This is a genomic window from Mesoterricola sp. MK458 (assembly GCF_055384935.1).
Genome location: NZ_AP045075.1, coordinates 1,780,826 through 1,835,874, shown reverse-complemented (window position 1 = coordinate 1,835,874; position 55,049 = coordinate 1,780,826). Strand labels below are relative to the sequence as shown.

54 protein-coding genes and 1 pseudogene (1 of these 55 cut by a window edge) are annotated in these 55,049 nt (G+C 69.6%); 34 read left to right on the top strand and 21 right to left on the bottom strand.

Annotated elements, in window-relative coordinates; all coding sequences use genetic code 11:
- From ACZ5LB_RS07985 to ACZ5LB_RS07965, 5 genes and pseudogenes are all read left to right on the top strand, one after another.
- Positions 1-584 carry the 3' portion of an ABC transporter permease gene (locus ACZ5LB_RS07985; RefSeq protein ID WP_464605656.1) on the top strand. 181 nt of this gene lie to the left of the window's left edge, so the window shows 584 of its 765 coding nt (coding positions 182-765); its start codon lies beyond the left edge, outside the window; it ends in the stop codon at positions 582-584.
- A 70-nt stretch (positions 585-654) separates the two neighbouring features.
- Positions 655-1,164: pseudogene (epsC, locus tag ACZ5LB_RS07980) on the top strand (serine O-acetyltransferase EpsC); the annotation flags it as partial.
- A 562-nt stretch (positions 1,165-1,726) separates the two neighbouring features.
- On the top strand, positions 1,727-5,239 hold the full coding sequence (locus ACZ5LB_RS07975; RefSeq protein WP_464605655.1) for a two-component regulator propeller domain-containing protein: 3,513 nt from the start codon (positions 1,727-1,729) through the stop codon (positions 5,237-5,239).
- Positions 5,240-5,331: 92 nt separating this feature from the next.
- The gene (locus ACZ5LB_RS07970) at positions 5,332-5,910 is read left to right on the top strand and encodes a TetR/AcrR family transcriptional regulator (protein WP_464605654.1); all 579 of its coding nucleotides are present in this window, start codon (positions 5,332-5,334) and stop codon (positions 5,908-5,910) included.
- A gap of 49 nt (positions 5,911-5,959) precedes the next feature.
- Complete coding sequence (locus tag ACZ5LB_RS07965) at positions 5,960-6,709, top strand: SDR family oxidoreductase (protein WP_464605653.1); 750 nt, start codon at positions 5,960-5,962, stop codon at positions 6,707-6,709.
- Between the two features lie 110 nt (positions 6,710-6,819).
- On the opposite strand, the gene ACZ5LB_RS07960 is transcribed toward ACZ5LB_RS07965, so the two are convergent.
- Positions 6,820-7,710, bottom strand: coding sequence for a LysR substrate-binding domain-containing protein (locus ACZ5LB_RS07960; RefSeq protein WP_464605652.1), 891 nt, complete (start codon positions 7,708-7,710; stop codon positions 6,820-6,822).
- Positions 7,711-7,817: 107 nt separating this feature from the next.
- On the opposite strand from ACZ5LB_RS07960, the gene ACZ5LB_RS07955 reads away from it, so the two are divergent.
- The 4 genes from ACZ5LB_RS07955 to ACZ5LB_RS07940 all read left to right on the top strand — a co-directional run bounded on the left by ACZ5LB_RS07955 (position 7,818) and on the right by ACZ5LB_RS07940 (position 15,233).
- Positions 7,818-8,735, top strand: coding sequence for a proline dehydrogenase family protein (locus ACZ5LB_RS07955; RefSeq protein ID WP_464605651.1), 918 nt, complete (start codon positions 7,818-7,820; stop codon positions 8,733-8,735).
- A gap of 120 nt (positions 8,736-8,855) precedes the next feature.
- Positions 8,856-11,477, top strand: coding sequence for a chemotaxis protein CheB (locus ACZ5LB_RS07950; RefSeq protein WP_464605650.1), 2,622 nt, complete (start codon positions 8,856-8,858; stop codon positions 11,475-11,477).
- A complete protein-coding gene (locus ACZ5LB_RS07945; RefSeq protein ID WP_464605649.1) occupies positions 11,437-13,089 on the top strand; it encodes a hybrid sensor histidine kinase/response regulator in 1,653 nt (550 codons plus the stop codon). The genes ACZ5LB_RS07950 and ACZ5LB_RS07945 overlap by 41 nt, the downstream gene beginning before the upstream one ends.
- A gap of 92 nt (positions 13,090-13,181) precedes the next feature.
- Positions 13,182-15,233, top strand: a complete 2,052-nt coding sequence (locus tag ACZ5LB_RS07940) for a M13 family metallopeptidase (RefSeq protein ID WP_464605648.1) — start codon at positions 13,182-13,184, stop codon at positions 15,231-15,233.
- Here ACZ5LB_RS07940 and ACZ5LB_RS07935 read toward each other — a convergent pair whose 3' ends face one another.
- Positions 15,234-16,673: a Kelch repeat-containing protein gene (locus ACZ5LB_RS07935; protein WP_464605647.1), complete on the bottom strand. Its 1,440-nt coding sequence runs from the start codon at positions 16,671-16,673 to the stop codon at positions 15,234-15,236.
- A gap of 137 nt (positions 16,674-16,810) precedes the next feature.
- Between ACZ5LB_RS07935 and ACZ5LB_RS07930 the strand changes: the two genes are divergently transcribed.
- Entirely contained in the window at positions 16,811-17,554 is a 744-nt protein-coding gene (locus ACZ5LB_RS07930; RefSeq protein WP_464605646.1) for an energy transducer TonB, read from the top strand.
- Here ACZ5LB_RS07930 and ACZ5LB_RS07925 read toward each other — a convergent pair.
- Complete coding sequence (locus tag ACZ5LB_RS07925) at positions 17,551-18,015, bottom strand: hypothetical protein (protein ID WP_464605645.1); 465 nt, start codon at positions 18,013-18,015, stop codon at positions 17,551-17,553. The two genes, ACZ5LB_RS07930 and ACZ5LB_RS07925, sit on opposite strands and share 4 nt — an antisense overlap.
- An 82-nt stretch (positions 18,016-18,097) precedes the next feature.
- Between ACZ5LB_RS07925 and ACZ5LB_RS07920 the strand changes: the two genes are divergently transcribed.
- The 11 genes from ACZ5LB_RS07920 (at position 18,098) to ACZ5LB_RS07870 (ending at position 25,466) form a co-directional block, all read left to right on the top strand.
- Positions 18,098-18,634, top strand: a complete 537-nt coding sequence (locus ACZ5LB_RS07920) for a DinB family protein (protein ID WP_464605644.1) — start codon at positions 18,098-18,100, stop codon at positions 18,632-18,634.
- A 25-nt stretch (positions 18,635-18,659) separates the two neighbouring features.
- On the top strand, positions 18,660-18,887 hold the full coding sequence (locus ACZ5LB_RS07915; RefSeq protein WP_464605642.1) for a hypothetical protein: 228 nt from the start codon (positions 18,660-18,662) through the stop codon (positions 18,885-18,887).
- A gap of 6 nt (positions 18,888-18,893) precedes the next feature.
- Positions 18,894-19,526: a YceH family protein gene (locus ACZ5LB_RS07910; RefSeq protein WP_464605641.1), complete on the top strand. Its 633-nt coding sequence runs from the start codon at positions 18,894-18,896 to the stop codon at positions 19,524-19,526.
- Positions 19,527-20,318: 792 nt separating this feature from the next.
- A complete protein-coding gene (locus ACZ5LB_RS07905) occupies positions 20,319-20,723 on the top strand; it encodes a hypothetical protein (RefSeq protein WP_464605640.1) in 405 nt (134 codons plus the stop codon).
- Between the two features lie 57 nt (positions 20,724-20,780).
- Entirely contained in the window at positions 20,781-21,323 is a 543-nt protein-coding gene (locus ACZ5LB_RS07900) for an SCO family protein (protein WP_464605639.1), read from the top strand.
- A complete protein-coding gene (locus ACZ5LB_RS07895) occupies positions 21,320-21,619 on the top strand; it encodes a hypothetical protein (protein ID WP_464605638.1) in 300 nt (99 codons plus the stop codon). Before ACZ5LB_RS07900 ends, ACZ5LB_RS07895 begins: the two co-directional genes overlap by 4 nt.
- A complete protein-coding gene (locus ACZ5LB_RS07890) occupies positions 21,603-22,736 on the top strand; it encodes an ABC transporter permease (RefSeq protein WP_464605637.1) in 1,134 nt (377 codons plus the stop codon). Before ACZ5LB_RS07895 ends, ACZ5LB_RS07890 begins: the two co-directional genes overlap by 17 nt.
- Complete coding sequence (locus ACZ5LB_RS07885) at positions 22,733-23,404, top strand: ABC transporter ATP-binding protein (RefSeq protein ID WP_464605636.1); 672 nt, start codon at positions 22,733-22,735, stop codon at positions 23,402-23,404. The genes ACZ5LB_RS07890 and ACZ5LB_RS07885 overlap by 4 nt, the downstream gene beginning before the upstream one ends.
- Positions 23,401-24,390, top strand: a complete 990-nt coding sequence (locus tag ACZ5LB_RS07880; RefSeq protein WP_464605635.1) for a hypothetical protein — start codon at positions 23,401-23,403, stop codon at positions 24,388-24,390. Before ACZ5LB_RS07885 ends, ACZ5LB_RS07880 begins: the two co-directional genes overlap by 4 nt.
- A gap of 12 nt (positions 24,391-24,402) precedes the next feature.
- Positions 24,403-24,990 carry a nitrous oxide reductase accessory protein NosL gene (locus tag ACZ5LB_RS07875; RefSeq protein WP_464605634.1) on the top strand — a complete coding sequence of 196 codons (588 nt, stop codon included), beginning with the start codon at positions 24,403-24,405 and terminating at the stop codon, positions 24,988-24,990.
- A gap of 32 nt (positions 24,991-25,022) precedes the next feature.
- On the top strand, positions 25,023-25,466 hold the full coding sequence (locus tag ACZ5LB_RS07870) for a nitrous oxide reductase accessory protein NosL (RefSeq protein ID WP_464605633.1): 444 nt from the start codon (positions 25,023-25,025) through the stop codon (positions 25,464-25,466).
- On the opposite strand, the gene ACZ5LB_RS07865 is transcribed toward ACZ5LB_RS07870, so the two are convergent.
- From ACZ5LB_RS07865 to ACZ5LB_RS07810, 12 genes are all read right to left on the bottom strand, one after another.
- Entirely contained in the window at positions 25,435-26,208 is a 774-nt protein-coding gene (locus ACZ5LB_RS07865) for a uroporphyrinogen-III synthase (RefSeq protein WP_464605632.1), read from the bottom strand. The genes ACZ5LB_RS07870 and ACZ5LB_RS07865 overlap by 32 nt on opposite strands.
- 49 nt (positions 26,209-26,257) lie before the next feature.
- Positions 26,258-26,701, bottom strand: a complete 444-nt coding sequence (locus tag ACZ5LB_RS07860) for a CGGC domain-containing protein (RefSeq protein WP_464605631.1) — start codon at positions 26,699-26,701, stop codon at positions 26,258-26,260.
- Positions 26,702-26,744: 43 nt separating this feature from the next.
- The gene (gene tsaA / locus ACZ5LB_RS07855; protein ID WP_464605630.1) at positions 26,745-27,281 is read right to left on the bottom strand and encodes a tRNA (N6-threonylcarbamoyladenosine(37)-N6)-methyltransferase TrmO; all 537 of its coding nucleotides are present in this window, start codon (positions 27,279-27,281) and stop codon (positions 26,745-26,747) included.
- An 11-nt stretch (positions 27,282-27,292) separates the two neighbouring features.
- Positions 27,293-28,543: a P-loop NTPase gene (locus ACZ5LB_RS07850; protein ID WP_464605629.1), complete on the bottom strand. Its 1,251-nt coding sequence runs from the start codon at positions 28,541-28,543 to the stop codon at positions 27,293-27,295.
- A 27-nt stretch (positions 28,544-28,570) separates the two neighbouring features.
- On the bottom strand, positions 28,571-29,755 hold the full coding sequence (locus tag ACZ5LB_RS07845; protein WP_464605628.1) for a trans-sulfuration enzyme family protein: 1,185 nt from the start codon (positions 29,753-29,755) through the stop codon (positions 28,571-28,573).
- A 14-nt stretch (positions 29,756-29,769) separates the two neighbouring features.
- Entirely contained in the window at positions 29,770-30,636 is an 867-nt protein-coding gene (locus ACZ5LB_RS07840; protein WP_464605627.1) for a PaaI family thioesterase, read from the bottom strand.
- A gap of 2 nt (positions 30,637-30,638) precedes the next feature.
- Complete coding sequence (locus ACZ5LB_RS07835; RefSeq protein WP_464605626.1) at positions 30,639-31,025, bottom strand: NifB/NifX family molybdenum-iron cluster-binding protein; 387 nt, start codon at positions 31,023-31,025, stop codon at positions 30,639-30,641.
- Positions 31,022-31,915, bottom strand: a complete 894-nt coding sequence (locus ACZ5LB_RS07830; RefSeq protein ID WP_464605625.1) for an ATP-binding protein — start codon at positions 31,913-31,915, stop codon at positions 31,022-31,024. Before ACZ5LB_RS07830 ends, ACZ5LB_RS07835 begins: the two co-directional genes overlap by 4 nt.
- Positions 31,908-32,765: a nucleotide-binding protein gene (locus ACZ5LB_RS07825; RefSeq protein WP_464605624.1), complete on the bottom strand. Its 858-nt coding sequence runs from the start codon at positions 32,763-32,765 to the stop codon at positions 31,908-31,910. Before ACZ5LB_RS07825 ends, ACZ5LB_RS07830 begins: the two co-directional genes overlap by 8 nt.
- A gap of 242 nt (positions 32,766-33,007) precedes the next feature.
- Positions 33,008-33,742: a ZIP family metal transporter gene (locus ACZ5LB_RS07820; RefSeq protein WP_464605623.1), complete on the bottom strand. Its 735-nt coding sequence runs from the start codon at positions 33,740-33,742 to the stop codon at positions 33,008-33,010.
- A gap of 9 nt (positions 33,743-33,751) precedes the next feature.
- Entirely contained in the window at positions 33,752-34,117 is a 366-nt protein-coding gene (locus ACZ5LB_RS07815) for a NifB/NifX family molybdenum-iron cluster-binding protein (RefSeq protein WP_464605622.1), read from the bottom strand.
- Between the two features lie 166 nt (positions 34,118-34,283).
- Entirely contained in the window at positions 34,284-34,925 is a 642-nt protein-coding gene (locus ACZ5LB_RS07810; protein WP_464605621.1) for a DUF5808 domain-containing protein, read from the bottom strand.
- A 114-nt stretch (positions 34,926-35,039) separates the two neighbouring features.
- Between ACZ5LB_RS07810 and ACZ5LB_RS07805 the strand changes: the two genes are divergently transcribed.
- Positions 35,040-35,510 (top strand): OsmC family protein, encoded by a 471-nt coding sequence (locus tag ACZ5LB_RS07805; protein WP_464605619.1) that lies wholly within the window; start codon positions 35,040-35,042, stop codon positions 35,508-35,510.
- On the opposite strand, the gene ACZ5LB_RS07800 is transcribed toward ACZ5LB_RS07805, so the two are convergent.
- Positions 35,497-36,000 carry a hypothetical protein gene (locus ACZ5LB_RS07800; protein WP_464605617.1) on the bottom strand — a complete coding sequence of 168 codons (504 nt, stop codon included), beginning with the start codon at positions 35,998-36,000 and terminating at the stop codon, positions 35,497-35,499. The two genes, ACZ5LB_RS07805 and ACZ5LB_RS07800, sit on opposite strands and share 14 nt — an antisense overlap.
- Before the next feature lie 148 nt (positions 36,001-36,148).
- Between ACZ5LB_RS07800 and ACZ5LB_RS07795 the strand changes: the two genes are divergently transcribed.
- From ACZ5LB_RS07795 to aqpZ, 8 genes are all read left to right on the top strand, one after another.
- Positions 36,149-37,066, top strand: a complete 918-nt coding sequence (locus tag ACZ5LB_RS07795) for a class I fructose-bisphosphate aldolase (protein WP_464605616.1) — start codon at positions 36,149-36,151, stop codon at positions 37,064-37,066.
- A 245-nt stretch (positions 37,067-37,311) separates the two neighbouring features.
- Complete coding sequence (hcp, locus tag ACZ5LB_RS07790; RefSeq protein WP_464605615.1) at positions 37,312-38,592, top strand: hydroxylamine reductase; 1,281 nt, start codon at positions 37,312-37,314, stop codon at positions 38,590-38,592.
- 34 nt (positions 38,593-38,626) lie between these two features.
- On the top strand, positions 38,627-39,118 hold the full coding sequence (nrfH, locus tag ACZ5LB_RS07785; protein WP_464605614.1) for a cytochrome c nitrite reductase small subunit: 492 nt from the start codon (positions 38,627-38,629) through the stop codon (positions 39,116-39,118).
- A gap of 45 nt (positions 39,119-39,163) precedes the next feature.
- Positions 39,164-40,657: an ammonia-forming cytochrome c nitrite reductase subunit c552 gene (locus tag ACZ5LB_RS07780; protein WP_464605613.1), complete on the top strand. Its 1,494-nt coding sequence runs from the start codon at positions 39,164-39,166 to the stop codon at positions 40,655-40,657.
- Positions 40,658-40,673: 16 nt separating this feature from the next.
- Positions 40,674-43,001: a molybdopterin-dependent oxidoreductase gene (locus ACZ5LB_RS07775; RefSeq protein WP_464605612.1), complete on the top strand. Its 2,328-nt coding sequence runs from the start codon at positions 40,674-40,676 to the stop codon at positions 42,999-43,001.
- Positions 42,998-43,441 carry a hypothetical protein gene (locus ACZ5LB_RS07770; RefSeq protein WP_464605611.1) on the top strand — a complete coding sequence of 148 codons (444 nt, stop codon included), beginning with the start codon at positions 42,998-43,000 and terminating at the stop codon, positions 43,439-43,441. Before ACZ5LB_RS07775 ends, ACZ5LB_RS07770 begins: the two co-directional genes overlap by 4 nt.
- An 8-nt stretch (positions 43,442-43,449) precedes the next feature.
- The gene (locus ACZ5LB_RS07765; RefSeq protein WP_464605610.1) at positions 43,450-43,914 is read left to right on the top strand and encodes an RrF2 family transcriptional regulator; all 465 of its coding nucleotides are present in this window, start codon (positions 43,450-43,452) and stop codon (positions 43,912-43,914) included.
- 82 nt (positions 43,915-43,996) lie between these two features.
- The gene (gene aqpZ / locus ACZ5LB_RS07760) at positions 43,997-44,692 is read left to right on the top strand and encodes an aquaporin Z (protein ID WP_464605609.1); all 696 of its coding nucleotides are present in this window, start codon (positions 43,997-43,999) and stop codon (positions 44,690-44,692) included.
- Positions 44,693-44,745: 53 nt separating this feature from the next.
- On the opposite strand, the gene fbaA is transcribed toward aqpZ, so the two are convergent.
- The gene (gene fbaA, locus ACZ5LB_RS07755; RefSeq protein ID WP_464605608.1) at positions 44,746-45,774 is read right to left on the bottom strand and encodes a class II fructose-bisphosphate aldolase; all 1,029 of its coding nucleotides are present in this window, start codon (positions 45,772-45,774) and stop codon (positions 44,746-44,748) included.
- Between the two features lie 101 nt (positions 45,775-45,875).
- On the opposite strand from fbaA, the gene ACZ5LB_RS07750 reads away from it, so the two are divergent.
- Positions 45,876-47,105: an MFS transporter gene (locus tag ACZ5LB_RS07750; protein WP_464605607.1), complete on the top strand. Its 1,230-nt coding sequence runs from the start codon at positions 45,876-45,878 to the stop codon at positions 47,103-47,105.
- Between the two features lie 34 nt (positions 47,106-47,139).
- Here ACZ5LB_RS07750 and ACZ5LB_RS07745 read toward each other — a convergent pair whose 3' ends face one another.
- The 4 genes from ACZ5LB_RS07745 to ACZ5LB_RS07730 all read right to left on the bottom strand — a co-directional run bounded on the left by ACZ5LB_RS07745 (position 47,140) and on the right by ACZ5LB_RS07730 (position 49,878).
- Positions 47,140-47,868 carry an SDR family NAD(P)-dependent oxidoreductase gene (locus ACZ5LB_RS07745; protein ID WP_464605606.1) on the bottom strand — a complete coding sequence of 243 codons (729 nt, stop codon included), beginning with the start codon at positions 47,866-47,868 and terminating at the stop codon, positions 47,140-47,142.
- Complete coding sequence (locus ACZ5LB_RS07740) at positions 47,865-48,482, bottom strand: DUF502 domain-containing protein (protein ID WP_464605604.1); 618 nt, start codon at positions 48,480-48,482, stop codon at positions 47,865-47,867. Before ACZ5LB_RS07740 ends, ACZ5LB_RS07745 begins: the two co-directional genes overlap by 4 nt.
- A gap of 7 nt (positions 48,483-48,489) precedes the next feature.
- Positions 48,490-49,107 carry a CDP-diacylglycerol--glycerol-3-phosphate 3-phosphatidyltransferase gene (gene pgsA, locus ACZ5LB_RS07735; protein WP_464605603.1) on the bottom strand — a complete coding sequence of 206 codons (618 nt, stop codon included), beginning with the start codon at positions 49,105-49,107 and terminating at the stop codon, positions 48,490-48,492.
- Positions 49,108-49,266: 159 nt separating this feature from the next.
- Positions 49,267-49,878: a hypothetical protein gene (locus ACZ5LB_RS07730; protein ID WP_464605602.1), complete on the bottom strand. Its 612-nt coding sequence runs from the start codon at positions 49,876-49,878 to the stop codon at positions 49,267-49,269.
- Between the two features lie 18 nt (positions 49,879-49,896).
- Between ACZ5LB_RS07730 and ACZ5LB_RS07725 the strand changes: the two genes are divergently transcribed.
- The 3 genes from ACZ5LB_RS07725 (at position 49,897) to ltrA (ending at position 54,809) form a co-directional block, all read left to right on the top strand.
- A complete protein-coding gene (locus tag ACZ5LB_RS07725) occupies positions 49,897-50,826 on the top strand; it encodes an epoxyqueuosine reductase (protein WP_464605601.1) in 930 nt (309 codons plus the stop codon).
- A gap of 76 nt (positions 50,827-50,902) precedes the next feature.
- Positions 50,903-52,801, top strand: a complete 1,899-nt coding sequence (speA, locus tag ACZ5LB_RS07720) for a biosynthetic arginine decarboxylase (protein ID WP_464605600.1) — start codon at positions 50,903-50,905, stop codon at positions 52,799-52,801.
- A gap of 757 nt (positions 52,802-53,558) precedes the next feature.
- Positions 53,559-54,809: a group II intron reverse transcriptase/maturase gene (ltrA, locus tag ACZ5LB_RS07715; protein WP_464602178.1), complete on the top strand. Its 1,251-nt coding sequence runs from the start codon at positions 53,559-53,561 to the stop codon at positions 54,807-54,809.
- Positions 54,810-55,049: the final 240 nt, after the last annotated feature.

Genomic DNA, 55,049 nt, shown 5'->3' with positions numbered 1-55,049 from the left:
TGGTGCCGGGACTGGTGGTCATGGGCACGTTCCTGTCGGCCTTCCAGAACCCGCTGTTCTCCCTGGTGGCCATGAAATACCAGAACACCCTCCAGGACCTGAGCCAGTACCCGCTGTCCACGGCGTCGAAATTCGCCGCCTTCGCCCTGGCCGGGGCCCTGCGGGGCTTCCTGGTGGGCCTCATGACCTACGCCGCCGCGGGCCTGTTCGTGGGCTACCACCTGCACCAGGCTGGCCTCTTCTGGGCCTTCCTGGCCGTCACGGCCTTCGTGGCCGCCTCGGGCGGCATCGTGGCCGGGCTGCTCCTGGATTCCTTCGAGAAGACCAACTTCCTGGTGGCCCTCGTCCTGACGCCGGCGATGTTCCTGGCGGGGGTCTTCCAGGCCGCCGGAACCTCGCACCGGCTGGACCTCATCGCCCGGTTCAACCCGCTGGCCGGACTCGTGGGCCAGGGCAGGGGGCTCTTCCTGGGGGCCGGGGGGCCCGAACCGTTAACCCTGTTCCTGGGCGCGGCCTTCGGCGCGGCGTCCGTCGCCCTGGCCCTCTGGGCCGTGGGCTCCCGCAAGGGCATGAAGATCGAATAAGGAGCGTGCCATGAACGCCGCCGCATGCTGTGCAATCACCTACCCGCCTCACTTTCCGGCCCTGCGCCGGCTGCCCTACTTCCTTTCCGACGCCGCGGCCATTTGGCGCCGGGACCCCGCCCTGCGGGGCGGCGCCCTTAAGGCCCTGGAGATCATCCTCTACGCCTCCTTCTGGGCCATGCTCCTCCACCGCATCGCCCACGCCCTGCACGCCCTGGGCCTTCCCTTCGTACCCAGGCTGATGAGCCAGGTCGCCCGGTTCCTCACGGGCATCGAGATCCATCCAGGCGCCGTGATCGGGCGCGGGCTGTTCATCGACCACGGCATGGGGGTGGTCATCGGCGAGACGGCCATCGTGGGGGAGGATGTCCTGCTGTACCACGGCGTGACCCTGGGCGGCGTGGATGACAGGCCGGGCCGCCGGCACCCCCGCCTGGGCAACGGGGTCCTGGTGGGAGCGGGAGCGAAGGTGCTGGGCCCCGTGACCGTGGGCGACGGGGCCCGCATCGGGGCCCAGTCCGTGGTGCTGGCCTCCGTGCCGCCCGGGCGGACGGCGGTGGGGGCCCCTGCCCGAATCGTGTGACGCGACTCGGGCGGCCCCGGGGAGCTTGCCAGGAAGGGTTCCGCTTCAGACATCTCGTGTTCTCGACATTCTCAAGATGTCTGAAGTCTTCTGCTGCCGACCCGTTACCCGGTGAATCCGGCAGACTCCATCGAAGGGCCTTATCGCCGAGGCGCCGAGGCGCCGGGGTTCGCCGAGAAAAGAACTTCTTTTAATCGGCGATCCTCGGCGTCTTCGGCGCCTCGGCGATAAGCTTTTCGTTTCGAACCGCCTCGATAAGGGGTACAGGACGGCCTTCGACCACCCGTCCCAAGCCCCTTTCCAAGCGCATGCCAGATTAAGTGTGGGTCGAGGCCTTCACCTAATTCCGTGAAGTACCGAATATCCCCCCCCCCCCCGGGTTCCCGGCGCCCCGCGCCCGGCATGGACCCCGGAGGGACGGGCTGCGGCGGCCTCCCCCCGTGCGCTGATTGTAAAATAATCGTAATTGACCAAAATTCCAGGGTGGGCGGTTACAATCAGGGGTCGCTCCATTCAGAATTCATGTTTCCCAACCCGGAGCCGGGCTCGGGGGCCTGCCTTGGCAATCATCAACGACCTATTACGGCTGACCCTGGTCCTGTTGCTGGGATCGGGGGCGCTGTGGGCCCGCGCGCCGGAGCCCGCGGGCCGGTTGAAATGGCAGGAATTCGGGTTCGAGGACGGTCTTCTGGACCTGAACATCTACACCTTGTGCCAGGACAGGGTCGGGTTCATCTGGGTGGGCACCGAGACGGGGCTGCACCGGTTCGATGGGCGGTCCTTCCAGGGGTTCAGGCGCCCGAATGGGCTTCCGAGCAGCGTGATCCAGGCCCTCCTGGTGCATCCCGACGGGATGCTCTGGGTGGGCACCTACCGGGGCCTGGCCCGCCGGGAAGGCGACCAGTTCGTGGCCGTGCGGGCTGGCCTGCCCGATCCGGCGGTGCCCATCACGGCCCTGGCGGTGGGACCCGGAGGGCGTCTCCATGTGGGGACCGCCAAGGGGCTCTTCCGGCAAATCGCGGGGGACCGGTTCGAGGCCGTGCCTTCGTGGCCTGGGGGTGCGGTTCTGGCCCTTGCCTCACCGCCGGGGGGAGGGGAGGTGGTCGCCTCCTCCTGGGATGGTCACCGGGCCCGGGTTTTCAGGATGGAAGGCGCCGCCTGGACGGGGCTGCCGGGCCCCGCCGCATTTGGAAAACGCCCCCTCCGCGCGCTGGCGGTGGACGGAACGGGAAGGCTCTGGGCCCGTTCGACGGAGGTCCTCTGGGTTTTCGCGCAGGGGGCGTTCGAGCCAGCACCGTTCCCGATGAACCGCACGAACGGGGGTGTGAGCCTCCACGTGGACGAACGGGGGCGGCTCTGGATACCCGGCACCAGCGAGTTGGTGTGGCTGGACAAGGGGGATGTCCTGAGGATGGGCGTGAAGGAGGGCTGGCCGGGGGGGCTCGGAACCACCGTCCTCATGGACCGGGGAGGCGCCCTCTGGGCTGGCGGACGGGGGCTTGAGCGGGTCAAGGGCCGCCGGTTCTGGCGCAGCCAGGGCGCGGAGAGCGGCCTGGCCGATACCTGCGTCTGGAGCTTCATGCGGGACAGGTCCGGAACGCTGGTCGCGGGGACCCAGCGGGGAATGGCCCGGCTTGGGCCCGAGGGCTGGCAGATGGTTCGCGGAACCGAGGACACCCAGGTCCGGTCCGCGGTCCAGGGGCCTGACGGGGCCTTCTACATGGCCGGCTCAGCGTGGGTGCGGCGGTGGGATCCGGCCACGGGGCAGACCGTCAAATTCGGGCCTGCCCAGGGCGTCCGGGCCGATGGCCGCATCTTCCGGCTCCTGTTCGACCGCTTCGGAACGCTCTGGGTGGCGACGGATTCGGGCGGCCTTTTGCGGGGAACCGGCGAGGGGAACACGTGGGTGTTCCGGCCCGAACCGCTGCCCGGCGGCACCCCCACGGAATCCATCGGGGACCTCCACGAGGATGGCGAAGGCCGGCTCTGGGCCCCGGGCACACAGGGGCTGGCCCTGCGCGAAGGGGGCCGGTGGCGCCGGTTCACGCGCCAGGACGGCCTTCGCGATAACGCCGTGGACTACACGCGCTCCCTGCGCAATGGCGACCTGCTGCTGGCCTATACCAACAACCTTGGGGTGGCGCGGGTCCGCTACGACAAGGGACGGCTCCGCATCCTGAAGCATTTCGACGCGGAAATCGACCCGGCCCTCACCATCTACTTCCTGGGCGAGGACGCCCGCGGCAACCTTTGGGCCGGCTCCGGGGCGGGCGTGCACCTCCTGCATGCCGGCGGGCCCGTGGAGGTCTTCACATACCGCGACGGGCTCATCAGCGATTCCACCAACAACATGGCCTTCCTCCCCGACCCCAACGGCGACGTGTGGATCGGGACCATCGGCGGCATCGCCCGTTTCGATGCGCGGGCTTACGAAGGGCAGCCGCCCCCGCCCGTGCTGCAGACCTATGCCTTCACCCTGGGCCGTGCGTCCTTCCATGGGATCCCGGCCCAGCCACTTGAGGTGCCCTTCCGGAGCAACACGTTCGAGGCCCGCTTCGCCGCCCTGGGCCTTTACCACCAGGACGACCTCCATCTGGAGGCCCGGCTGGAGGGCCTGGAACCGGATTGGCACGCGGCCAAAGGCCGCGAGGTGCGTTACACGGGGCTGGCCCCCGGCCCGTACGCCTTCCAGGTGCGCAGTCTGGCCGGCGGCGGGCCCTGGGTGTATTCAACGCCCATCCCCTTCCGGGTGCTCGCACCCTGGTGGGGGACCTGGACGTTCCGCGTGGCGGCGGCCCTGGGCGTCGTGGCGGGCGCCCTTGCCTACGCCCGCTGGAGGACGTGGGCGCTGGCCAGGAGGAACGCCCACCTCGAGGCGCGGGTGGCGGAGCGCACCCGGGAGCTGACGGAAGCAAAGGCCACGCTGGAACAGCGGGTGCGGGAACGCACGGCGGAGCTGCAGGCCTCCCACAGCCAGCTGATGCAGGCCCAGAAGATGGAAAGCCTCGGCTTCCTGGCCGGGGGCGTCGCCCACGACATGAACAACGTCCTGGGCGCCATCCTCACCCTGGCCTCGGTGAACCTGGAAGTCCAGGAACCGGGCAGCGCCACCCACCGGGCCTTCGATACCATCGTCAAGGCCGCCGAGCGGGGCACCAACGTGGTCAAGGGGCTGCTGAGCTTCGCCCGCGCGGAGGTGGCCGAGAGCCGCCTGCTCAACCTGAACGACGTGGTGCGCGAGGAGATCAAGCTGCTGGAGCGCACGACCCTGGTGAAGGTGCGGTTCGAGGTGGACCTGGACCCGGAGCTGTGGCCCATGAAGGGCGATGCCGGCGCCTTCGCGCAGGTGTTCATGAACCTGTGTATCAACGCCATGGACGCCATGCCGGACAATGGCACCCTGGCGCTCCGGACGCGGAACCTGCCCGGTCCGAGGGTGGAAGCCGTGGTGGAGGACAACGGGAGCGGCATGACCCGGGAGGTGCTGGACCGCGCCCTGGATCCCTTCTTCACCACGAAGGGCGTGGGCAAAGGCACGGGCCTGGGCCTGTCCATGGTCTACAGCACGGTCAAGGCCCACAACGGACAGCTGGAACTCCAAAGCGAACCGGGCAAGGGCACGCGGGTGACGATGACCTTCCCGGCCTGCGCCCCGGCGGCCGGCGCCCCGGCGGACGGCGCGGAACCCCGCGTGACGGCCGCGGGCCCGTCCCTGGACGTGCTCCTGGTGGAAGACGACGAATTCATGATGAGCACCCTCCAGAATGTGCTGGAGCACCTGGGCCACACGTTCACCGCGGCCGCATGCGGAGAGGAGGCCCTCGCCCGCCTCGAAGGGGGATACCGGCCCGACCTGGTGATCCTCGACATGAACATGCCTGGCCTGGGCGGGGCCGGAACCCTGCCCCTCCTGCGCGCCCTCTGTCCCGATCTTCCGGTGCTGCTCGCCACGGGGCGGACCGACCAGACCGCGCTGGATCTCATCGCCGCCCACGACAAGGTCACCCTCATGGCCAAGCCGTTCGGGATCGAGGAGCTGCGCCACAACCTGAGGTCGTGCGCGAAGGCATAAAAAAATCCTGCATGAACCCCACCCCGTCCGCCGGGTGCGAGGTTCAAAATGTTTTGCTGGACTGATCAGTCCAGAATACCCATGCTTGACCCATGACGCGCTGCAAGGCCTTCGACCCGGACGCCGCCCTCCTCGGGGCGATGGACGTGTTCCAGACGAAGGGCTTCGAGGCCACCTCCATCCAGGACCTGGTGGACCGCCTGGGCATCAGCCGCCAGAGCCTCTACGACACCTTCGGGGACAAGCAGGCGCTCTGGATGGCCTGCCTGGAGCGCTACCGGCAGGCGGGCCGCAAGCCCTTCGCCGAGCTGCTGGAAGGGCCCCTGCCGCTGCGCAAGGCGCTGGGGGACCTCTTCCGGCAGGTGGTGGAGCGGCTGCTGTCGCCGGAGGGGAGGGCGTGCCTCATGGCCCACGCCGCCCTGGAGCGGGCGGTGGGCGACCCCGCCACCCGCGCCTGCGTGGGAAACAACCTGAACCAGCTCTTCGCGCTCTTCGAAACGCGCCTGCGCCGGGCCCGGGCCGACGGGGAACTGGGTCCCGCCCAGGATCCGGCGGCCCTGGCCCGCTACTTCCAGAACGCCATCCATGGCCTCCAGGTCACGGCCCGCTCCGGCGCCAGCCGGGACGATCTGGAGAGCATCGTCCGGGTGACCCTCTCGGTCCTCGGATGACTTTTTTTTCCACATTTTGGAACGATCGTTCCATGGAAGGAGTCCCATCATGGGCAAGCTCGACGGCAAGATCGCGCTCATCACCGGCGGCACCACCGGCATCGGCCTGGCCTCGGCCCGGCTGTTCCACCGGGAGGGCGCCCGGGTCTACGTGACCGGGCGCAACCCCCAGACCCTTTCCCAGGCCCGCAAGGACCTTCCCGCTGAGGTCGCCGTCCTGGAGGCGGACAGCGCGAACCTGGCGGACCTGGACGCCCTCGTCGCCCGGATCAAGGCCCAGGACGGGCGCCTGGACGTGCTGTTCGTGAACGCCGGGGTGGGGGAGTTCCGCGACCTGGAGGCGGCGGACCCCGCCCACTGGGACCGGATCATGGACGTGAACCTCAAGGGCGCCTTCTTCCTGACCCAGAAGGCGCTGCCCCTGCTGGGCCCGGGCGCCTCGGTGGTCTTCACCACCAGCGTGGTGGACCGCAAGGGCATCCCGGGGGCTTCGGTGTATTCCGCCTCCAAGGCCGGCCTGGCCGGGCTGGCGCGGTCGCTGGCGGTGGAGCTGGCGCCCCGGGGCATCCGGGTCAACTGCCTCGCGCCCGGCCCCGTGGACACGCCCATCCACGCCAAGCTGGGCATGCCCCCGGAGGCCCTGGAGGCCTTCCGCACCGGGGTCACGCAGCAGATCCCACTGAAGCGCATGGGCACCGACGGGGAGATGGCCGGGGCCGCCCTGTTCCTGGCGTCCCCGGACAGCGCCTACGTGACGGGCACGGAGCTCCTGGCCGACGGCGGCGCCGCGATCTCCTGAAGGGCTCCCGGGCCGTTGACATTTCGTGTCAAGAACCGATACTTCCGTTGCAGTACAGAAGCGGGCCAACGTCCCGCAGAATCAGCCCCCATACTTGGGGGCTTTTTCGTTCAGGCGCCTCCGCCCGCCGCCTCCTCCAGGATCCACCCCGTGAAGGCCCGCAGCTTGGCGCCCATGGGGGCGTCCCGGCTGCGGTTCAGGTAGTAGGCGCAGCCCGGGTCGATGCACAGGTCGAAGGGCTGGGCCAGGCGGCCCGAGGCCAGGTCCTCCCGGATGAGCTCCTGGAAGAAGAGGCCGACGCCGTGGCCGTCCAGGACCACCCGGCGCAGGGCGTGGGAGTCGTCGATGCGCACGGCCTGCAGGCGCTCGGGGACCTGCGCGCCCGCTTCGCGGAACCACTGGCGCCAGTGGTCGGCGTCGAATTCAAAAAAGAGGGGCAGGGCGCCCAGGTCGGCGGGCGTGGGGTGGGGGCCCAGGCGGCGGAGGTACTCGGGCGTGCAGATGGGCGTCAGGCGGCTGGTCATGAGCAGGGTGGACTGGACGCCGGGCCACTTCCCGTGGCCCCAGGCGATGGCCGCGTCCACCCGGCCGTTGAGGAGGTCCACGGTCTGGTAGGTGTGGTGCAGCTGCAGGTCCAGGCCGGGATGCTGCTGCCACAGCCGGCCCAGGCGCGGGGTCAGCCAGCGCAGGGAGAAGTAGGGAGGGACGCTCACCCGCAGCGCCTCCTCCTTGGTTCGCTTGAGGTTCCGGAGGGCCGCCGCCAGGGCCTCCAGGGCCCGGCCGCCCTCGGCGAGCAGCTGGGCGCCTTCGGCCGTCAGTTCGATCCGGCGGTGCAGGCGGCGCAGGAGCTGGACGCCCAGGTGCTCCTCCAGGTGGCGCACGTGGTGGCTGAGGGCGGCCTGGGTGACGAAAAGCTCCTCGCCCGCTCGTTTGAAGCTCCCCAGGCGCCCCACGGCCTCGAAGGCCCGGATCTGGGTGATGGTGGTGGGCGTGAGCTCCATGGCCTCCAGTTTACGCTTTAGTTTTGGTAAACCCAAACGTGAAAAATTCAATTGAGAGGGTGAAACCGGGAGACTCAAAGTTAAGCCAGATGCCTGGGAGGGCCTTCATGGATCTCAAGAACACGCTCATCGACCTCATGCCCTCGCCCCTGGTGAGGACCTTCGCGTCCCCCTACATCGCCGGAAAGGGCGTCGAGGCCGGCGTGGCCAAGGCCGATGACCTCTTCGGGAATTACGGGGTGCACTCCACCCTGGACCTGCTCGGCGAGGAGGTGTTCCGCCGGGAGGACGTGGAAGCCACGGTCCAGGTGTACTTCCGCATGATCGAGGCGCTGGCCGGCAAGCGCCATTCCACCATCAGCCTCAAGCCCACCCAGCTGGGCATCAACGAGAGCGTGGCCTACTGCCAGGAGAACCTCAAGCGCATCGCCGCCGCGGCCGCGGCCCAGGGCCTGCGCATCACCCTGGACATGGAGGACCGCCTCTTCACCGACCGGACCCTGGAGATGTTCCGGGCCGTGCGGGACGAGTTCGACAATTTCGGCATCGTTTTGCAGAGCCGGCTCTTCCGCACCTCCGACGACATCCGCGCCCTGCACGCCAAGCCGTGCCGGGTCCGCATCTGCATCGGCATCTACCGGGAGCCCGCCACCGTGGCGCTCCAGGACAAGGCGGCCATGAAGGAAAAGCTCTTCGAGCACGTGCAGATGCTGCTCGACGAGGGGCACTACCCCGAGATCGCCACCCACGACGAGGCGCTGGTGCGCCGCTGCATGGCCTACCTGGACAAGCGGGGCGTGCCCAAGGACGCCTACGAATTCCAGATGCTCCTGGGCGTTCCCCGCACCGAGCTCCAGCGGGAGATCGTCCGCCGGGGCCAGGTGGTGCGCCTCTACGTGCCGTTCGCCGAGGAGTGGAAGTACGCCGTGCGCTACCTGAAGCGCCGCCTGGCCGCGAATCCCGCCATGGCCGTGATGGTCGCCAAGAACCTGTTCGGGCGCAAGCTCTCCAGCCCGGTGGCCTGAAAAAATCCCGCCGCCAACCTCTCCGTCCCGAGGGGTTGGCGCCGGGCCCGCGGATGACCCTTTACGGCGCGCTTCCGCAGCCAATCCTGGTACCCGAAGGGTGGGTGCCGGGAGGAGCAGGTGGGCGAGACGGAGAACAGCCGGGACGGGTCCGCCAATCCCGGCGCCTGGAGTCCCCCGGTGGCGTTCCCGGTGGTGGGCATCGGCGCCTCCGCCGGCGGCTTGGCGGCGTTCACGGACTTCTTCAACGGGATGCCGTCCGACCAGAACCCGGGCATGGCCTTCGTCCTGGTGCAGCACCTGGCCCCTGACCACACGAGCATCCTCGCCGAGCTGGTGCGGCGCACCACCCGCATGCCCGTCTGCGAAGCCACCGACGGCTTGAGGGTGCGCCCCAACCACGTCTACACCATCCCGCCCGATTGCGACCTGGTCCTCGGGCAGGGCGCGCTCCACCTGCTGCTCCCCGAAGCGCAGCGGGGCCTGCGGCTTCCCATCGACCGGTTCTTCCGCACCCTCGCCCGGGACCAGCAGGGCCGGGCCATCGGCATCATCCTTTCCGGAACGGGCAGCGACGGGGCGGAGGGGCTGCGGGCCATCAAGGCCGCCGGGGGCCTGGCCATGGTCCAGGAACCGGGAACCTCCCAGTACGACGGCATGATCCGCAGCGCCCTGGCCACGGGCGTGGTGGACCTCGTGGTTCCGCCCCGGGAGATGCTGTCGCGCCTCCGGGTCTACGCCGAGCGCACCCTCACCGAGACGGACCTGCCCGAGCCCGCCCAGCCGGCGGGGTCGGGGGACGGGCTCCGGCGGATCTGCGACCTGTTGCGCGCGCAGGTGGGCCATGACTTCTCCCACTACAAGGCGAGCACCCTCCTGCGCCGGGTGGAGCGGCGCATGGCCGTGAACGAGCTGGATACCCTGGACGCCTTCGCAGACCTGGTTCAGCGGGACGTCGGCGAGGCCCGGGCGCTGTTCCGCGACCTGCTCATCGGCGTCACGGGGTTCTTCCGGGACGCGGAGGCCTTCGCCGCGCTGGAAGCGGACGCGGTGCCCGGGTTCTTCGCCGCCAGGGCCACCCGGACCCCCAACGCCCCCGTGCGGGTCTGGGTCACCGCCTGCGCCACCGGGGAGGAGGCGTATTCCATCGCCATCCTCCTGCAGGAGCACCTGGAGACGCTGTCCCGGCCTGCCCGGGTGCAGGTCTTCGCCACGGACATCGACGAGCGGGCCATCGACAGGGCCCGCGAGGGCCTATTCCCCGCGTCCATCACGGAGGAGGTCACGCCCGAACGCCTTGCCCGTTTCTTCCTCCCGGAGCCCGACGGCCGGTACCGGATCCGCAAGGCCGTGCGCGAGATGCTCGTGTTCTCGGTGCACGACGTGATCCAGGATCCGCCCTTCTCGGGAATCGACCTGATCAGCTGCCGGAACCTGTTCATCTACCTCACCGGAGAGCTGCAGAAGAAGCTCCTGTCGAAGTTCCACTTCGCACTGGTTCCGGGCGGCGTGCTGTTCCTGGGGGGCGCGGAATCGGTGGGCGAGTGCTCGTACCTCTTCACCAAGGCTTGCCGGAAGCACAAGCTCTTCCGGCGGGTGGACGGGGAAGGGGAGGTGGAACGAACGGGCTTCGCCCCCCTCGCCCGGGACTGGGTGCAGGTCCGGGGCCGGGCCCTCCCGCCGGACCCGGGCAACGCCCGCGCAGGGACCGGCACCCTGGACGATCCGCCGGGCGCGAAGGGTGACTGCATCCGGAACCTCCAGGAGGCGATGCGCACCTCCGACGAGGAACTCCGGTCGGCCAACGAGGAGATGCAGTCCATGAACGAGGAGCTCCAGTCCACCAACGAGGAGCTGGAGACCTCCAAGGAGGAGCTGCAGTCCATCAACGAAGAGCTGGCCATCGTCAACGCCGAGTTGCAGGCCAAGGTCACCGGCCTCGCCCGCGCCAACAACGACATGAACAACTTTCTGGCCGGCACCGGGGTGGCCACCCTGTTCGTGGACCACCACCTGCGGATCGTGCGCTTCACCCCCGGGGCGACGGAGATGATCAACCTGCTGGCCGTGGACGTGGGCAGGCCCCTGGCGCATATCGCCAACAACCTGGTGGGCTACGGCCGGATGCTGGAGGATGCCCGGGACGTGCTGCGGGACCTGATCCCCCGGGCGGCCGAGGTGCGGACCACGGGCGGCGCCTGGTTCATGATGCGCCTGCGGCCCTACCGCACCCTGGACAACGTCATCGAGGGGGTGGCCATCACGTTCGCCTCCATCACCGAACAGAAGGAGGCCGAACGGAAATGGCAGGAGAGCCAGGAGGAACGGGATGCCATCCTGGACCGCCTGGGCAACCCCTTCCTCCTCCTGGAGGCCGCCAGGAAGGGCGACCCGCCCGAGGACCTGCGCATCCACCGGATCAACGGGGCCCTGGAGGCGCGCCTGGGCGTGCGGGGCGAGGATCTGCGGGGCCGGCGGCTGCGCGAGGCGTGGCCCTTGGCTCCGCTCCCCTGGCTCGAGGCGTGCCGCCGGGTGCTGGGGGGTGGTGCCGCGGAGGTCGTGGAGGACGGTGGGGAGACCGTGCAGGTCTTCCGCCCGGGGGCGGGCACGGCGCGCTGCTGCATCCTTTTCCGGCGGCCCCGGGACGGGGAACCCGCACCGGGCCCGGGGGCATCTTCCTGGGGTGGCGGAGGGAACGGGGATGGCGGCCAACGGGTCGAAGGGGGGCCAGCCGGGGGATGAATTCAGGCGCCGGGCGGAAGCGCGGCTCCTGGGCGAGCCGGCCGAGGGGGAGGCGTCCTGGCCCCACGACGCCAGGGCGCTGGTGCACGAACTGCGCGTGCACCAGATCCAACTGGAGATGCAGAACATCGAGTTGCAGCGCCTGGACCGGGAGCGGGCCTCCTTCGAGAGCCTCTACGAATTCGCCCCGGTGGGCTACCTGGTGCTGGATCCGGGCGGCCGGATCCTCGCCTGCAACTTCACCGTGGGCAGGATGCTCGGCCTGCACCGCAAGGAACTGATCGGAAGCCCGCTGGAGACGCTGGTGGATCCCCTGGACCGGGACGAGGCCTACCTGTGCCGGCAGAAGCTCGCCGGGGGCGAGGCCTGCCCGTGCGAATTCCGCATGCTGCGCAAGGGCGCGGGGCCCCTGTGGGTGCGCATGGACGGCGCCCGCGCCACGGGCCACGACGGCGGGTGCGAGCTGCGCGTCCTGCTCACGGACATCTCCGCCCAGCGCCAGGCGGAGCGGGAGTACCGCGAAATGGAGGCCCAGCTCCAGCACCTCCAGCGCATGGAGAGCATCGGGCGGCTGGCGGGCGGCGTGGCCCACGAGCTGAACAACGTCCTGGCCGCGATCCTGGCGGTGACGGAATCCATGGGGGAGGGGAGGGAGGACGCCGCGTCCCCCCAGCGGATCATCGCCGCCGCCTGCAGCCGGGGGCGGGACATCACCCAGGGCCTGCTGGTGTTCTCCCGCAAGGACGTGGGGACCAAGTCGGCGGTGGACCTCAACCTCCAGGTGGAGGAGGCCGCCGCCGTGGTGCGGGCCTCCTGCGATTCCCGCGTGGAGGTGGAACTGGACCTGGACCCGGCCCAGCCGCGGGTGCTGGGCAATTCAAGCACCCTGGGCACCATCCTCCTGAACCTCTGCCGGAACGCCCTGGATGCCATGCCCGAAGGCGGGCGCCTGCTCCTGGGCACCCGCAGGGGCCCCGGGGGCGAGGTGCAGCTCCGCATCCTGGACACCGGCGAAGGGATGTCCCAGGAGGTGCTGGCCAAGGCCACGGAACCCTTCTTCACCACCAAGCCCGTGGGCCGGGGCACGGGCCTGGGCCTTTCCATCGTCCACAGCCTCGTCCAGGCCCATCAGGGCACCCTGGGGCTGAAGAGCGAACCGGGACGGGGGACGGAGGTGGCCATCTCCCTTCCCGCCCATCCCGACCCGCCGCCGGACCCGGTGCCGGCGCCTTCGCACGGACCCTCGGGGCTCGTGATGATGCTGGTGGACGACGAGGACGTCATCCGCGAGACCATGGCCATGCTCCTGGCCCGCTCCGGAAACCGCGTCCACACCGCCGCGGGGGGGGAGGAGGCCCTGCGCCTCCTGGCGTCGGGCCTGGACCCCGACATCCTGATCCTCGACGTGCGCCTGCCGGACATCGACGGCGTGGAGATCCTCCGGCGCCTGCGCGCCTCGGGCAACCGGGTGCCGGTGCTCCTGTTCACGGGCAGCCTGGACTCGGACCTGAGGGCGCTGGCCGCCGGCACCCCCAGGACCGGTCTGGTGGCCAAGCCGGCGACCTTGGAGGACATGCGGGGCGCCATCTCCAGGCTGCTGGGCAAGGCCTGAACGAAGGGGTGTTTGCCGAAAAGGAGGGGCTCCCTCAACTTCCCTCGCCTAACGAGGGTCGATATCCTGTCCTTTCGACCCCCGGAGTCCCCATGCGAAGAAATGGCCTGATGGCCCACCTTGTTGCCGGATCCCTGCTCCTGGCCAGCCCGCTGGCCGCCGCCGGGCCCGCCCCCACGCGCCCGGTGTACGGCGCCTTCGGCTTCGACACCGCCGGCATGGACCGCTCCACCGCCCCCGGGGACGACTTCGGCCGGTACGCCAGCGGCGCCTACATCCGGAACCTGGCCATCCCCGCGGACCGGGCCGATTCGGGGATGTTCGCGCTGCTGCGGGACCGCAGCCAGACCCAGACCCGGGACATCATCGAGGCCCAGGCCCGGCGGAAGGACGCCAGGCCCGGATCCGAGGCCCGGAAGGTGGGCGATTTCTACGCAACCTTCATGGACGAGGCGGCCATCGAGACCAAGGGCCTGGCCCCCCTGAAACCCACCCTGGACGCCATCCAGGCCATCGGGGACCGCGCGCAGCTGGCGGCCTATTTCGGCAGGGCCACCCGCCAGGGCATGCGCATGCCCCTGGGGCTGCGCATCGCCCAGGACATGAAGCATCCCGACATCATGAGCGTGAGCGTGGGGCAGGGGGGGCTGGGCCTGCCGGACCGGGACTACTACCTGGACACGAAGAACCCCAAGTTCGAGGCCATCCGCGCCCAGTACGTGGCCCACATCGCCACGATGCTGCGCCTGGCGGGCTACGGCGACGCCGAGGCCCGGGCCCGGGGGATCTTCGCGCTGGAGGCGAAGATCGCCGAGGTCCACTGGACCCGCGTCCAGCAGCGGCAGCGGGACAAGGTGTACAACCCGTCCCCGGTCCAGGAGCTCGAATCGGCCTACCCGGGCGTGGGCTGGGCCTCCCTCCTGGGGGCCGCGGGCGTGGGGGGCCAGAAGACCATCATCATCTCCCATCCCAGCGCCGTGGCCGGCGAGGGCCGGCTCATGGCGGGCGAACCCCTGGACACCTGGAAGGACTACCTGGCCTTCCATGCCCTGGACGGCGCCGCCCAGTGCCTGCCGAAGGCCTTCGTGGAGGCGTCCTTCGCGTTCCACGGCAAGGTCCTGGCGGGCCAGCCCCAGGACCAGCCCCGGTGGAAGCGCGGCGTGGACATGACCAGCCGCGTGCTGGGCGAGGCCGTGGGCAAGCTTTACGTCGCCAAGCATTTCCCCCCCGAGGCCAAGCGGAGGATGGACGCCCTGGTCAAGAACGTCATCCAGGCCATGGACCGGCGCCTGGCCGACCTCGCCTGGATGGACCCGAAGACCAAGGCCGAGGCCCGCGCCAAGCTCGCCAAGTTCACCCCCAAGATCGGCTACCCCGCGAAGTGGCGTGACTACTCGGCCCTGGAGGTCCGCAGGGGCGACGCCCTGGGCAACCTGCGCCGGGCCGCGGAATTCCAGTACCGGCGCCAGCTGGACAAGATCGGCAAGCCCATCGACCGCACCGAGTGGAGCATGACGCCCATGACGGTGAACGCCTACGCCAACCCCGCCTGGAACGAGATCGTGTTCCCCGCGGCCATCCTGCAGGCGCCCTTCTTCGATCCCAGGGCCGACGACGCGGTGAACTACGGCGGCATCGGCGTGGTCATCGGCCACGAGATCAGCCACCACTTCGACGACCAGGGCCGCAAGTACGACAAGGACGGCAAGCTCGCCGACTGGTGGACGCCCGAGGACGTGAAGCGCTTCACGGCGCTCACCGACAAGGTGGTCAAGCAGTACGCGGCCTACGAGCCGCTGCCGGGCACCCATGTGAACGGCGAGCTGACCCTGGGCGAGAACCTGGCCGACCTGGCCGGCATCAACGTGGCCTTCGACGCCTACCACGCGTCCCTGAAGGGCAAGGCCCCCAAGGTCATCGGCGGCTTCACCGGCGACCAGCGCTTCTTCCTGGGCTTCGCCCAGGTGTGGCGGAGCAAGTACCGGGACGAGGCCCTGCTCAACCGCGTGACCACCGACCCCCACACCCCCGGCTTCCTGCGGCCCAACGTGGCCCGGAACCTGGATGCCTGGTACCGGGCCTTCGGCGTGGAGGAAGGCCAGGCCCTCTACCTGGCGCCGGAGGACCGCATCAAGGTCTGGTGATCAGTCGAAGCGCTCCACGATGCGGATCGCGCCGCCCCCCTCGGATCCTCCCAGGAGCACCACATGGCCGGAGGCGAGGCGGGCGGCGGCGTGGCGGTACCGGGTGGTGACGTCGGAGGTCGCCAGGCGGCTGAGGCCCGTGGCGGGGTCGAAGGCCTCCACCGTGGCCGTGGCCATGGAGTTCTCGCCCGAGTTGTAGGTCAGGCCCCCCGCCAGGAGCACCGTGCCGTCCCCCAGGAGCGTGGCCGTGTGCTCGCTGCGGGGGCGGAGCAGGGCGCCCAGCGCCTGGAAGGTGTTGGTGGCGGGGTCGTACACCTCCACCAGCGAGGACACGTCGGTGCCCTCCAGGTCGGGCGTCGTGCCCCCGGCCAGGAGCACCCGGCCGTCGGGCAGCAGGGTGGCCGTGTGATGGAACCGGGCCTGGCCCGGGGCGCCGGCGGGGGTGAAGGTGCCCGTGGCCGGGTCGAAGAGTTCGGCGTTGCGCCAGGTGCGCTGGCCGCAGGTGTACACGCAGGTGCTGTCCCGTCCCCCCACGATGAGCACCCGGCCGTCCTGGAGCACCGTGGCGGTGTGCCCGGCGCGGGGGAAGGCCATGACGCCCGTGGCGGCGAAGGCCTTGCGGGCGGGGTCGAGGATCTCGGCCGTGGGCAGGGCGGAAACATCGGACCCGGGCAGCGGCAGGCCGCCGGTGACGAGGATGCGTCCGTCGGCCAGGGCCACGGCGCCGTGGTCGTACCGCGGGGAGCCCATGCGGCCCTCGAAGGGGGTGAAAGCCCCGGCCTGGTAGAGCACCGCCCCGTCCAGCACCTTCAGGCCCGCGGCGGGATCCACGCCCAGGCCGCCCAGGAAGACCCAGTCCCCGCCGGGAAGCGGCGAGGCGGAGTGGTTCCAGCGCCTCTGGCCCGAGTCGCCCGCGTCCGCGAAGGTGCCGGTTTCGGGCAGGAACCGTTCGGCCCGGCTGGATTCGACCCCGCCCACGATGAGGACGGACCCGTCGGCCAGGGTGGAGGCCGTGTGGCTCACCCGGGTGGCCAGAAGGTCCGCCTGGCGTTGCAGTCCGGCCCGGAACCCCTCCACGGTGAGGGTCGCCTGGGCCACGGCGCCGGAGGTGGCCCGGGCCTGCACGTGGTACACCCCCGGCGTGGCCGGGGCGGCGTAGCGCCCGGCCGCGTCCACGGTTCCGCCTCCGGCCTCCACCACCGACAAGGCGGCGGGGACCGCATGCCCCTGGCCGTCGGTGACCCTGAGCCAGGTTTCCCCCCGGACCTTGAGGGTGGACGTGGCCGCCCCCACCTGGATGGCCGGGGGTGGCGCCGGAGAGGGCCCGGAGGTTCCGCCGCAGCCCGTCAGGAGCGCAAGTCCCACGGCCAGGAGCGCGGCACCGGCGCCCCGGACCGGGCCGGCGGACGTGATGAATGCGGAACACACCTGTTTCTTCATGGTCACCCCTGGGGTCATAAGGCGTTGAGACCTAGGCTACGACAAGGGTCCGCCCATCGTTGAGTGGTTTTGTCACCTTTTCTTTCCCCGTGAAATTATTACTATGAGACTCAATCTCATTAAGGTAATCTTAACCCATGGGTCGCCAATCCTCCTCCCCCCTCCCCGCTCCGCCCGACCTGACCGGCCTGCCCAAGGGAAGGCCCCTGGGGGCGCTCTTCCTTTCGCTGCCCCTCTACGCCCTGGTGGCGGGCGTCCTGGCCCTCCTCTCCGTGCGAAGGGGGAACCCGGCCCCCATGCCGACCATGGCCATCCTCCTCGAGGAGGAGGTTCCCATGGCCGCGCCGCCCCCGCCTCCGCCGCCCCCGGGCGGCGGCGCCCCGGCGGTGCGGGAGAAGCCCGAACCGGCCCCGCCCGCCCCGGACGTGGCGCCGGAGGTGGTTCCCGCCGCGCTGCCCACCTCGCCCGCGCCGGCCGTGGCCGGGCCTGCAGCCCCCGGGGGGCCGGCCCACGGGATCGGCGGGGCCCCCGCCGGGGCCCCGGGCGGGGTGCCCGGCGGCCAGATGGGCGGGACTCCCGGCGGACAGCTCGACGGTGTCCTCCCCCCGGTCTTCGACGCGGCCTACCTGCAGAACCCCTCCCCGGACTACCCGGCCCTCTCCCGCCGCCTGCGGGAGGAAGGCCGCCTGGTGCTGCGGGTGCGGGTGGGCGTGGACGGCCGGGCCGAGGACATCGAGGTGCGCACCAGCACCGGCTACCCCCGCCTGGACCAGGCGGGTCTCCAGACCGTGCGCCGCTGGCGCTTCGCCCCCGCCCGCCGCGGCGCCGAGAAGGTGCCCGCCTGGGTCCTGGTCCCCATCTCTTTCAGCCTGGATGCCTAGGCAAAGGGCTTGCGGGGCGGCTCCTGGTCCGCCCCCACCCGGCCGGTGGCGATCCCGGCGGCGTAGTAGCTCTCCCCGGGGATCGGGCACCCCGCCATGCGGCGCAGCATGGCCAGTTGGCCCACGTGGGTGAGGGCGTCGGCCAGGGGGCCGTGCATCAGGCGCTCCCAGTCCGGGACCGCCGGTCCCGTGGCCAGGCGCTCGTCGAGCCGCTCCAGGGCCGCGTGGAAGCGGGCGGTCTCCATGTCCCAGGCTTCCGGCGCCCCCACCTGCCACCGTTTCTCGCCGATGAGGATGGAGTGGGTCCAGTCCAGCAGGTCGTTGATGTGGGAGAGGATGGCCAGGGGGGTCTTGCCGCCGCCCTCGAAACCGGAGAAGGAAGGGGGGGCGCCGCGAAGGCAGGCGCCGCCGCGGTAGGCGAGGGTGGCCAGGAGGTGTCGGAGGCATTCGCGCGGATCCATGGCAGGCTCCAGGAGGCCCCAAGGGTAGCACCCCGGTAGCCGGCGGACGGGATATGATGGCCCCTTCACGGAGGAGGCACCCATGCTCAACCTGCCCAGACCCGTTGCCGGGGACATCCCCGAGAGCTACGGCGTTTACGCATCCCGGGTCCCGGAGGGGGATCTGGACGGGCTGCTGGAACGCCAGGAGAAGGCCCTGGCCGGCCTCCTGGCCGCGATCCCCGAGGCGCGCGGCGGGTTCCGGTACGCGCCGGACAAATGGAGCATCAAGGACCTGGTGTGCCACCTGGCCGACACCGAGCGGATCATGAGCTACCGCCTGCTGTGCGTCGCCCGGGAGGAGCAGGCGCCCCTGCCCGGGTTCGAGGAGGACGACTACGCCCGCGCGGCCCGGGCTGACGCCCGTCCGCTGGCGGACCTGGCCGCGGAATTCGTCGCCGTGCGCCGGGCCACCCTCGCCCTGGTGCGGGGCCTGGCGCCCGAGGCCTGGAGCCACCGGGGCACCGTCAACGGCAAGACCGTCGCCGCCAGCCATCTGGCCTACGTCATCGCCGGCCACGCCGCCCATCACCTGGACGTGCTCCAGGAGCGCTACCTGGGAGGGGGCGGCCTTTCCTAGTGTAGATTGGACGGAAGGAGCCCGCATGGCCACCCGCAGCCCGAACACCCCCGAGCCGGCGAAATCGCCCTTCGCCCACCCCTGGGTCAACCTCGGGCTCTGCGCGGTGTGCGTCTATGCGGGCATCCTCGCCGCCATGGTGTGCATGACGGCCCGGGACAAGACCGCCTACTTCTTCGCGGCGGCCTTCTCCTTCATCGCGGCGTTCCGCCTTTTCCAGAATTTCCTTAAGATCCGCAAGCCGGGGAGGTAGGCGCCGATGGCCGAGCTTCACCTCACCGCAACGGAACAGCGCGTGCTGGGATGCCTGATGGAGAAGCACCTCTCCACACCCGACTACTACCCGCTGACCCTCAACGCCCTGGTGAACGCCTGCAACCAGAGCACCAACCGGGACCCCGTCACGGCCCTGGACGAGGCCGCGGTCATGGAGGCCCTCCAGGAGCTGCGGGACCACGAGGCCGTGTGGTTCGTGGGCACGGCCGGGAGCCGGGTGCAGAAGTACGGCCACCGCCTGGCCGAGGCCCGGGGTCTCTCGGTGCAGGAGTGCGCCATCCTCGCCGAACTCCTCCTGCGCGGCCCCCAGACCCCCGGGGAACTGCGCAACCGCAGCACGCGCATGTATCCCTTCCCGGACCTGGCCGAGGTGGAGGCCGTCCTGGAGCTGATGCTGGAGGCCGAGGACCCGCTGGTGGTCAGGCTTCCCCGGCAGCCCGGGACGAAGGAGACCCGCTACGCCCACCTCCTGGGCGACCCCCCCGCGGCCGGGGCGACCGCGGCCTTACCCGCGCCCCCTTCCCGATCAGCTGCGCTGGAGGCGGAGGTGGCGGCGCTCAAGGCGGACCTGGCGCAGCTGAGGGCTGAGTTCGAGGCGTTCCGGGGGCAATTCTAGGTGCGGTGGGGGTCCTTCTTTTTGAATTTGTTTCCATGTCGGGGCAGGGAAGGGGTATTCGGGCGGGTTTGAGAAAAGGACCCGTACACAGAGCACGCCGAGGCGCAGAGTTGCGCAGAGGTGGCTTCGCAACCCGAGGCGCCGACCCATGCCGCCCAGGCCCTGCCCGCTTTCGCGGGCCGCGCCGTAGCCGGCGCGCGGCAGGGCGCGCGGGTCCTTCCGCATGCGAGCCTGTGGAAGGACCCGCGCACCCTGCCTTTGTCGGGCCTGGGCTCATCGATCCGGGTGGATGCCAGACCCGCGAACGTTCCTGGGCGTCCCGGCGCACGCGCAAAACCTTCGAGGAACGTCCGGCCCCTGATTCCCAAGGGATCGACGCCCCCGTGGCCGGGTCATCGTGGAGAACGCTGGCCAACCTTCCACCCACCCATCAAGCCCAGGCCCGTCCAAGGCAGGGGGCGCTGGCCCGCCACAGGCTCGCATGCGGAAGGGCCAGCGCCCCCTGCCGCGCGCCGGTCACGGCGCGGCCCGCGATAGCGGGCAGGGCCTGGGCGGCATGGGTCGGCGCCTCAAGTCGCGAAGCCACCTCTGCGCAACTCTGCGCCTCAGCGTCCTCTGCGTACAGGTTTTTTACCCAAAGCTACCGAACCAAAAATAACAATCAGAGACGGATCCACAATTTCCTCGATCGCCCCCCATGCCCAGGACCCCCAGGAACCTGCCCCCCGCTCATCGCACTTGAACGGTACCCAGCCGCCCCCCTGCGACTCCGTTCCCGGATGCCCGACCACGATGACCCTGCGAATCTGCGTCCTCGGCCTTGCCTTCCTCACCGCCTGCGGAGGCGGCGCCCGCGTGGCGCCTGCCCGGGTGGGCGGGGGCTGCACCTACCAGAACTACCCGGGGAACGCCACGATCACCCGCATCGAGAGGCTGCCCGGAGGCGGAGCCAGCGCCCATTTCTCGTTCACGCCCAGTGATCCCGGCGCCATCGCGACCTACCGGTTCCCGGGGGACGGGGACGCCGACCGGGTTCTGCACATGGACGGGACGACCGCGCCTTCGCCGCAGGAGCTCGAGCGGCGCGGCATCCGGCCCGGGGCCATGCTGCCCTGCGTCCGGTGGGAGATCCGCACGGGGACGTGCACGCCCCGGGGCTTCTCGTTCCCTTCGCTGGCCGGATTCTCGGGCTCCTAGCCGTCGGCGATCGGGGCGGGCCCTGGTAAACTGCCGGGCATGCCTTGGCAAAAACAATTGGTCTACTGCACCGCGGCGGGGATCCTGGCGACAGGCTCCTGCGGGCGTCCTGCGGGAAAGCTTCCGCAGGGCGGGGACTTCGTCCTGCGGGCCCCGGACGGGCCGCTGGACTCCCGGACCCTGCGCGGCCAGGCCCTCCTGCTCTTCTTCAGCTACACCCACTGCCCGGACGGGTGTCCCGCCCACCTGCGCAACGGCGCCCTGGCCTTCGGCCGCCTGACGCCCGCGGAGCAGGCCCGGGTGCGGCTGCTCCTGGTGACCGTGGACCCGGGGCGGGACACCCCCGCCCGCATGAAGGACTACGCCGCCTTCGTGAGCCCGGCCCTCACCGGTCTCACCGGGTCCCCGGCGGAGATCGCCGCCGTGGCCAAGGCGTACGACGCCGCCTACCTCCGGCAGGAGCCCCGCGCCGATGGCAGCTACGACGTGGGCCACACGGAACGCATCTACGTGGTGGCCCCGGACGGCAAGCTGGCGGCGGTCCTGGGACGGGGCGCCACCGAGGCGGAGATCCTGGCCGCCGCGCGGAAGGTCCTGTGAGCCCCCGTCCGGCCTTCCGCGCCCTCCTGGCCCTGGGCGCACTGGTGGTCCTGGCGGGGCTGACCTTCCTGGACGCCGCCCGGATCCGGCGGGCCCGGCGCGCGGACCAGGCCGCGACGGCGCGGTTCGCGGCCCAGGCCGGCCTCACGGACCTGGCCCTCTTCAATGAGGCGCGCTACACGCGCCACCCAACCCAGGCGGACCGCCACTCGGCTTTCCAGGACCATCCCCTGGCCTTCGATCACTTCCCCAGCGGCAGCCTGCTGCCTCCGAGGTCCCATGCGCGCCGGGATTGAGCGCCAGCTCGCCCTTCTGGATTTCACGCTGGCCTCCCTGGCGCGGCGCAAGGCCCGCAACTTGGGCCTGCTGGCGGTCTTCGCGCTGCTGGTCTTCCTCATGGCCTCCGTGACGCTCTTCACCCGGGCGCTGCGGCAGGAGGCGGCGGCGGTGCTGGCGGGCACGCCCGAGGTGATCCTGCAGCGCATGGTGGCCGGCCGGCACGAGCTGGTCCCCCCGGGCTACCGCGAGCGCCTGGGCCGCATCCGGGGGGTCCAGAAGGTGGAAGGCCGGCTTTGGGGGTACTACTTCGATCCCGTCACCCAGGCGAACTATACGTTCATGGTGACGGAACCCGCCCCCCGGGACGGCACCGTCACCATCGGCCCGGCCCTGGCGCGCCTGCGCGGACTGACGGAGGGGGGCACGCTGGCCTTCCGGTCCTACGCGGGAGAGCTGCGCGCCTTCCGCATCGCCGCCGTGCTGCCGCAAAGCACCGAACTGGCCAGCGCCGACCTGGTGCTGGTGTCCGAGAAGGACTTCCGGGCGTTCTTCACCTATCCCGAGGGCTGCTTCACGGACCTGGCCTTTTCCGTGGCCAATCCCCAGGAGGCGCGCACCGTCGCCGCCAAGCTGGTGCGTGACCTGCCGGATGCCCGGGCCATCCTGCGGGAGGACAGCCTGCGCACCTACGCCTCGCTCTTCGACTGGCGGGAGGGCCTGGTCCTGGCCATGCTCGGCGGCGCCCTGCTGGCCTTCGGGATCCTGGCCTGGGACAAGGCCTCGGGGCTCTCGGCCGAGGAGCGCCGGGAGATCGGCATCCTCAAGGCCATCGGCTGGGAGACCGGCGACATCCTGCGCATGAAGGCCTGGGAGGGCGTCCTCCTGGGCCTCACGGCCTTCCTCCTGGGGTACGTGGCCGCCTACGCCCACGTGTTCCACGGCGGCGCGGGCCTGTTCGAGCCGGTGCTCAAGGGCTGGGCGGTGCTCTACCCCCGGTTCGCCCTGACGCCGGTTCTGGACGGCCTGGACCTCCTGACCCTCCTCCTGCTCACCTGCGTGCCCTACACGGCCGCGGTGCTGGTGCCCACCTGGCGCGCGGCCACCACGGACCCCGATTCGGTGATGCGGTCATGATCGCGCTGTCGGGTCTCCGCAAGGCCTTCAACCAGGGCCGGCCCAACGAGTTCTGGGCCCTGGACGGCATCGACCTGGTCATCGAGGCGGGGAAGATCACCGCCTTCCGGGGCCCCAGCGGGTCCGGGAAGACCACCCTGCTGACCCTGGTGGGCTGCCTGGCCCGGCCGACCGCGGGCCGCGTGACCTTCAAGGGCGAGGTGGTCTCAAGCCTGCCCGAGCGCTTCCTCACGGACCTCCGCCGGCGGAGCTTCGGGTTCGTCTTCCAGCAGTTCCACCTCATCCGGGGCCTGTCGGTCCTCCAGAACGTCATGCTGCCCGCCGTGCCCACGGGCCGTCCCCGGCGGGAGGTGCAGGACCAGGCGCTGGGGCTGCTGGAACAGCTCCGGCTGGGCCGGCGGGGCCAGGAGCGCGTGGAGTTTTTGTCGGCGGGGGAACAGCAGCGGGTGGCCATCGCCCGGGCCCTCATCAACGATCCTGAGGTGCTCATCGCGGACGAACCCACCGCCAACCTGGACTCGGCCCTCTCCCGGCAGTTCGTGGGCCTCCTGGAGGAACTGAACGCCGGCGGGCGCACGGTGATCTTCACCAGCCACGATCCCCTCGTGGTGGAAAGCGGCGCGGTCCACCGGGTGGTGGGCCTCCGGGACGGGCGGCTGGAGCCATGATCCTGCAGGCCGCGGTCCTCACCCTCCTGCTCATCTCCGCCCTGGGGGTAGCGGTACTGCTGGCGGCGGCGCCCTTCGCCCTGCAGGTCATCCGGCGATGGGACTTGGCCAGCGGCTCGGAGCTGCAGCTGCGGCTCGAGCGCAGGACCTACCTGTTCTCCACCCTGGTGGGGTTCGTCATGGTCCTGCAGCTCGCCGGGATCCTGCTCTTCGTCTTCAACGCCGACCGCATGGCGGTGCAGTTTCCCGGGGCCATGTGCGCGGTGGGCGCCCTCAATGCTGGCCGGTTCGGCTTCGGGGCGCTGCTGGGGCAGGTTGCCCTGTTCTTCCTGGCCGGCATGTGGCTGACCCTGAACCATGTGGATTCCCTGGGCCGGGACTATCCGCTGGTGAGGATCAAGTACGCCCTGATGATCGGGCTGCTGCTCCCGGCGTCCGCGGTCCTGGCGCTGCAGTGGATCTACTTCTCCGGCCTGCGCGCCCAGACCCTCACCTCCTGCTGCGGCAGCCTCTTCGCCGAAGGGGCCGCAGGGCTCCCGGGGGACCTGGCCGCGCTCCCCCCGGGCCCGGCCATGGGGGCCTTCTTCGGAAGCCTGGCGCTCGCCGTGGCCGCGGCCTGGTTCCTGCGCCGCCGGGGCGGGTACCTGACGGGCCTGGCCAGCGCCGCGGCCTTCGCCGCCACCCTGGCCGGCATCACCTCCTTCCTGTCGCTCTACGTCTACGAGCATCCCCACCACCACTGCCCGTTCTGCATGCTCAAGGCTGAGTTCCACTTCGTCGGCTACGCCCTGTACGTGCCGCTGTTCCTGGCCACGGCCGCGGGCCTGGGCACCGCGGTCCTCCAGCCCTTCCGCGGGGTGCCGTCCCTGTCGGCCGTCGTGCCCGCGGTCTCGGCCCGGCTTGCCCGGGTGGCGGCCGCGGGGTTCGCCCTGGTTCTCCTGGTCGCCCTTGTCATCCTCGGGCGGTCCCATCTCATCCTTTTCTGAAGGAGGTGCCCCATGACGGCACGCGAGGTTCTCACGCGAAGTCTCTGCCTTACCCTTGGTCTGGCGCTGGGGGCGACCCCGCCGCCCGCCCAGGGCGTTGCCGCGCAGGCCGCCGTGGCGGTGCCGGCGAACGAACTGGTGAAGTGTCCCAAGTGCCCCTACTGCGGGATGGACCGCAAGCAGTTCCACAAGGCGCGGATGCTGGTGCAGTACAGCGACGGCCTGCTGGAAGGCACCTGCTCCCTGCACTGCGCGGCCATCGGTCTCTCCCTCCACGTGGACCGGGAGCCCGTTGGCATCTGGGTGGGGGACAACGGGGCCGCCGGCGAGGTCGTGCCCCTGGTGGAGGTGGACCGGGCCACCTTCCTGGTGGGCAGCAAGCTGCCCGGGGTCATGACCGTCACCAGCAAGGTGGCCTTCGGGACTTCGGCCGCCGCCAAGGCCGCCCAGGCCGCCCAGGGCGGCGAGCTCCTGAACTTCGACCAGGCCCTCATGGCCGCCTATGCCGACATGTCCAAGGACGTGGCCCGCATCCGCAAGATGCGAGCGGAGCGCCGCCGGCGGATGCAGGAAGCGGGCGCGCCCGGGGCCAGGCCCTGATGTGGAGGCCTGGATTCCTCCTGGTGGCGGGAATGGCCGTCCTCGCCCAGGCGCCCAAGGAGCCGCCCAGGCCTGGCCCGCGGGATCTCTGCCCGGTCTGCGGCATGAACGTGGCCAAGTACCCTGCCTGGCAGGCCGCGGTGGTCTGGAAGGACGGCGCCGTCCACCACTTCGACGGCGCCAAGGACCTGTTCAAGTTCCTCCAGGCCCCCGGGGCCTTCCTTCCCGGCCGCGAACGGAAGGCCATCGGCGGCCTGTTCGTCACTGAATTCTACGGCCTGAAGCGGATCCCGGCGGAAGCCGCCTGGTACGTGGTGGGGTCCGATGTTCTGGGACCCATGGGACACGAGCTGGTGCCCTTCGCGTCCGCGGAGGATGCGGCGGAATTCCTGAGGGACCACAAGGGCCGGCGCGTGCTCCGCTTCGGACAGGTGACGGGAGGTGTCACAAAGGGGCTGGACTCGGGGCAGTTCTAGCCTCCATGGCCACGATGAGGCCTTCCAGTGTGCTCTCGGTCGCGGTTACCTCGATGGCGAGGTCCCTGGCCCGGGCGGTCGCCGACGTGATGGGCCCGATGCTGGCGATCCTGACACCCTGGAGGAGCTGCGCCGCGCCAGGGTCCAGCAGATCCAGGAGGGCATCCACGCCGCTTGAGGAGGTGAGCATCACCCAGTCGAGGGTGCGGGCTTCCAGCCGGGCCAGAAGTTCGCCGCGCCGGTCCCGGGAAGCCGGACGGGTTTCGTAGACCGGGACGAGGTCGACGGCGCACCCCCCGCCGCGAAGCGTTTCGGGGAGGATGTCCCGGCCCTTCCAGGCGCGGAGCAGGAGCACCCTGGGCCGGGTGAGCGAATGGACCACCGGGTCCTCGAGGATGGCCCGGGCCAGGGCTTCCCCGAGGAATTCGGAAGGAACGATCTGTGCGTGGAGGCCCCTTTCCTGGAGGGCCTGCGCCGTGCCCCGTCCGATCGCGGCGATGCGGACGCCTGCGAACAGCTCGGGGCCCGATCCCCGGGCCGTGACCTCGGCCAGGAAGAACGCCACGGCGTTGGCGCTGGCGAAGACCACCACATCGAAGTCCGGGAGGTCGCGGACCGCCTCGGCCACCCGGCCGGGGTCCGGCGGGGGACCCAGGGCGATCAGGGGGAGTTCGACGGGTTCGGCGCCTCGCCCCCGCAGCAGGCCGGCGGCGAGGGCGGACCCTTCCTTCGGCCGGGTCACGAGGACGCGCTGGCCGGCCAGGGGGCTCCCGCTCCCCTCCGTGGACCCGTCAGTTGTAGGCGAGCTTGATCTCATCGGCTTCGGCCATGAGGGGCGCGGCCAGGCGGAAGGTGTCCTGCTCCTTCCAGAACGGCAGCCGCGCGTGGCGTTCCATGTATTTCTGGGGGATCGGGTGCGAGCCGATCTCCACCGGCAGGCCGTAGGCGGTCTCGATGAAGGCCTTGAAGCGGGCGGTGTCGGGGCAGGGGGGATAGCCCACCAGGAAACAGGTGGCCAGGTGGATGACCTCGGCGCCGTTCTTCTTCATCTCCTCGGGGACGTACTCGATGTTGCCGCCCGGGCATCCGCCGCAGGTGGAGTAGCCGACCACCTCGACCTGCTCGTCCGGGGCGTAGCGGGCGAAGGAGCCCCGGCGCTCCCGCAGGGCCCGGAAGCACTTGCCGCCTCCACAGGTCTGGTAGCGTCCGCAGATGATGATGCCGATCTTGGTCATGGCCGACCCTCCGGGTTGTGCAGGGAATGGGATGGGGATGGGTTCAGTCTAGCGGCTGGCACGGCAGACGGTCAGCGTGGATGTAGGTCCCTTCGGGAACCAGACAGGCTCCCTTCTGCCGGGTTCCTATCCTCCACGCCTCGTCCATGCCAATCTGGTCCGTCCAGCCCCCGCAGGCCGCGTCGGGGCAGTCCGCCTTGGGGAAGTAGGGCTTGATGTCCAGCAGGGGGGTGCCGTCCAGCATGTCGGCCCCCTCGAAGCGCACCCGGTCCCCCTCGACGGCGAGGATCTTCACGAGGCTCATGCCCAGGGCATTGGGACGGTGGGGGTAGCGGCAGGCGAAGACCCCCATGAACTCGTCCAGCATGAAGGGCTTCACGCGAAGGGGCCCGGGCGTGGCCCTGTGCAGGTGGTAGATCAGGAACGCGTGGCTGAAGCCCGCCAGCCCCTCCAGGCCTTCGGCGTAGCCCAGGTCCAGCTGGACCTCCCCCCGCGCGGCACCCGCGAAGCAGGGCTGGATGGGGGTCCGGTCCGGGTCCTGGTGGGGGGTCCGGATCAGGCCCAGGGGTTGTAGGATCACGGCCGCTCCGGTCATCGGACGGGGGCTCCGTCGCCCTGGAGGAGCGCCTGGAGAATTGGCCGGAAGGCCCGCGAGGCGCCTTCGCCGGCCCCGGTGTAGAGGCGGGGCTGGCCGGCTTCTCCGCCCGCGCCCACCTCGGGGTCCAGGGGCAGGGCGCCCAGGAAGGGCAGCCCCAGGTCCTCCGCCAGGCGCCGCCCGCCGCCCTTCTGGAAGATGGGGGTGCAGGTGCCGCAGGCGGGGCAGGCGAACCCGCTCATGTTCTCCAGGATCCCCAGCACCGGGATGCCCGCGGTGCGGCAGAAGGTGATGGCCTTGTGGGCGTCCAGGGTGGCCACCTCCTGGGGCGTGGTGACGATGACCGCGCCTTCCATGGCGCCCAGGGCCTGGTGGACGGAGAGGTGCTCGTCTCCGGTGCCCGGGGGGCAGTCCACCACCAGGATGTCCAGGGGCCCCCACTGAACCTGGTTGACGAACTGGTCCACGACGCCGGCCTTCATCGGTCCCCTCCAGATGGCCGCCTGGCCCGGCTCCAGGGCGAAGCCCATGGACATCACCTTCAGGGAGCCGAGTTCCACGGGCAGGAGGGCTCCCCCTTCCATGTGCAGGGTCTCATGGTCAAGGCCGAGCAGCTTGGGGACGCTGGGGCCGTGCAGGTCGACGTCCAGGAGGCCGACGGACAGGCCCTCCGCGGCGAAGCCCATGGCGAGGTTCACGGCCACGGTGCTCTTGCCGACGCCGCCCTTGCCCGACATCACGAGGAGGCGGCGGCGCACCTGGCCCACGCCCGCATCCAGCGAGGGCCGGGGGGCAGAACACGCGGCGTCCTGGGCGCAGCCCTCGCAGGACGGTTCCGCGCAGGTCTCTCCGCAGCCGCCGGCGCGGGGCTCTTCCTTGGCTTTCAGGTTCCTCTCATAGAAGCCCAGGGCCTTGTCCAAGGTTCGCAGGGCCAGGTCCGCGCAGTGGTGGGCTTCTTCGTTCTCGCCCTGGCCGATCAGGTCCAGGACGTCGATGGGGCGGATCTTCCGGATCTCGCCCAGGCTCCTGCCCTGGCTCAGGTGGGCCGCGGCGCTGCCGCAGGCCACTGAGGTCTCGCAGCCGTCGGTGGTGAAGGTGGCCTTGAGGACCGTGACGTCCTCCAGGCGCAGCCAGAATTCCATGGTGTCCCCGCAGGACCCCTCGATGCGGGCATGGGTGGAACTCGCGCGCATGGGGCCGAAATTGGCGGGGTGGATGCGGGCACCGATGGGTTCGAGCCAGGTCATGGCGACTCCTAGGGAAAGGGAAAAGCTTCAGTGGACGCGGGCCAGGGCCTGCTCCAGGTCATGGATGATGTCCTCCAGGTCCTCGATGCCCACCGACAGGCGGACCAGGCCGTCCGTGATGCCCGCCTCGAGGCGGTCCTCCCGGGCCATGCCGGCATGGGTCATGGAGGCGGGGTGGCTGATGAGGGTCTCCACGCCGCCCAGGGAGACCGCGAGGCCCGCCAGGTGGACGTTGTCCATGAGGATGCGGCCGGCCTCGGTGCCGCCCTTGAGCTCGAAGGCGATCATGGAGCCGGGGCCCGACATCTGGCGCTTGGCCAGTTCGAACTGGGGGTGGGAGGGCAGGCCCACGTAGCGAACCCACGCGACGGCGGGGTGCCTGGCCAGCCAGCCCGCCACCACCTGGGCGTTCTCCTGGGCGCGCTCCACCCGCAGGGCCAGGGTCTTGAGCCCGCGGCTGACCATGTAGGCCTGGTGCGGATCCATGTTCGCGCCCAGGTTCACGAGCATGGCCCGGAGCTGCTTGTGCAGGGCCTCGGTCTTCGCCACGACGATGCCGCCGACGATGTCGGCGTGGCCGTTGATGAACTTGGTCACGGAGTGCAGCACCACGTCCGCACCCAGGTCCAGGGGCTTCTGCAGGTGGGGGCTGGCGAAGGTGTTGTCCACCACCAGCAGGGCCCCGCCGGCGTGGGCGATCTCCGCGGCGGCGCGGATGTCCGTTACGGACATGGCGGGATTGCTGGGGGTCTCCACGTACACGAGCTTCGTGGTGGGCCGCATGGCCCGGCGGAGGTTCTCCAGGTCGGAGGTGTCCACGTAGGAAGATTCGACGTTGAACCGGCTCATGTGCTTTTCCATGAGACCGCGGCTGGGGCCGTACACGGAGTCCGTGCTGACCACGTGGTCCCCCGCGTTCAGAAGGGCGAGGTACACGGTGCTCACCGCGCCCATGCCGCTGGCCATGGCCGTGGCCCCGAAGCCGTTCTCCAGCTGGGCGACGTTCTCCTCCAGTGCGGCGGTGGTGGGATTGCCGATGCGGGTGTAGATGTAGCCGTCCTCCCTGCCCGCGAAGCGGTCCGCGCCCTGCTGGGCGTTCCGGAAGGCGAAGGTGGAGGTCTGGTAGATGGGCGTCACGACGCTGCCGTGGGCATCCTCGCGGATGCCAGCGTGGACGAGCTTGGTGTTGAAACCTTTGGTTCGGGTGTCCATGGTTGCTCCTGGGTTCAGACGAGACGTTTCCGGGCCTGGCTCAGCAGATGCCGCATGCCGCCGCCCTTGGGCAGGGGCGCCGCATCGGCGTCCAGGCTGCCCTGATAGAATTTGGCCCGCGCCGTTGCCCGGACCTTCCCTTCCTGTTCAAGCGTTGCGGTGAGCAGGTGGAGGGGACCCTCCCCCCGGACCCAATCACCCTTCAGGACCGCCGGGCGCCCCGTGCGCACCGGGCCGCGGAAGCGCACCCGCAGTTCGGCCGTGTAGGCCTCCAGCCCCATGGCGAGCATGCAGCTGGCCATGGCCCCGTCCAGGAGGCTGGAGATCACGCCGCCGTGGACGAGGCCCTCATAGCCTTCATAGGATTTGCCGCAGCCGAAGGTTCCCTCCACCCGGTGGACGCCGGTGACCCGGTAGTCCACCTGCAGGCCGAAGGGATGGCGGTCCCAGCACACCACGCAGTGCGGGTGGTGCCGGAAGCGCCCTGCGTCCAGGTGTGCCTGGGCCTCCTCCACGGCGGGATCCAGCCCGCCGATGGCCCGCAATTTCGCCAGGAGTGGATCCACGTCCGCCGCCGCAGGCTTGGCCGGCAGAGCCGAGAGGATGCCCAGGCCCTCGCCGGCCTCGTGGAAGGCCTCCGCGGACAGGTCCGTGAGGACGGCGGTGTTCAGGCTGGCGTTGATTTCCAGCAGGCGTTCCAGGATCCCGTGGAAGGGCGTGTACAGGCCGTCCACGATCACCAGGTCCCAGGTGCGGCTGCGGGCCGTCTGCAGGAAGTCGAAGTCGTCCCGGTAGCACTCGATCCGGGCGTTGCGTCCCTCAAGGCCGGCCCGGAAGGCGGACAGGCCTTCCTCCCGCGGAGTGATCAAGGCGATTCTCATGGCTAGTTGTGCCCCTGGCCGCCGCCGCAAGTGAATTCGCGGGTGAAGCGTTCGAGGTCGCCCTTGATCATGGCTTTCACCGCGTCCTCCACGCTGGGGGAGGCGGTGCCGCGGTAGACCTCGATGCCCGCCTGGTTGAAGCCCATGAGGGGGCGCAGGCCCAGGCCGCCGGCGATGAGCACGGTGGCGCCGGCCTGGGCCAGGTGGTTCACGGCCGCCAGGCACCCGCCCTGCTCGTGGGGCACGGGGGGCAGGAGGTCCACCTGGGTGATGAGGCCGTCCTCCACGTCGATCATCGTGTAGACGTCGCAGTGGCCGAAGTGGGCCCCCACCTGGGCCTGGAGGCCGCCGGGGAGGGAGGAGGGGATGGCGATGCGGGACTTGGTCATGGATGGATCTCCGTGGAGGGGGCTTCGAGGAGGGGTTGGAGGGTCGACCAGATCCGGCGGACCTGGGCCCCGAACGGCGTGCCTGGGCCCTCGGTCACAGCCTGGGCCCGGACCATGGCCCCGGGCACGGCCAGGTCGAAGGGCAGATGGCCGGCCACGGGGATCGCCCGGGCCCGGCAGAAGGCTTCGATGGCCTCCCGGTAGTCTGGGCCCAGGTCGGCCTTGTTGATGACGACCGTGGTGCGGATGCGGAAATGGCGGCAGAGTTCGGCCACCCGTTCCAGGTCGTGGAGGCCCGAGGGGGTGGGTTCGGTGACCAGGAGGGCGAGGGTGGCCTGGGAGAGGGAACTGATGACTGGACAGCCGATACCGGGCGCTCCGTCGCTCAGGACCAGGTCGATCCCCAGTTCGACGGCGCGGTCCCGGGCCTTGGTCTTGAGAAGGGCCACCAGCTTGCCGGAGTTCTCCTGCCCGGGGTCGAGCTGGGCGTGGACCATGGGCCCGAACCGCGTGAGGCTCTCGAACCAGGTGCCGCACAGGCGCTCGGGAAACGCGATGGCCTTTTCCGGGCAGAACGGCACGCAGGCCCTGCAGCCCTCGCAATGGGCGGTGTCGACGATCCGGCGGCCGCCTTCCGCGCGGATCGCGCCGAATGCGCAGACGTCCGCGCAGGTGCCGCAGTCCGTGCACCGGCCGGGATCGATCTCCGCCACGTGGCCGGCCAGGAAGGGGCCGCGGCGCACCACGGCTGGAGCCGTGACCAGATGCAGGTCGGGGGCGTCCACATCCAGGTCGCACAGGATCCGGGCGTGGGCCAGGTGGGCGAAGGCCGCCGTGAGGGAGGTCTTCCCGGTTCCGCCCTTGCCGCTGAGGACCACCAGTTCACGCATGGGCCATTCCTTCCAGGCGCGTGGCCAGGTCCCTGAAAAGGTCGCCCAGCCCGGCATCCAACTGGGCGATGATCTGGCCCTGCGCATAGGCCAGGGCGATGTCCCGGCGGAAGGGAAGCTCGGCCAGGACCGGCAGGCCCGCCTCCCGGCAGTATTCGTGGACGCGGTCATCCCCGAGCCCGGCGCGGTTGATGACCACCCCCATGGGTTTGCCCAGGGCCAGGAAGGCCTGCCGGGCCAGCCGCAGGTCATAGAGGCCGAACGGGGTGGGTTCGGTGACCAGGAGGACAACGTCCGCGTCCTGGGCGGCCGTCATGGCCGGGCAACTCACGCCCGGGGGGCCGTCGATGATGACGTCCAGGGCCCCGGCCCGGGCGGCCTCGCGCATGCGGCGGCGGACCTGGTTCAGGAGGGGGACGCCCTGCGCTTCGCCGACCCGCAGCCGGCCGGTCAGGACGGGGATACCGCCGCGGGTCTGTCCTTCCTCCACCGCGCCCAGCAGCCGCTGCCCCCTTCCCAGGGCCCCCTGGGGGCAGATGCGGATGCACCCGCCGCACCCGTGGCAGAGGTCCGGGAAGAGCAGCAGGGACGTCCCCATCATGCTGATCCCCTTGAACTGGCAGAGCTCCGCGCAGGCGCCGCAACGGGTGCACAGGTCCGCGTCCAGGACGGGAACGTCGAGGTGGACCGCTTCGGAGCGGAACCCGGCCGGTTCCAGGAAGAGGTGCAGGTTGGGTTCCTCCACGTCCAGGTCCACGGCCAGCACCGGGCGCTGCCACACCGAGGCCAGGGACGCCGAGACCAGGGTCTTGCCCGTCCCCCCCTTGCCGCTGGCCACCGTGACGATCATGGCCGTCCCCTATTCGCCAGGGGCGTCGTGAAAGGCGAGCCGCCCGGTTTTGAACGGCTCGACGGCCTCGCCCGCCTTTCCGAACCGGGGATCCACGGGATCCGACACGGCCGGTCCCTCACGGGTGATCGCGATTCGGGTGGGGGTGGCGGGCATGGAGAACCTCTGAATTAATAGTGAGCATATGCTCTTTAATGGGCAATGGATCTTGGTCACACTTCGGCCGGATGGGCCCGGACGGATCACCCGTGGCCAGGGAGCAGGAAGATCAAGCCCGCTCCAGCCAGGACCATGCCCGCCTGCCACAAGGCCTCGGTTCGCGAAGTCGAACGGCGGTGTCTGGGCACCAGGTCGGCAAGGGCAAGGTAGAGGAAGAAGGCCGCGCCCGCCGCCAGGGCGTAGGCGGCCAGCGGCTTGACGAAGGCGAGGCCGAGGGAGGCCAGGAGAGCGCCCACGACCGTGAACACGCTCGGAACGAAGTTCCACATGAAGGCGGCTCCAGGCTCCCGGCCCCTCTTGAGCAGCACCAGGCTCACCAGGGCCTTGGGAACCTCATGCCCCATCAGGGCCAGGGCGAAGATCCACCCCGAGGCGTTGCCCACCTGGAAGGCCAGGGCCAGCGCGAGGCCGTCCACCAGGGCGTGCGAGGCGTTCCCCAGGCCGATGCGGATGGGCATCTCCGCGTGTTCCTGGCAATGGAACTCGTGGCAGTGGCGGAGGATATGAAACCGCTCCAGAAGGAAAAGGAACAGGATCGCTCCCAGCACGATGCGCAGGATGGGCAGGGGCGCGTGGTGTTCGAGGGCGTGGGGCAGCATGCGAAGCAGGGCCATGCCCAGGAGGGCGCCCACCGCAAAGCTGAGAACCCGTGGCGTCATCTGTTTCAGCGCATCCTCCGGCAGTCGGAAGACGAGGCTGGCCAGGATCACGCTGCCCGGGCCAACGAGGAAGGCGGCGAAAAGGATCATGGCGATCATGGCCGGCCCCTACTCGCCGGGGGCGTCGGAAAAGGCGAGACGCCCTGCTCTGAACTGCTCCACGGCCTCGCCCGCCGTGAGGGTCCCGAGGCCCTGGACGACCCGGATGCCGGCGGCCTTGAGCGCCGTGAAGGCCTTGGGGCCCACGTGGCCGGTGAGCAGTACCTGGGCGCCGGCCGCGGCCAGATTCTCCGCCGCCCGAATGCCGGCGCCCTGGGCGAGGACCTGGGCTGACCCATTGTCCACGTAGGTCGTGGCCAGGGTCTCCAGATTCACGACGACGAAGCCGCCCGCCCTTCCGAACCGGGGATCCACGGGATCCGACAAGGCCGGTCCCTCACAGGTGATTGCGATCCGGGTGGGGGTGGCGGGCATGGGGAACCTCTGGATCAAATATGAGCATATGCTCTTAACCTGTCAACGGACCTCGGTCACACTTCGGGTCCGTCCGTGAGCCAGGCGAGGGCTTGCGCATCCCTGGGGCCCTGGCCCATGACGTTCAGGGACCGCTGCTTATCAAAAACGGAACGTCCCAGTGGAACTAGCGCGCCTTCGCCAGGAGGAGAACCAGCCCCACCGGCATCAGCAGCAGGACGAGGACCGCCCAGGACGCCGGCTTGGCGAAGTTGAGGGTCCACCCCACGCCGATGACCTTGGGCACCCAGATGCGGTCGTCGTCCGGATTCACGTAGAAGAGCCCCCATTTGTAGAGGGCCCGGTTCGCCTCCGCGGGCTTGAGCCGGGCGAAATCCCGGACCATGAAGGCGATCCCCGCCCCCAGGAGGGCCACGAAGGCCAGGGTGCCCGCGAGGATGATGCCCGGGCCGTGGGCGGGCGCCAGGAGGACGAAGCCCATCAGCACCGCCAGGCCCAGGCCCAGCAGGCCCCGCATGGGCGCCATGGCCAGGGCCCGGGCCTTGGCCGGATCCTTCTGCGCGAGGGCCAGCACGATGCCCAGGGCCGTGGTGAAGACCCACACGAGGACGGGGATCCCGAAGACCACCCAGGGCAGGGCGGCCTTGGGAGTCCAGCCGTCGACGATCCCCCGGGCGTTGAAATGCGTGGGCACGGGGTCGGGCAGGGTGGGGAGGATCCATGCGTAGAAGAGAGCCAGGCCCGCGAATGCGGCCACGGCCAGGAGGTCCCAGGGGGACAGGAGCGAGGGGCGCTTCGTGGGGGGCATGCTGGAAGTATGCGCCGGGCCGGCGAAGGGTGGCCATGCCCCTTTCGCACGCTGGAAATAGGCTTATATTGCCAGAAACGTTCTTGTATAAAAGAACACAGGAAGGAGGGATCCATGGGCAAGCATCAGGTGCGGATCGCCTGGACCCGCGGCGAGGCCGCCTTCGTGGACGCGCGGTACAGCCGCGCCCACGAGTGGGTCTTCGACGGTGGAGCCCGGGTGCCGGCTTCCTCCTCGCCCTTCGTGGTGCCGCCGCCCCTGTCGGACCCCGCCCGGGTCGACCCGGAAGAGGCCCTGGTGGCGGCCGCGAGCAGCTGCCACATGCTCTGGTTCCTCTCCATCGCCGCCGGCAAGGGCTTCGTGGTGGACGCCTACGTGGACGACGCGGTGGGGATCATGGGGCGGAACCCCCTGGGGAAGGTGGCCATGACCCGCATCGTCCTGCGCCCCGAGATCACGTTCCAGGGCCAGGCCCCCACCGCCCGGCAACTGGGGGAGCTCCACGAGGCCTCCCACGACTGCTGCATGATCGCCAATTCCCTCACCACCGAGATCGTGGTGGAGGAGCCCGTCAGGCAACCTTGAACTTCCGTCCGATCCAGGTGCGGGCCAGGGGCGTTTCCAGCCGCCCCGTGCGCAGGTCGCCCAGGCTGTAGAGGGAGAGGTCCACCACGGGGGTGTCCGGGCCCAGGGTGCCGTCCTGGAGGCGGGCCTCCAGGTCCCCCTTGGGAACGGCCCGCAGGCCGCCGGCGTCCACCAGCACGGAAGCGGCGGGATCCACCTCCGCCAGGCCCAGGTCGCCCACCAGCCGGCGCACCTTGCGCAGCATGGCGTCGATGGCGCAACCCGAGGGCGCGGAGGCCAGTTCGGGTTCGGCCACGGCCAGGATGCGGTCCTTCACCAGCGCGAAGGCGCCCTGGTAGGCGTGGCCCTTGTGCCGCCACTGGGCCAGGATGGCTTCCATGCCCTCCTCCAGGCGGGCCCGCGTATCGGCGGAGGGCGCGGCGTCCAGGGCCACCAGCCAGAGGCGGGCGGAATCGGGAAGGGGCTGGAAGGGTCCGGGCAGGTGGGACATGGGTGGGCCTCGGCGCCCATTCTACATGAGAATGAGACTCCACGGCACGACAAAAATCCGCCCCCCGCCGCGCCGGCGGCCGGAAATCGCCGGGCCCAGGGTGGCGCATCCGGCGTACCATAAGGCATTCCACCGTCCGGAGGTCGAGATGACCGCTCGCGTCAAAGAAATCCTTTCGTGGTACGGCTCGGAGAATCCGGGCGTGAAGGCCAACCTGGCCCGGCTCATGAACACCGGGAAGCTGGCCGGCACCGGCAAGTTCGTGATCCTGCCCGTGGACCAGGGCTTCGAGCACGGACCCGCCCGCAGTTTCGCCCCCAACCCCGCGGGCTACGATCCCAGCTACCACGTGGAACTGGCCATCGAGGCCGGCTGCAACGCCTACGCGGCGCCCCTGGGGTTCCTGGAGGCGGTCGCGGGCGACTACGCCGGTGATGTCCCCCTGATCCTCAAGCTCAACAACAGCGACAGCCTGGCCAAGGTGGGCGAACCCTGTCCGGCGGTGACCGGATCCGTGGAGGACGCGCTGCGCCTGGGCTGCGCCGCCATCGGCTACACCATCTACCCCGGCAGCGGGGAGCGCAACGCCCAGTACGAGGCCTTGCGCGACCTGATCCTGGAGGCCAAGGCCGTGGGCCTGCCCACCGTCGTGTGGGCCTACCCCCGGGGCGCCGGCGTCTCCAAGGAGGGCGAGACGGCCCTGGACGTGGTGGCCTACGCCGCGCAGATGGCGGCGCAGATGGGCGCGCACATCATCAAGGTGAAGCCGCCGAAGGATTTCCTGGAACAGGCCGAGGCCAAGAAGGTCTACGAGAAGTACGGCATCCCCACCGCCACCCTGCGGGACCGCATCCGCCACGTGGTGCAGTCCGCCTTCAACGGCCGGCGCATCGTGATCTTCTCCGGGGGCGAGGCCAAGGGCACCCCGGAGGTGCTGGCCGAGGTGCGGGAGATCGCCGCCGGCGGCGCCTTCGGCAGCATCATGGGACGCAACGCCTTCCAGCGCCCCAAGGCGGAGGCCCTGGAACTGCTGGCCGCCGTCATGGCCATCCACGCCGGCGCCTAGCCTCCACAAAAACCCCAAAAGAGTTCACATTCCGATTTCGAGTGGACCTAGGCTAGGTCCAGCCCGACTCCGCACCGCGTTCCCGGCACCTGGGCCCCGCCGCGCCTCCCCCGTTCCGGGGCGGCGAGCCGTGGTGCGCCGTCAATCGTGAAAAATTTCTCAATTAGCCCGGAACCTTGACTCCCGTCAAGGCGCCCGGCCCATCCGCCTGGGACGCTGGCCCCAGGGACCCGTGAAGGAGCACCATGTTCTGCAACCAATGTGAGCAGGCCGCCCAAGGCACCGGCTGCGCCGAATTCGGCATCTGCGGCAAGGACGAGGACGTCCAGTCGCTGCAGGAGACGCTCCTCTACGGCCTCAAGGGCATGGCCGCCTACGCCCACCACGCCCGGCGCCTGGGCAGGACCGACGAGGCCGTCTCCGCCTTCATGGAGGAGGCCCTTTTCGCCACCATGACCAACGTCAACTTCGACGTGCCCAGCCTGCTGGAGATGGTCCTTGAATGCGGCAAGCACAACCTTCGCGTGATGCAGATGCTGGACGAGGCCCATGTGGAGCGCTACGGCCAGCCCGCCGTGGGCCAGGTGGCGGCCGGCACCCGCGCGCAGCCCGGCATCCTCGTCACCGGCCACGACCTGCTGGACCTGGAGAACCTCCTGGAGCAGGTGCGGGGCACGGACGTGCTGGTCTACACCCACGGCGAGATGCTCCCGGCCCACATGTATCCCGTCCTCAAGGGCCATCCCAACCTCGCCGGCCACTTCGGCGGGGCCTGGCAGCTGCAGAAGACCGAGTTCGAGGCCTTCGGCGGCGCCATCCTCGCCACCACCAACTGCATCCTGGAGCCCCGGGAATCATACCGGGACCGCGTCTTCACCACCCGCATCACGGCCGTCCCCGGCGCCACGCGGCTGCGGGGCGACGACTTCTCCGCCGTCATCGCCCGGGCCAAGGCCCTGGGCCCGCTCCCGGAGCGCACCGGACCTTCGCACACCGTGGGCTTCCACCAGAGCGTGATCCTGGGCGCGGCGCCCGCCATCCTCGAGGCCGTGGCCAAGGGCGAGGTGACGCGCTTCTTCGTCATCGGCGGCTGCGACGGCGCCGAACCGGGCCGCAACTACTTCAGTGACTACGCGAAGAACGCACCGGCCAGCTCGTTCATCCTGACCCTGGGCTGCGGCAAGTTCCGCATCCTCGACCACGACTACGGCACGCTCCTGGGCCTGCCCCGGCTGCTGGACATGGGGCAGTGCAACAACGCCTACGGCGCCATCCAGGTGGCAGTGGGGCTGGCCGGGGCGCTCAACTGCGGCGTCAACGACCTGCCGCTCACGATTGTCCTTTCATGGTTCGAGCAGAAGGCCGTGGCCGTGCTCCTCACCCTGCTCCACCTGGGCGTGAAGAACATTGCCGTCGGGCCGGCCGCGCCGGCCTTCCTCAGCCCGAACGTCTTCAAGGTGCTCCAGGGCGCCTATGGCCTTAAACTCACCGGAACCGACGCCAGGGCCGACCTCGCCCTGGTATGATGGCCCCGCGACCCCCCAAACCAAGGATTTCCCCGTGAAAGCCAAGAGTTCCGTCATCGTTCTGGGCCTGGCCATCCCGATCCTGCTCGGGGTGTTCTTCGGATCCGGCGTCTACACCTTCGTCTCCGCCAACGGGACGTCGTACCTCTCCGACAATCCGGCGGTGTGCATCAACTGCCACGTCATGCAGGAGAACTACGACGGGTGGCTGCACGGGTCCCACCACGCGGTGGCCACGTGCAACGACTGCCACCTGCCCCACAACAACGTCGTCAACAAGCTCTACGTGAAGGCCTCCAACGGCTGGCACCACTCCCAGGCCTTCACCATGGGCGGGTACCACGACCCCATCCAGATCAAGCCCGGCAACGCCAAGGTGCTGGAAGCCAACTGCGTGCGGTGCCACGAGGGCCTCACGGGCGAGATCACCGCCCACGGGACCCTGGGCGTGCCCACGGACCCCGCGCGCAGGGCCGACCTCTTCGGCTGCGTCCGCTGCCATCCCGGAGTCGGCCATGGCCGCTGATTCCCGAACCCTCCCCCCTTCTCACCTGAACCCGCGAGGCTGACCATGACCGAGACCAAGCCGCCCCTGTTCAATCGCCCCGCCCTCAGGCTGGGCCTCATCGCCGCCGCGGCCGCGACGGGCACCATCCTGGTGCTCCTGCTCAACGCCAGCATCTCCAAGCACAAGGCCGAGGCCTCCAAGACCTCCGTGCGCGTGGTGGAGACCGACGAGACGTCGGTGGACCCGGCGATCTGGGGCAAGAACTTCCCCCGGCAGTACGACGGCTACCTGCGCACCATCGAGCGCTCCGGCACCAAGTACGGCGGCGGCGGAAGCGAGACCCTGGCCATCAGCAAGCTCACGGAGGACCCGCGCCTGCCGATCATCTTCGACGGCTACGCCTTCGCCCTGGACTACCGCCAGCGCCGGGGCCACGCCTTCATGCTGGACGACCAGCGCGCCACCAAGCGCGTCACGGAACGCCCGCAGCCCGGCGCCTGCCTCCACTGCCACGCGTCCACCACCGTGGCCTACCGTGAGGCGGGCCTCAAGGCGGGGGCCCCCGGGACCCTCCAGGAGACCTTCGATTCCCCCAACGCCCAGGCCCAGCTGCAGGCCGGTTTCCAGGCCATCGGCAAGCTGCCCTACTCCGAGGCCACCAAGCTCGTGAAGCACCCCGTGGCCTGCATCGACTGCCACGACCCCAAGACCATGGCCCTGCGCGTGACCAAGCCGGGCTTCATCAACGGCATCGACGCCCTGGCCCGCAGCGGCGAACCGGTGCCCCACCTGCCGTCCATCGAGACCTGGCGCAAGGGGGACCGCTCCCGCAACTACGACCCCAACAAGGAGGCCTCCCGCCAGGAGATGCGCTCCCTGGTCTGCGGCCAGTGCCACGTGGAGTACTACTGCGGCCCCAAGACCACGCTCTTCTTCCCCTGGAACAAGGGCCTGAAGGTCGAGCAGATCGAAGCCACCTACTCGGACTACAAGTTCCCCGACGGGCACCGGTTCTTCGACTGGAAGCACAAGCGCACCGGCGCCGAGGTCCTCAAGGCCCAGCACCCCGAGTTCGAGATGTGGAGCCAGGGCGTCCACGCCCGCTCCGGCGTGAGCTGCGCGGACTGCCACATGCCCTACGTGCGTGAAGGCGCCCTGAAGATCAGCGACCACCAGGTGCGCAGCCCCCTGCTCAACATCTCCCGCGCCTGCCAGACCTGCCACCGGTTCCCCGAGGGCGAGCTCAAGGCCCGGGTGGAGGCCATCCAGGAGAAGACCCACACCCTCATGCTCCGCGCCGAGGACGCCGTGGTGGCCCTCATCAACGACCTGGAGAAGGCCAAGAACGACGGCATCCCCGAAACCGCCCTGGGCGACATCTTCGAGCTGCAGCGCAAGGCCCAGTGGCGCACGGACTTCATCAACGCCGAGAACTCCATGGGCTTCCATGCTCCCCAGGAGGTGGCCCGCATCCTCGGCGAAGCCATCGATTTCGCCCGCCAGGGCCAGCTGGCCCTGCGGGACCTGCGCGAAAAAACGAAGATCGCCAAGAAGTAAGGCTCCGGGAGACCCCATGTCACAGCCCCTGACCCGCCGCGATTTCCTTCGCGAGGGTGGCCTCTGCGCCACCGCCGCCACCCTGGCTTCCTCTCCCCTGGCCGCCGCCGCGGTGGCCAAGGGGGCCCCCAAGGGCCCCGGCATCGCCTGGGCCAAGGCCCCATGCCGCTTCTGCGGCGTGGGTTGCGGGGTGATGGTGGGCACGCGGCAGGGCAGGGTGGTCGCCGTCAAGGGCGACGACCAGCACCCCGCGACCCGGGGCATGCTGTGCGCCAAGGGCTACAGCCTCCCCGGCATCCTCACCGGCGGCGACCGCCTCACCTCGCCCCTGATCCGCAAGGGCGGCAGGCTCGTGAAGGCCACCTGGGACGAGGCCCTGGACCTGGTGGCCCGGCGGTTCAAGGAGACCCTGGCCGCCAAGGGCCCCGAGGCCGTGGCCATCTACGGCAGCGGGCAGTGGATGATCACCGACGGCTACGCGGCCTCCAAGTGGTTCCGGGCCGGCATGGGCAGCAACAACGTGGAGGCCAACGCCCGGCTCTGCATGGCCAGCGCCGTGACCGGCTTCATGAGCACCTTCGGCAGCGACGAGCCCATGGGCTGCTTCGAGGACCTGGCGCTCTGCGACGTGCTGATCATGTGGGGCAACAACATGGCCGAAGCCCATCCGGTGCTCTTCGGCCAGGTGCTCGAGAGCAAGGGCGCCAACCCCGCCAAGCGCATCGTCGACCTGGCCACGCGGCGCACCCCCACCTCCGACTTCGCGGACCTGCACCTGCTCATGGCGCCCCAGAGCGACCTGGCCATCGCCAACGGCATCGCGCACCTGCTCCTGAAGAAGGGCGCGGTGGACAAGGCCTTCGTGGAAAAGCACGTGGTGTTCAAGCGGGGCAAGGAGCAGATCGGCTACGGCCTGGCCGACAAGTCCCGGTTCGCCGACGAGCCGAAGAAGGCTACCTTCGAGGAGTACGCGGCCTTCCTGGAGACCTATACGCCCGAATACGTGGCGAAGGCCAGCGGGCTCTCCGTGGCGGCCCTGGAGCAGCTGGCCGGGTACTTCGCCGACCCCAAGCTCAAGGTGATGTCGGTGTGGTGCATGGGCGTCAACCAGCACAGCCGCGGCACCTGGATGAACAACCTCATCTACAACCTCCACCTCCTCACCGGCAAGATCTGCAAGCCCGGCTCCACGGCCTACTCCGTCACGGGCCAGCCCAGCGCCTGCGGCACCGTGCGGGAAGTGGGCGACCTCGCCCACCGCCTTCCCGCGGACATGGTGGTCACGAACCCCGACCACCGCGCCATCGCCGCCAGGATCTGGAAGGTGCCCGTGGACCGCATCAACCCCAAGCCCGGCCACCACACGGTGGAGATGTTCCGGGCCCTGGACCGGGGCGACATCTCCTGCATGTGGATCCAGGTCACCAACCCCTTCGTGAGCCTTCCCAACGTGGACCGCTACCGCAAGGGGGCCCGCAAGGAGGGGCGCTTCATCGTGGTGTCGGACGTGTATCCCACCGAGACCACGGCCCTGGCAGACGTGGTGCTGCCCAGCGCCATGTGGGTGGAGCGGGAGGGCTTTTTCGGCAACAGCGACCGCCGCACCCAGCACTGGGACCAGCTGGCCGAGCCCCCCAAGGGCTGCCTTCCGGACGACTGGCAGATCATCGAGGTGGCCCGGCGCATGGGCATGGGCGACCTCTTCCCCCGGGACCGCGCCACCTACGTGAAGGAGCTCTTCGAGGAGTACCGCCAGTTCACGGTGGGCACCGGCAAGGACCTGGCCACCTACGCGGAGCTCAAGGCCGCCCGCGGCATGCGCTGGCCCGTGGTCAAGGGGCGGGAGACCGCCCGGCGCTACGTGGAGGGCGAGGACCCCTTCGTCAAGCCCGGCGAGGGCGTGTCCTTCTACAAGAACAAGGCCGACGGGGGCCGCGCCGTGGTGTGGCTGCGGCCCTGGGAAGGCCCGGCGGAAGTGCCGGACGCCGAGTACCCCCTGTGGTTCACCACGGGCCGCATGCTGGAGCACTGGCACACCGGCACCATGACGCGGCGCGTGCCCCAGCTGAACCGCGCCCAGCCCAAGGGCTTCCTGGAAATCCATCCCGAGGACGCCAAGGCCGCCGGCATCTCCGACGGCGGGCTCGTGAAGGTCACTTCCCGCCGCGGCAGCGTCACCCTGCCGTGCCGGTTCGAGGCCCGGGGCCGCGTGCCCAGGGGCACCGTCTACACCTCGTTCTTCGACGAGTCCCAGCTCATCAACGCCGTGACCCAGGACAGCATCTGCCCCATCAGCGCCGAGCCCGACTACAAGAAGTGCGCCTGCAGGGTGGAGAAGGCATGAGAGCCCCGGTCCTGTCCCTGCTGCTCCTGGCCGGGCTGGCGCCGGCCCTTGTGGCCAAGCCCACGGAGCGCCTCCACGCCTACGCCCCGCCGGTCATCCCCCACGCCATCGACAAGGACGCGGCCTGCACCGACTGCCACGGCCGGGAGCGGGCCGGGGGCGTTCCGGCCGTGCCCCACCGGGTCGGCGGCTGGTGCCAGTCCTGCCACGTGCCTTCGGGCGGCGCAGCGCCCTTCCGGGCCAATCCCTTCAAGGGCGAACCGGTCTCCCACGCCCGGGGCGCCCGGGCCTACCCCGGAGCCCCGCCCGCGCTTCCCCACCCGGTGGCCATGCGGGAGAACTGCGCGGCCTGCCACGGACGGGAGACCCACCCGGGCATGCGGCGCAATCCCCATCCGGGGCGCCCCAATTGCCTCTCGTGCCATCTGGAAGTCCGGTAATCTTAAGCATGCTCTACTCAATGGCGACCGGATATGCCCTTCGCGCGCTGTCGGCGCTGCCCGAGGACGGGTCCTATCTCCTGGCCAAGGAGCTCGCGGGGCGGGTGGAGCTGCCCGGGCCCTACCTGGCCAAGGTCCTCCAGACCCTGGCCCACGGCGGCATCCTCGAATCCATGCGGGGCCCCCACGGCGGCTTCCGGCTGGCGCGGCCCGCGGACGCGATCACGGTGGGCGAGGTGGTGGCCATCCTGAACGCCATGGACACCACCACGGTGTGCGTCATGGGCTTCACGGACTGCCTGAGCAAGGGCCGGCCCTGTCCCCTCCACGCGGCGTGGTGCGACGCCAAGGCCACCCTGGACCACACCATGGCGGAGGTGACCATCCGCGATCTCTGCCGGCTGGACCTGTCGACGCTCAAGGTCGTGCCCCGGGTGAAGTGCCACGGTGAATCCGCCTTTTCCGGTGCCTGACGGGCGCATTGCTCGTAGAATTCCGACATCTGATCATCCACAGGTCCCGGACGCACCGGACCCTTCCCTGAAGGAGCCTTGCATGCCACTGACCCATCGTTTTTCGGCTGAAGTCTTCGGAACGTTCTGGCTGGTGCTGGGAGGCTGCGGCAGCGCGGTGCTCGCCGCGGCCTTCCCCGCCGTGGGCATCGGCCTTCACGGCGTGAGCCTGGCCTTCGGCCTCACCGTCCTTACCATGGCCTACGCGGTGGGCCCCATCTCCGGATGCCACCTGAACCCGGCCGTGACCCTGGGCCTGGCCGTGGGCGGGCGCTTCGCCTGGAAGGACGTCCTGCCCTACTGGGCCGCCCAGGTGGCGGGCGCGATCCTCGCGGGGTGCGTGCTCTACCTCATCGCCTCCGGCAAGCCGTTCTTCCAGCCCGGCGGGTTCGCCAGCAACGGGTACGGGCCCCACAGCCCCGGACAGTTCTCCATGGGCTCGGCCTTCCTCACCGAGGCCGTCATGACCTTCTTCTTCCTGTTCGTGATCCTGGGCGCCACCTCCCGCAAGGCGCCGGCCGGCTTCGCCCCCATCGCCATCGGGCTGTGCCTGACGCTCATCCACCTGGTGAGCATCCCCGTGACCAACACCAGCGTGAACCCCGCCCGGAGCACCGGCGTGGCCTTCTTCGCGGAAGGCGGCTGGGCCCTGGGCCAGCTCTGGCTGTTCTGGGTGGCCCCGCTCCTGGGCGCCGCAGCCGCGGGCTTCGTGTTCCCCAAGTTGGATAAGGACGCCTAAACGAAACAAGGCCCGGGTGACAGGATCACCCGGGCCGATGCCTTCGGGGTGGGCTACCGGATGGGGCCCAGCATCTTGCCGGCGCTGCGCAGGTCCTCGCAGGCGCGGACGACGCGGTCGGCCATGCTCTGCTCGGCCTTCTTCATGTAGGGGCGGGGATCGTAGGCCTTCTTGTCGCCCACTTCGCCGTCGACCTTCAGGACGCCGTCGTAGTTCTTGAACATGTGGCCGGCGACGGCGCGGGTGAAGGCGTACTGGGTGTCGGTGTCCACGTTCATCTTCACCACGCCGTAGTCCAGGGTGGCGTGGATCTCGGCCAGGCTCGAGCCCGAACCGCCGTGGAAGACGAGGCGGCTGCGCTGGCCGGGGAACGCCTTGTCGATGGCGGCCTGGCCGTCCCGGAGGATCTCGGGGCGCAGGACCACGTTGCCCGGCTTGTAGACGCCGTGCACGTTGCCGAAGGTGGCGGCCAGGAGGTACTGGCCCAGGGGGGCCAGGGCGCGGTGCACCTCGACCATGTCCTCGGGGGTGGTGTAGAGCTTGTCCTTGGGGACGCCGCTGGTGTCGTGGCCGTCCTCTTCGCCGCCCACGACGCCGGTTTCCACTTCGAGGATGATCTCGCTGGCCGCGCAGCGCTTCAGGAGCTCGGCGGAGCGGCGGATGTTCTCGTCCAGGGGCAGCTCGGAGCCGTCGAACATGTGGGCGTTGAAGAGGTTGCCCTGGCCCGCGGCGCGCCGGCGCTCGGTCTCGGCGATGAGGGGGAGCACGAAGCCCTCGAGGTACTTGGGGTGGCAGTGGTCCGTGTGCAGGGCCACGTTCACCTCGTAGTGCTGGGCCATGTAGTGGACGTACTGGGCCAGGGCGATGGCTCCGTAGGCCATGTTCTTGACGCCCAGGCCGCTCATGAACTCGGCGCCGCCCGTGGAGATCTGGACGATGCCGTCGGCCTTGGCGGTCTTGAGGCCGAGGAGGACCGCGTTGGCGGTCTCGGTGGAGGTGACGTTGAAGGCGGCATAGGCGTACTTGCCCTGCTGGGCCTTGTCGAGCATGGTGAGGTATTGGGAGGGCGTTACAACCGGCATCGGGATCCTCTTTCTGTCTGGTGGAATCAGTTTGACACCTGCGCGGGGCCTGGGGCAATGTGAGTCCTTCGACGCCCGGTATACAAGGAGGAGCATAGGCCATGTCGCACCGGAAGGGGTTCCTGGCGGTCCTCAACCTCACCGTCCTGGTGGCGGCCCTCGGGTATTTCGTCGACATCTTCGACCTGCTGCTGTTTCCCATCGTGAGGCAGCAGAGCCTCCTGGCCATCGGCGTTCCGCCCCCGGGGCTGCTGGACACCGGGGCCCTCCTCCTGAACGTGCAGATGACCGGGATGCTCCTGGGGGGCATCCTCTGGGGGGTCATGGGCGACAAGCGGGGGCGGCTCTCGGTGCTGTTCGGGTCCATCGCGCTCTACTCGGCCGCCAATTTCGCCAACGCCTTCGTGTCGACGGTGCCCCAGTACGCCGCGTGCCGGTTCGTGGCGGGCTTCGGCCTGGCCGGGGAGCTGGGGGCGGCCATCACCCTGGTGAGCGAGGTGCTGTCCCGGGAGACCCGGGCCTACGGCACGACCCTGGTGGCCGCGGTGGGCGTTTCCGGGGCCGTGGTGGCCGGGCTCGTGGGCAACTGGATGTCCTGGAAGGTGGCCTACCTGGTGGGCGGCGCCCTGGGCTTCGTCCTGCTCCTCCTGCGCATCGGGGTGGCCGAAAGCGGGATGTTCGCGCAGATGAAGACCGGGGGGGTGGCCCGGGGCAGCCTCTGGATGCTGGTGAACGACCGGGACCGGCTGTTCCGGTACCTGGCCTGCATCGCCATCGGCATGCCCACGTGGTTCGTGGTGGGCATCCTGGTGACCTTCTCGCCGGAGTTCGCCCGGACCCTGGGGGTGATCGGCACCGTGAAGGCCGGCACCGCCGTGGCGTTCTGCTACGCGGGCCTGGTGGCCGGGGACGTGTCCTCCGGGGTGCTGAGCCAGGCGCTGCGCAGCCGGCGCGGGGCCGTGGCCGCGTTCCTGGCGCTCAGCGCCCTGGTGGTGCTGGCCTACCTCTTCGGCCTGCGCGGCCGGAGCCCGGCCTTCCTGTACGGCCTCTGCGCGGCGCTGGGCTACACCATCGGCTATTGGGCCGTCTTCATGACCATCGCCGCCGAGCAGTTCGGCACCAACCTGCGGGCCACGGTCACCATCACCGTGCCCAACTTCGTGCGGGGCGGCCTGGTGCCCATGGCGCTGCTCTTCGCCGCCCTGAAGGCCCCGCTGGGCCTGGTGGGCGCGGCCCTGGCGGTGGGCGCCCTGGCCATCGGGATCGCCCTCCTCGCCCTCCGGGGCCTGTCCGAGACCCACGGCCGGGACCTGGACTTCCTGGAACGCTGACCTTAGAGGGGCCCTCCTTTTTGCAGACGCCCTCTTAGAAGACGGCGGTGGCGCCCCCGTCGATGGGGATCACCGTCCCCGTCGTCCACCGGCTCTCGTCCCCGAGCAGGTGGATGACCAGTGCCGCCACCTCCTCCTCGCGCCCCAGGCGGCGCATGGGATTGACCCGGGCCAGGGCGTGCAGGGCCGCGGCGGGGTCGGCCGCGGCCTTGAGGCGCGTATCCACCATGGCGGTGTGCACCGGGCCCGGGGCCACGGCGTTGCAGCGGATGGCGCGGGGGGCCCACTCCAGGGCCAGCACCTGGGCCAGCATGTGCACCCCGGCCTTGGCCACGCAGTAGGCGGCGGTGTCCGGGATGGCCCGGATGCCCACGTTGGAGCCCACCAGGACGACGCTGGAGCCGTCCTTGAGGAGGCTGCCCAGATGGTGGCAGAGCAGCCAGGGCCCTTTCAGGTTGGACGCGATCATGCGGTCGAAGGCGGGGGTCGAGGTGCCCTCCACCCCGCCGGTGAGCAGGGAGCCCGCGGCCAGCACCATGCCGTCCAGGGGCGGGCAGTCCCGGGCGAAGGCCAGCACGGCCTCGTCCCGGGTGTGGTCCAGGGCGGCGTGGACGGCGTGGGGCAGGGTCTCCCGCAGGGCCTCGGCGCGCCGGCCCGCCAGGATCAGCTCCGCGCCCAGCGCGTCCAGGCGCCTCGCGCAGGCCCGTCCGATGCCCGAGCCGGCCCCCGTCACCAGGATGCGCTTGCCCAGGAAGGGCTTCACGGGATGCGGACGCCGGTGGGCGTCACCACGCCGCCCGAGATGGCCCAGGTGAGGGCCTGTTCGGGGCTGATGGGCAAGGGGGTGACCTTGGAGGCCTCCACCATGATCACGTAGCCGGAGGTGGGATTGGGGGCGGTGGGGACGTAGACGGCCACCATCTCCTCGCCCTGCTCGAAGCCGGCCCAGGAGCAGTCCCGGTGGGCCACGAACCCCAGGGTGAAGGCGCCGGCCCGGGGCCATTCCACCCGCACCACCTCCTTGAACGAGCCGCCCTGGCCGTTCTGGATGGCGCTCATGAGCTGCTTGGTGGCGCCGTAGATGCCCTTGACGACCGGGATGTACATCACCAGTTCGTCCAGCCAGGTGAGGATCTGGCGCCCCACGAAGTTGCCCACCAGGGCTCCGGCCAGCAGCAGGAGGGAGATGGTGGCCGCGGCCGAGATGAGGGCCAGGCCCCAGGCCGGCGGCACCGGCAGGTGGAGCATGGCCGCGATCACCGAGGCCGGGCCCCGGAAGACGCCCACCAGGAAGTCGAAGATGGCCCGGAGGATCCAGAACGTCACCACCGAAGGCAGCAGCGTGAAGAATCCCGCCAGCAGATATTTCCTGAACATGTTTTCCTCACACCTTCCGGTCGGGCGATTCGTGGGCCGAAAGCCGCCCGTGGCCCGCGAGCAGGCTGGGGCCCAGCTTCGACCAGAACTTCCGGAAGTAGGTCACCGCGCTCCAGATGGAGAGGATCATGGCCACCCACAGCAGCAGCACCCCCATGCCCCAGAAGAAACTGTAGGGTTTGGGGAACTTGATGAAGAAACGGAAGATCGGCAGGCCGGTCCACGCCAGGAGCCAGGAATCGAGTTGGGGGCCCAGCAGCAGGCAGGAGATGGCGGCGATCTGGAAGCCCAGCTTCCATTTCCCCAGCCGCTCGGCGGCGATGGTGACGCCCTCCTCGCTGGCGATGCCCCGCAGGCCCGTGATGGCCATCTCGCGGCCCAGGATGATGAAGGTCATCCACGCCGGGGCCATGTCCAGCTCCACGAGGCTGATGAGGGCGCCCATGATCAGGAGCTTGTCCGCCAACGGGTCCAGGAGCTTGCCCAGGGTGGTCACCTGGCCCCACTTGCGCGCCAGGTACCCGTCCAGGAGGTCGGTGAGGCTCGCGGCCCAGAAGACCAGGACACCGATGATTTCATGGTTGGAGACCCGCGTCATGAGCACCACCACAAGGATGGGAACCATGAGAATCCGGGCGAGGGTCAGGTAGTTCGGCAAAGTCATGGGGCAGGCGGCGCTTTCAGGTCTCTCATCGTTGGAGGGGCGGATCGTCTTTCAGGTTGAAGCTCCAGTCTAGCGGCTCCGGGAGGGGTTCCGCCCACCGAAGGGCTTGTACTTAAACATCTATAATACCGTCAATTCCCCTTTTCCGGCGAGCCTCTGCCACTGGGAGTCCTCGATCACCCCGAAGGCGCCCTCGGGCCCGTCGGGGAAGAGCAGGCTCCCCCTGGAGATGCGCACCGGCGTCCCCCGTTCCTGCAGGGCCGTGAGGAGCGCCAGGGCCTCGGCATCCTCCAGGAGGCTGGTGGCTTCCAGGGCCAGGCCCAGCCAGGGCACCTGGGGGTCGAGCTCGCGCAGCACGCCAAGGAGCAGGCGCCGCCCCACGCCGCCGTTGCCGGCCCCCAGGGAGGCGCGGGTGAGGAGCAGGGGCCGGGGGGAGGCCTTGGACGGCGCGGGGACGACGCGGGTCACGGGTTCCACGGCGCGGGCCAGGGCGGGGGCGGGGGCCGGGGCGGCGGTGGAGGCGGTCTCCACCCGCCAGCCCGAGCCCTGCCGGAAGGACGTGGCGGTGCGCCCGGAGCGCTCCAGGAACCGCTGGACGTTGTGCAGGAGCATCTCGTCGCCGCCGATGACGATGCGCAGGGGCAGGCCGGGGTGGTCCTCCAGCACACGGTTCACCTCCCGGAGGGCCTCGGAGACGGTGACATCGAAGAGTTCCAGCGTCAGGATATCCATGACTGGAGTTTAGATCCTTTGCCTACCCCGGACCCCCAAGACTTCAAGGAATGGCTGCGGGCCGCCGCGGTGGCCGGGGGGTTCGCGCGGGTGGGTTTCGCGTCCTGCGAACCCTTCGACCGGGAACGGCTCTCCCGGTGGTTCGGGGAGGGCCGGGGGGCGCTGCTGCCCTACCTGCGGGAGGAGGCCCTCGCCGATCCCGCCTCGGTGATGGAAGGGGCGCGCACGGCCCTGGTGGGGTTCTTCCCCTACGCGCGGCCCACGGCGGTGCCCGGGGCCGCGGAGGGGTCCCTGAAGCTCAGCCGCTACCTCTGGGGCCCGGACTACCACCGGATCCTCAAGCCCCGGCTCAAGGCGCTCCTGGCCCAGGCCCAGGAGCGCTGGCCGGGCCTCCAGGGCCGGGTGTGCGTGGACACCGCCCCCATCCTGGAGCGCCAGCTGGCCGCCAGGGCTGGCCTGGGATGGCAGGGCAAGCACACCCTGCTCATCGCCGGCAAGGGCGGCTCCTGGGGCTTCCTGGGCGTGCTGCTGCTGGACGTGGAGCTGGTCCCGGACCCCCCTTTCCCGGGGGAGCGGTGCGGCTCGTGCACGCGGTGCCTGGAGGCCTGTCCCACGGGGGCCCTGGAGCCCTTCAGGCTCGACCCCGCCCGGTGCCTGACCACCTACACCGTGGAAACCGAGGCGGCGCCGCCGCCCGAGGTGGAGGCGGCCCTGGCCGGCACCCGGTGGGCCGCGGGCTGCGACCTCTGCCAGGAGGCCTGCCCCTGGAACCTCGCGCCGCTCTGGGGCGACGGCGGGCTCTGGGGAGGGCCCAGCCCGCTCCACACCCAGCCCGCGCAGGCGGGCCGGATGGGGGTCGGAAGGTGGCAGTCCCTGACCCGCGGGACGGCGCTGCGGAGGGTCCGGCACCGGCACTGGCTGGCCACCCTCGGCAGGATATTGGGCTAGGAAGGGTTTCCTTGTTTATTCCCAAGCCGTTTTTCTATAACGTGGCACGAGGGGAAACCCACCGGAGAGCACCCGAATGGCAATCAAGAACTTCACGGTCCAGGACGCGATGTCGATGTACGGCGTCAAGGAATGGGGCTATGGTTTCTTCGGTGTGAACAGCAAGGGGCACCTCGTCGTCCACCCGACCCGCGACGAGAACCTGTCCTGCGACGTGTACGACATCGTCCAGCACCTTCGCAAGAAGGGGGTGACCACCCCGCTCATCCTGCGCTTCCCCCAGATCCTCGCGGCCCGGGTCACCGAGCTGAACGAGGCCTTCCACAAGGCCATGCGCGAGTACGACTACGCCGGCAGCTACCAGGGCGTGTACCCCGTGAAGACCAACCAGATCAAGGAGGTCGTCGACCAGGTGGTGAAGGCGGGCTACAAATACCGCTACGGCCTGGAGGCGGGCTCCAAGCCCGAGCTCATGATCGCCCTGTCCATGAACCTGCACCCCGACGCCCTCGTCACGTGCAACGGCTACAAGGACGAGACCTTCATGCGCATGGCCCTCCTGGCCCGCAAGGCCGGGCGCAACGTGCTCATCACCGTCGAGAAGATGACCGAACTGCCCATGATCCTGAAGGTGGCCAAGGAGCTCAAGGTCGAGCCGCTCCTGGGCCTGCGCTTCAAGCTCAACGCCATGGGCAGCGGGAAGTGGGAGAGCTCCGCGGGCGACCACTCCAAGTTCGGGCTCAACACCCAGGAGCTGCTGGAGGCGGTGGAGACCCTGGAGAAGCGGGGCCTGCTGGACTCCGTGGTGGAGCTGCACTTCCACATCGGCAGCCAGATCACCGACATCCGCCGGGTGAAGACCGCCATGAAGGAGGCCACCCGCATGTACGCCAAGCTCTACAAGCGCGGCGTGCCCCTGAAGTACCTCAACGTCGGCGGCGGCCTGGGCGTGGACTACGACGGAAGCCGCACCACCTTCAGCTCGTCCATGAACTACACCATCGACGAGTACGCCTCCGACGTGGTCTACACCACCCAGGACGTGTGCGCCCAGGAGCAGGTGCCGGTGCCCAACCTGCTCAGCGAGTCGGGCCGGGCCATCGCAGCCTTCCACGAGGTGGTTGTGGTGGACATCATCGGGCTGATCGACACCACCCACACCAAGTACCGGGTGGAGCTCACCGGCAACGAGGCCCAGGTGCTCAAGGAGCTCGCCTACACCCGGGACAACCTCTCGGTGAAGAACTTCGCGGAAATGTACCACGACGCCATCACCCAGAAGGACGAACTCATCACCCTGTTCAACCTGGGCTACCTGTCCCTGGACGACCGCGCCAAGGGCGAGATCCTCTTCTGGGAGGTGTGCCGCAAGCTCTCCAAGATCTTCAGCTACAAGAGCCTGAAGTACATCCCCGAGGAGTTCCAGGACCTCTCCAAGAGCCTGGCCGACAAGCTCATCGCCAACTTCAGCCTCTTCCAGTCCATGCCCGACCACTGGGCCATCGACCAGCTGTTCCCGGTGATGCCCATCCACCGCCTGAAGGAGAAGCCCACCATCTCCGCCACCCTGTGCGACATCACCTGCGACAGCGACGGGAAGATGGAGAAGTTCATCGACCTCAAGGACGTGCGGGACGAGATCAGCCTCCACGAGCCCAAGGGCGGCGAGCCCTACTACCTGGCCTTCTTCCTCACCGGGGCCTACCAGGACATCCTGGGCATGCGCCACAACCTCTTCGGCGCCCCCACGGAGGCCCACGTGGTGGTGAACGAGGACGAGGACTTCAAGGTCCAGCAGATTATCCCGGGCGACACCATGGACCACGTCCTGCGCAGCGTGCACTACGACCCCGACGAGCTGGTGGAGGGCCCCAGCCGGCGCCGCCAGAGCAAGAGCGACGCCGCCGAGGCGCTGAAGAGCCTCCTGACGCAGCAGCGTAGCCTGCCTACGTACCTTGAAGCCAACGAGCATTAGTGTAGCCCGATCGAAATAGCGGAACCTTCTTGGCCCGATTCGAGGCTTCGGTATCTTCGGGTAAAGGACCCGTACGGTGCGCCAGGCAAAGCCTGGGCGAGGAGGACGGATGACCTAATCACCTGAAACCTCGCAATGGGACCCGATGGGTAGCCAACCCCATCTGGCAAAGCTGGCCAGCAGCCAGAAGCGAGTCTTGCGTGGTGGTGGGGTGACCCACCCTTCGAAGCGTAGACAGCGAGCGTATAGGCCGTGTGATCGAGCCTCGAAAGTCTTATTACCGTGGGAGCCGACGTTTTCGTACGAACGGAAGGCCGCACCTGAGAGCCGCAACGGCCTGGCTCAAAGGTCCCGCCGGGGTCGCAGAGCAGGGCATGTCCGCAGGGGGTCCCCCAGGAACCTGGGAGGCCCTGTCGTTTCCGCCTGGACCCGTGGTTGGGGACGCCACGATCCAAACAACCCTGGCCTGGACGGGGGGCACCGACCCGATCAGGAGCGAACAACCGGATGCGAAGGCGGTACCGCCAGCCGGAACCAAATGACGGCGGCGGGAAGGGCGGCAGGGAGTCGGAGCAGCTCGTAGTAGCGATGAAGGTGGGGAACCGTTCCGAGGGACCCGCTGGAGCCAAGGGGCTGCCAGATCACGGAATCGTTGGAGGGAAAGACCATGGGAATATCGACTCCCAGCTCGGTCTGCACGAAACAACAACGGATAGCGGAACTGTCCCGGCAAATGCCGGAGGCGGCAATTCGCAGCTTGTCCCACCACATGGACATCGAATGGCTTCAGGAAGCCTACCGGCAAACCCGTAAGGACGGGGCAGTAGGGGTGGATGGCCAAACAGCCCAGGAATACGCGGAGAATCTGGAGGCAAATCTCCAATCCCTGCTGAACCGAGCCAAAGCCGGCGACCCCTACAAGGCCCCTCCGGTGCGAAGGGTATACATCCCCAAAGCGGATGGAACCCAGCGTCCTCTGGGCATCCCCACCTTCGAGGACAAGGTCCTCCAGAGGGCGGTGGTCATGCTCCTGGAACCCCTCTATGAGCAGGACTTTCTGGACTGCTCGTATGGATTCCGGCCCGGGAGGTCGGCGCACCAGGCACTGCAGGCGATCTGGCAGCAGACGATGAACCTGAGCGGTGGGTGGCTGCTAGACGTGGATATCCGGCAGTATTTCGACACGCTGGACCACGGCTGCCTGCGGGAAATCCTGGACAAGCGGATGCGGGACGGAGTGGTAAAGCGTCTGATCGGCAAATGGCTGAAGGCGGGGGTTCTCGACCAAGGATGCATCACGCACCCGGAAACGGGCACTCCCCAGGGGGGTGTGATCTCCCCGACCCTGGCCAACATCTACCTCCACGAAGTGCTGGACGTATGGTTCGAGCGGGAAGTGAAGCCCCGTCTGCGGGGTCAAGCCTTTCTGGTCCGCTACGCGGACGACTTCGTGATGGGCTTTGCCCTTGAGGAAGATGCCCGGCGAGTCCTGGAGGTGCTGCCGAAGCGCTTCGAAAGGTTCGGACTGAGGATCCACCCGGACAAGACCCGGCTGGTGGAGTTCCGGAAACCGAAGGAACCGCGGGACCCCGGAGGGGGACCCGGCAACTTCGACTTCCTGGGATTCACCCATTACTGGGGCAAGTCCCTCAAGGGGGCTTGGGTGGTGAAGCGGAAGACCTCGAAGAAACGGTTCAGCCGCGCCATCAAGGCCACAGGGGACTGGCTGAAGAAGAACCGGCATAACCGGCTCTCGGACCAGCACAAGACCCTGCGCCAGAAGCTAATCGGACACTACAACTACTACGGGATTACGGGGAACTTCAGATCCATCAGGAACTTCGCTCGGGAGGTGAGTCACCTCTGGAAGAAGTGGCTGGGCCGAAGATCCCAAAGGGCAGTCCTGACCTGGGAGGCCATGGAGAAGGTGTTGAAGCGGTTCCCGCTCCCGCCCCCAAGGCTGAAGCGGACAGTGACGCTCATGCCCGCAGCTACTCACGTGATCTGAGGAGCCGGATGCCTTAATCGGGCACGTCCGGATCTGAGGGGGGCCTGGGGCGGCAACGCCCCGGGCCTACCCGACCCGAGCACGCCGAGGCGCAGAGTTGCGCAGAGGTGGCTTCGCATCCCCGGCGCCGACCCATGCCGCCCAGGCCCTGCCCCCTGCCTTGGACGGGCCTGGGCTTGATGCGCCGGATGCCGGAATCCGGGGAGGCAAGTGCATCCCGCCAGGAATGGCCAGAGCCTT

Excerpts from the sequence above, each read along its gene's own strand:
- ACZ5LB_RS07810 (WP_464605621.1), bottom strand. The coding sequence starts at position 34,925 with ATGCCCCCCACGAAGCGCCCCTCGCTCCTGTCCCCCTGGGACCTCCTG.
- ACZ5LB_RS07815 (WP_464605622.1), bottom strand. The coding sequence starts at position 34,117 with ATGCCCGCCACCCCCACCCGGATCGCAATCACCTGTGAGGGACCGGCC.
- ACZ5LB_RS07940 (WP_464605648.1), top strand. The coding sequence starts at position 13,182 with ATGCGAAGAAATGGCCTGATGGCCCACCTTGTTGCCGGATCCCTGCTC.
- ACZ5LB_RS07845 (WP_464605628.1), bottom strand. The coding sequence starts at position 29,755 with ATGGACACCCGAACCAAAGGTTTCAACACCAAGCTCGTCCACGCTGGC.
- ACZ5LB_RS07875 (WP_464605634.1), top strand. The coding sequence starts at position 24,403 with ATGACGGCACGCGAGGTTCTCACGCGAAGTCTCTGCCTTACCCTTGGT.
- ACZ5LB_RS07915 (WP_464605642.1), top strand. The coding sequence starts at position 18,660 with ATGGCCACCCGCAGCCCGAACACCCCCGAGCCGGCGAAATCGCCCTTC.
- pgsA (WP_464605603.1), bottom strand. The coding sequence starts at position 49,107 with ATGGTTCCCATCCTTGTGGTGGTGCTCATGACGCGGGTCTCCAACCAT.
- hcp (WP_464605615.1), top strand. The coding sequence starts at position 37,312 with ATGTTCTGCAACCAATGTGAGCAGGCCGCCCAAGGCACCGGCTGCGCC.
- ACZ5LB_RS07830 (WP_464605625.1), bottom strand. The coding sequence starts at position 31,915 with ATGCGTGAACTGGTGGTCCTCAGCGGCAAGGGCGGAACCGGGAAGACC.
- ACZ5LB_RS07780 (WP_464605613.1), top strand. The coding sequence starts at position 39,164 with ATGACCGAGACCAAGCCGCCCCTGTTCAATCGCCCCGCCCTCAGGCTG.
- ACZ5LB_RS07890 (WP_464605637.1), top strand. The coding sequence starts at position 21,603 with ATGCGCGCCGGGATTGAGCGCCAGCTCGCCCTTCTGGATTTCACGCTG.
- fbaA (WP_464605608.1), bottom strand. The coding sequence starts at position 45,774 with ATGCCGGTTGTAACGCCCTCCCAATACCTCACCATGCTCGACAAGGCC.
- ACZ5LB_RS07825 (WP_464605624.1), bottom strand. The coding sequence starts at position 32,765 with ATGATCGTCACGGTGGCCAGCGGCAAGGGGGGGACGGGCAAGACCCTG.
- ACZ5LB_RS07730 (WP_464605602.1), bottom strand. The coding sequence starts at position 49,878 with ATGGATATCCTGACGCTGGAACTCTTCGATGTCACCGTCTCCGAGGCC.
- ACZ5LB_RS07740 (WP_464605604.1), bottom strand. The coding sequence starts at position 48,482 with ATGTTCAGGAAATATCTGCTGGCGGGATTCTTCACGCTGCTGCCTTCG.
- ACZ5LB_RS07945 (WP_464605649.1), top strand. The coding sequence starts at position 11,437 with ATGGCGGCCAACGGGTCGAAGGGGGGCCAGCCGGGGGATGAATTCAGG.
- ACZ5LB_RS07820 (WP_464605623.1), bottom strand. The coding sequence starts at position 33,742 with ATGATCGCCATGATCCTTTTCGCCGCCTTCCTCGTTGGCCCGGGCAGC.
- ACZ5LB_RS07770 (WP_464605611.1), top strand. The coding sequence starts at position 42,998 with ATGAGAGCCCCGGTCCTGTCCCTGCTGCTCCTGGCCGGGCTGGCGCCG.
- ACZ5LB_RS07750 (WP_464605607.1), top strand. The coding sequence starts at position 45,876 with ATGTCGCACCGGAAGGGGTTCCTGGCGGTCCTCAACCTCACCGTCCTG.
- ACZ5LB_RS07850 (WP_464605629.1), bottom strand. The coding sequence starts at position 28,543 with ATGACCTGGCTCGAACCCATCGGTGCCCGCATCCACCCCGCCAATTTC.
- ACZ5LB_RS07930 (WP_464605646.1), top strand. The coding sequence starts at position 16,811 with ATGGGTCGCCAATCCTCCTCCCCCCTCCCCGCTCCGCCCGACCTGACC.
- ACZ5LB_RS07935 (WP_464605647.1), bottom strand. The coding sequence starts at position 16,673 with ATGAAGAAACAGGTGTGTTCCGCATTCATCACGTCCGCCGGCCCGGTC.
- ACZ5LB_RS07775 (WP_464605612.1), top strand. The coding sequence starts at position 40,674 with ATGTCACAGCCCCTGACCCGCCGCGATTTCCTTCGCGAGGGTGGCCTC.
- ACZ5LB_RS07910 (WP_464605641.1), top strand. The coding sequence starts at position 18,894 with ATGGCCGAGCTTCACCTCACCGCAACGGAACAGCGCGTGCTGGGATGC.
- ACZ5LB_RS07835 (WP_464605626.1), bottom strand. The coding sequence starts at position 31,025 with ATGACCAAGTCCCGCATCGCCATCCCCTCCTCCCTCCCCGGCGGCCTC.
- ACZ5LB_RS07765 (WP_464605610.1), top strand. The coding sequence starts at position 43,450 with ATGCTCTACTCAATGGCGACCGGATATGCCCTTCGCGCGCTGTCGGCG.
- ACZ5LB_RS07885 (WP_464605636.1), top strand. The coding sequence starts at position 22,733 with ATGATCGCGCTGTCGGGTCTCCGCAAGGCCTTCAACCAGGGCCGGCCC.
- ACZ5LB_RS07800 (WP_464605617.1), bottom strand. The coding sequence starts at position 36,000 with ATGTCCCACCTGCCCGGACCCTTCCAGCCCCTTCCCGATTCCGCCCGC.
- ACZ5LB_RS07970 (WP_464605654.1), top strand. The coding sequence starts at position 5,332 with ATGACGCGCTGCAAGGCCTTCGACCCGGACGCCGCCCTCCTCGGGGCG.
- aqpZ (WP_464605609.1), top strand. The coding sequence starts at position 43,997 with ATGCCACTGACCCATCGTTTTTCGGCTGAAGTCTTCGGAACGTTCTGG.
- speA (WP_464605600.1), top strand. The coding sequence starts at position 50,903 with ATGGCAATCAAGAACTTCACGGTCCAGGACGCGATGTCGATGTACGGC.
- ACZ5LB_RS07960 (WP_464605652.1), bottom strand. The coding sequence starts at position 7,710 with ATGGAGCTCACGCCCACCACCATCACCCAGATCCGGGCCTTCGAGGCC.
- ACZ5LB_RS07860 (WP_464605631.1), bottom strand. The coding sequence starts at position 26,701 with ATGACCAAGATCGGCATCATCATCTGCGGACGCTACCAGACCTGTGGA.
- ACZ5LB_RS07955 (WP_464605651.1), top strand. The coding sequence starts at position 7,818 with ATGGATCTCAAGAACACGCTCATCGACCTCATGCCCTCGCCCCTGGTG.
- ACZ5LB_RS07795 (WP_464605616.1), top strand. The coding sequence starts at position 36,149 with ATGACCGCTCGCGTCAAAGAAATCCTTTCGTGGTACGGCTCGGAGAAT.
- ACZ5LB_RS07965 (WP_464605653.1), top strand. The coding sequence starts at position 5,960 with ATGGGCAAGCTCGACGGCAAGATCGCGCTCATCACCGGCGGCACCACC.
- ACZ5LB_RS07925 (WP_464605645.1), bottom strand. The coding sequence starts at position 18,015 with ATGGATCCGCGCGAATGCCTCCGACACCTCCTGGCCACCCTCGCCTAC.
- ACZ5LB_RS07880 (WP_464605635.1), top strand. The coding sequence starts at position 23,401 with ATGATCCTGCAGGCCGCGGTCCTCACCCTCCTGCTCATCTCCGCCCTG.
- ACZ5LB_RS07920 (WP_464605644.1), top strand. The coding sequence starts at position 18,098 with ATGCTCAACCTGCCCAGACCCGTTGCCGGGGACATCCCCGAGAGCTAC.
- ACZ5LB_RS07905 (WP_464605640.1), top strand. The coding sequence starts at position 20,319 with ATGACCCTGCGAATCTGCGTCCTCGGCCTTGCCTTCCTCACCGCCTGC.
- ACZ5LB_RS07840 (WP_464605627.1), bottom strand. The coding sequence starts at position 30,636 with ATGAGAATCGCCTTGATCACTCCGCGGGAGGAAGGCCTGTCCGCCTTC.
- ACZ5LB_RS07805 (WP_464605619.1), top strand. The coding sequence starts at position 35,040 with ATGGGCAAGCATCAGGTGCGGATCGCCTGGACCCGCGGCGAGGCCGCC.
- ACZ5LB_RS07870 (WP_464605633.1), top strand. The coding sequence starts at position 25,023 with ATGGCCGTCCTCGCCCAGGCGCCCAAGGAGCCGCCCAGGCCTGGCCCG.